This is a genomic window from Planotetraspora phitsanulokensis (assembly GCF_016863295.1).
Lineage (GTDB): Bacteria > Actinomycetota > Actinomycetes > Streptosporangiales > Streptosporangiaceae > Planotetraspora > Planotetraspora phitsanulokensis.
Genome location: NZ_BOOP01000019.1, coordinates 224,588 through 277,532, shown reverse-complemented (window position 1 = coordinate 277,532; position 52,945 = coordinate 224,588). Strand labels below are relative to the sequence as shown.

40 protein-coding genes and 1 tRNA gene (1 of these 41 only partly in view) are annotated in these 52,945 nt (G+C 69.2%); 14 read left to right on the top strand and 27 right to left on the bottom strand.

Translation table 11 applies throughout. The features are described from left to right. Nucleotides 1-96: 96 nt before the first annotated feature. The 3 genes from Pph01_RS21220 to mads6 form a co-directional block, all read right to left on the bottom strand. The gene (locus Pph01_RS21220; RefSeq protein ID WP_204074851.1) at nucleotides 97-513 is read right to left on the bottom strand and encodes a pyridoxamine 5'-phosphate oxidase family protein; all 417 of its coding nucleotides are present in this window, start codon (nucleotides 511-513) and stop codon (nucleotides 97-99) included. Nucleotides 514-565: 52 nt separating this feature from the next. Beyond that, nucleotides 566-1,207, bottom strand: coding sequence for a response regulator transcription factor (locus Pph01_RS21215; protein WP_204074850.1), 642 nt, complete (start codon nucleotides 1,205-1,207; stop codon nucleotides 566-568). A 144-nt stretch (nucleotides 1,208-1,351) separates the two neighbouring features. Further along, nucleotides 1,352-2,788 carry a methylation-associated defense system protein kinase MAD6 gene (gene mads6, locus Pph01_RS21210; RefSeq protein ID WP_204074849.1) on the bottom strand — a complete coding sequence of 479 codons (1,437 nt, stop codon included), beginning with the start codon at nucleotides 2,786-2,788 and terminating at the stop codon, nucleotides 1,352-1,354. A 389-nt stretch (nucleotides 2,789-3,177) separates the two neighbouring features. Between mads6 and Pph01_RS21205 the strand changes: the two genes are divergently transcribed. Together Pph01_RS21205 and Pph01_RS21200 are read left to right on the top strand one after the other, a co-directional pair. After that, nucleotides 3,178-4,215, top strand: coding sequence for an NAD-dependent epimerase/dehydratase family protein (locus tag Pph01_RS21205; RefSeq protein WP_239116889.1), 1,038 nt, complete (start codon nucleotides 3,178-3,180; stop codon nucleotides 4,213-4,215). 166 nt (nucleotides 4,216-4,381) lie between these two features. Beyond that, nucleotides 4,382-4,663, top strand: coding sequence for a hypothetical protein (locus Pph01_RS21200; RefSeq protein ID WP_204074847.1), 282 nt, complete (start codon nucleotides 4,382-4,384; stop codon nucleotides 4,661-4,663). Between the two features lie 5 nt (nucleotides 4,664-4,668). Here Pph01_RS21200 and Pph01_RS21195 read toward each other — a convergent pair whose 3' ends face one another. The 3 genes from Pph01_RS21195 to Pph01_RS21185 form a co-directional block, all read right to left on the bottom strand. After that, entirely contained in the window at nucleotides 4,669-5,649 is a 981-nt protein-coding gene (locus Pph01_RS21195; RefSeq protein WP_308441907.1) for a methyltransferase, read from the bottom strand. 200 nt (nucleotides 5,650-5,849) lie between these two features. Next, complete coding sequence (locus tag Pph01_RS21190) at nucleotides 5,850-6,407, bottom strand: hypothetical protein (RefSeq protein WP_204074846.1); 558 nt, start codon at nucleotides 6,405-6,407, stop codon at nucleotides 5,850-5,852. Further along, nucleotides 6,404-8,143: a PHP domain-containing protein gene (locus Pph01_RS21185; RefSeq protein WP_204074845.1), complete on the bottom strand. Its 1,740-nt coding sequence runs from the start codon at nucleotides 8,141-8,143 to the stop codon at nucleotides 6,404-6,406. The genes Pph01_RS21190 and Pph01_RS21185 overlap by 4 nt, the downstream gene beginning before the upstream one ends. A gap of 1,593 nt (nucleotides 8,144-9,736) precedes the next feature. Here Pph01_RS21185 and Pph01_RS21180 point away from each other — a divergent pair. Further along, nucleotides 9,737-10,837, top strand: coding sequence for a carboxylate-amine ligase (locus tag Pph01_RS21180; RefSeq protein WP_204074844.1), 1,101 nt, complete (start codon nucleotides 9,737-9,739; stop codon nucleotides 10,835-10,837). A 51-nt stretch (nucleotides 10,838-10,888) separates the two neighbouring features. Here Pph01_RS21180 and Pph01_RS21175 read toward each other — a convergent pair whose 3' ends face one another. Further along, nucleotides 10,889-12,247, bottom strand: a complete 1,359-nt coding sequence (locus Pph01_RS21175) for a sensor histidine kinase (protein ID WP_204074843.1) — start codon at nucleotides 12,245-12,247, stop codon at nucleotides 10,889-10,891. 115 nt (nucleotides 12,248-12,362) lie between these two features. After that, the gene (locus tag Pph01_RS21170) at nucleotides 12,363-13,178 is read right to left on the bottom strand and encodes a helix-turn-helix transcriptional regulator (RefSeq protein ID WP_204074842.1); all 816 of its coding nucleotides are present in this window, start codon (nucleotides 13,176-13,178) and stop codon (nucleotides 12,363-12,365) included. Between the two features lie 281 nt (nucleotides 13,179-13,459). Between Pph01_RS21170 and Pph01_RS21165 the strand changes: the two genes are divergently transcribed. Both Pph01_RS21165 and Pph01_RS21160 read left to right on the top strand, forming a co-directional pair. Further along, entirely contained in the window at nucleotides 13,460-13,720 is a 261-nt protein-coding gene (locus Pph01_RS21165) for an SHOCT domain-containing protein (protein WP_204074841.1), read from the top strand. Between the two features lie 137 nt (nucleotides 13,721-13,857). Further along, a complete protein-coding gene (locus Pph01_RS21160) occupies nucleotides 13,858-15,357 on the top strand; it encodes a sensor histidine kinase (RefSeq protein WP_239116888.1) in 1,500 nt (499 codons plus the stop codon). Between the two features lie 35 nt (nucleotides 15,358-15,392). Here Pph01_RS21160 and Pph01_RS21155 read toward each other — a convergent pair whose 3' ends face one another. The 4 genes from Pph01_RS21155 to Pph01_RS21140 are packed head-to-tail and all read right to left on the bottom strand — an operon-like array spanning nucleotide 15,393 to nucleotide 19,909. Beyond that, the gene (locus Pph01_RS21155) at nucleotides 15,393-16,055 is read right to left on the bottom strand and encodes an NAD(P)H-binding protein (protein WP_204074840.1); all 663 of its coding nucleotides are present in this window, start codon (nucleotides 16,053-16,055) and stop codon (nucleotides 15,393-15,395) included. A 34-nt stretch (nucleotides 16,056-16,089) separates the two neighbouring features. Then, nucleotides 16,090-18,396, bottom strand: coding sequence for a xanthine dehydrogenase family protein molybdopterin-binding subunit (locus Pph01_RS21150; protein WP_204074839.1), 2,307 nt, complete (start codon nucleotides 18,394-18,396; stop codon nucleotides 16,090-16,092). Next, entirely contained in the window at nucleotides 18,393-19,388 is a 996-nt protein-coding gene (locus tag Pph01_RS21145; RefSeq protein ID WP_204074838.1) for an FAD binding domain-containing protein, read from the bottom strand. Before Pph01_RS21145 ends, Pph01_RS21150 begins: the two co-directional genes overlap by 4 nt. Then, nucleotides 19,385-19,909, bottom strand: a complete 525-nt coding sequence (locus Pph01_RS21140; protein WP_204074879.1) for a 2Fe-2S iron-sulfur cluster-binding protein — start codon at nucleotides 19,907-19,909, stop codon at nucleotides 19,385-19,387. The genes Pph01_RS21145 and Pph01_RS21140 overlap by 4 nt, the downstream gene beginning before the upstream one ends. 125 nt (nucleotides 19,910-20,034) lie before the next feature. Between Pph01_RS21140 and Pph01_RS21135 the strand changes: the two genes are divergently transcribed. After that, nucleotides 20,035-20,733: a TetR/AcrR family transcriptional regulator gene (locus Pph01_RS21135; protein WP_204074837.1), complete on the top strand. Its 699-nt coding sequence runs from the start codon at nucleotides 20,035-20,037 to the stop codon at nucleotides 20,731-20,733. On the opposite strand, the gene Pph01_RS21130 is transcribed toward Pph01_RS21135, so the two are convergent. The 4 genes from Pph01_RS21130 to Pph01_RS21115 all read right to left on the bottom strand — a co-directional run bounded on the left by Pph01_RS21130 (nucleotide 20,702) and on the right by Pph01_RS21115 (nucleotide 26,140). After that, complete coding sequence (locus Pph01_RS21130) at nucleotides 20,702-21,064, bottom strand: DUF1304 domain-containing protein (protein WP_204074836.1); 363 nt, start codon at nucleotides 21,062-21,064, stop codon at nucleotides 20,702-20,704. The genes Pph01_RS21135 and Pph01_RS21130 overlap by 32 nt on opposite strands. Nucleotides 21,065-21,153: 89 nt before the next feature. After that, complete coding sequence (locus Pph01_RS21125) at nucleotides 21,154-22,536, bottom strand: chitinase (RefSeq protein ID WP_239116887.1); 1,383 nt, start codon at nucleotides 22,534-22,536, stop codon at nucleotides 21,154-21,156. A gap of 207 nt (nucleotides 22,537-22,743) precedes the next feature. Continuing rightward, nucleotides 22,744-24,588 carry a ricin-type beta-trefoil lectin domain protein gene (locus Pph01_RS21120; protein WP_204074835.1) on the bottom strand — a complete coding sequence of 615 codons (1,845 nt, stop codon included), beginning with the start codon at nucleotides 24,586-24,588 and terminating at the stop codon, nucleotides 22,744-22,746. 280 nt (nucleotides 24,589-24,868) lie between these two features. After that, the gene (locus tag Pph01_RS21115; protein ID WP_204074834.1) at nucleotides 24,869-26,140 is read right to left on the bottom strand and encodes an enolase C-terminal domain-like protein; all 1,272 of its coding nucleotides are present in this window, start codon (nucleotides 26,138-26,140) and stop codon (nucleotides 24,869-24,871) included. Nucleotides 26,141-26,859: 719 nt separating this feature from the next. Here Pph01_RS21115 and Pph01_RS21110 point away from each other — a divergent pair. From Pph01_RS21110 to fxsT, 3 genes are all read left to right on the top strand, one after another. Next, the gene (locus Pph01_RS21110; protein ID WP_204074833.1) at nucleotides 26,860-29,136 is read left to right on the top strand and encodes an FxsB family cyclophane-forming radical SAM/SPASM peptide maturase; all 2,277 of its coding nucleotides are present in this window, start codon (nucleotides 26,860-26,862) and stop codon (nucleotides 29,134-29,136) included. Nucleotides 29,137-29,221: 85 nt separating this feature from the next. Then, nucleotides 29,222-30,436, top strand: a complete 1,215-nt coding sequence (locus tag Pph01_RS21105; RefSeq protein WP_204074832.1) for a TIR-like protein FxsC — start codon at nucleotides 29,222-29,224, stop codon at nucleotides 30,434-30,436. 2 nt (nucleotides 30,437-30,438) lie between these two features. Further along, complete coding sequence (fxsT, locus tag Pph01_RS21100; protein ID WP_204074831.1) at nucleotides 30,439-34,329, top strand: FxSxx-COOH system tetratricopeptide repeat protein; 3,891 nt, start codon at nucleotides 30,439-30,441, stop codon at nucleotides 34,327-34,329. A 2-nt stretch (nucleotides 34,330-34,331) separates the two neighbouring features. Here fxsT and Pph01_RS21095 read toward each other — a convergent pair whose 3' ends face one another. The 9 genes from Pph01_RS21095 to Pph01_RS21055 form a co-directional block, all read right to left on the bottom strand. Beyond that, nucleotides 34,332-35,198 carry an alpha/beta fold hydrolase gene (locus tag Pph01_RS21095; protein ID WP_204074830.1) on the bottom strand — a complete coding sequence of 289 codons (867 nt, stop codon included), beginning with the start codon at nucleotides 35,196-35,198 and terminating at the stop codon, nucleotides 34,332-34,334. A 204-nt stretch (nucleotides 35,199-35,402) separates the two neighbouring features. Further along, a complete protein-coding gene (locus Pph01_RS21090; RefSeq protein WP_204074829.1) occupies nucleotides 35,403-36,719 on the bottom strand; it encodes a hypothetical protein in 1,317 nt (438 codons plus the stop codon). 8 nt (nucleotides 36,720-36,727) lie between these two features. Then, nucleotides 36,728-37,117: a cupredoxin domain-containing protein gene (locus Pph01_RS21085; protein ID WP_204074828.1), complete on the bottom strand. Its 390-nt coding sequence runs from the start codon at nucleotides 37,115-37,117 to the stop codon at nucleotides 36,728-36,730. Between the two features lie 58 nt (nucleotides 37,118-37,175). Next, complete coding sequence (locus tag Pph01_RS21080) at nucleotides 37,176-38,030, bottom strand: copper resistance CopC family protein (RefSeq protein WP_204074827.1); 855 nt, start codon at nucleotides 38,028-38,030, stop codon at nucleotides 37,176-37,178. Nucleotides 38,031-38,321: 291 nt separating this feature from the next. Beyond that, complete coding sequence (locus tag Pph01_RS21075) at nucleotides 38,322-40,493, bottom strand: FG-GAP-like repeat-containing protein (protein WP_204074826.1); 2,172 nt, start codon at nucleotides 40,491-40,493, stop codon at nucleotides 38,322-38,324. Nucleotides 40,494-40,567: 74 nt separating this feature from the next. Beyond that, the gene (locus Pph01_RS21070) at nucleotides 40,568-42,148 is read right to left on the bottom strand and encodes a hypothetical protein (protein WP_204074825.1); all 1,581 of its coding nucleotides are present in this window, start codon (nucleotides 42,146-42,148) and stop codon (nucleotides 40,568-40,570) included. Between the two features lie 195 nt (nucleotides 42,149-42,343). Further along, nucleotides 42,344-43,171 carry a class I SAM-dependent methyltransferase gene (locus tag Pph01_RS21065; RefSeq protein ID WP_204074824.1) on the bottom strand — a complete coding sequence of 276 codons (828 nt, stop codon included), beginning with the start codon at nucleotides 43,169-43,171 and terminating at the stop codon, nucleotides 42,344-42,346. Beyond that, entirely contained in the window at nucleotides 43,168-43,995 is an 828-nt protein-coding gene (locus Pph01_RS21060; protein WP_204074823.1) for an alpha/beta fold hydrolase, read from the bottom strand. Before Pph01_RS21060 ends, Pph01_RS21065 begins: the two co-directional genes overlap by 4 nt. Before the next feature lie 95 nt (nucleotides 43,996-44,090). Next, complete coding sequence (locus tag Pph01_RS21055) at nucleotides 44,091-46,955, bottom strand: AfsR/SARP family transcriptional regulator (protein ID WP_204074822.1); 2,865 nt, start codon at nucleotides 46,953-46,955, stop codon at nucleotides 44,091-44,093. Nucleotides 46,956-47,101: 146 nt separating this feature from the next. On the opposite strand from Pph01_RS21055, the gene Pph01_RS21050 reads away from it, so the two are divergent. Both Pph01_RS21050 and Pph01_RS21045 read left to right on the top strand, forming a co-directional pair. Next, nucleotides 47,102-48,322: a glycosyltransferase gene (locus Pph01_RS21050; protein ID WP_204074821.1), complete on the top strand. Its 1,221-nt coding sequence runs from the start codon at nucleotides 47,102-47,104 to the stop codon at nucleotides 48,320-48,322. A gap of 114 nt (nucleotides 48,323-48,436) precedes the next feature. Next, entirely contained in the window at nucleotides 48,437-49,423 is a 987-nt protein-coding gene (locus Pph01_RS21045) for a DUF8189 domain-containing protein (RefSeq protein WP_204074820.1), read from the top strand. 188 nt (nucleotides 49,424-49,611) lie between these two features. On the opposite strand, the gene Pph01_RS21040 is transcribed toward Pph01_RS21045, so the two are convergent. Together Pph01_RS21040 and Pph01_RS21035 are read right to left on the bottom strand one after the other, a co-directional pair. Further along, a complete protein-coding gene (locus Pph01_RS21040; protein WP_204074819.1) occupies nucleotides 49,612-50,094 on the bottom strand; it encodes an Hsp20/alpha crystallin family protein in 483 nt (160 codons plus the stop codon). A gap of 266 nt (nucleotides 50,095-50,360) precedes the next feature. Beyond that, nucleotides 50,361-50,449 (bottom strand) — tRNA-Leu (locus Pph01_RS21035). Nucleotides 50,450-50,665: 216 nt separating this feature from the next. Here Pph01_RS21035 and Pph01_RS21030 point away from each other — a divergent pair. The 3 genes from Pph01_RS21030 to Pph01_RS42865 form a co-directional block, all read left to right on the top strand. Then, complete coding sequence (locus Pph01_RS21030; RefSeq protein ID WP_204074818.1) at nucleotides 50,666-51,976, top strand: M20/M25/M40 family metallo-hydrolase; 1,311 nt, start codon at nucleotides 50,666-50,668, stop codon at nucleotides 51,974-51,976. 94 nt (nucleotides 51,977-52,070) lie between these two features. Then, entirely contained in the window at nucleotides 52,071-52,694 is a 624-nt protein-coding gene (locus tag Pph01_RS21025; protein ID WP_239116886.1) for a hypothetical protein, read from the top strand. A gap of 209 nt (nucleotides 52,695-52,903) precedes the next feature. Then, on the top strand, nucleotides 52,904-52,945 hold the start of the coding sequence (locus Pph01_RS42865) for a chaplin family protein (RefSeq protein WP_239116885.1). Its footprint extends 1,743 nt past the window's final position; only the first 42 of its 1,785 coding nucleotides appear in the window; its start codon is at nucleotides 52,904-52,906; its stop codon lies off the right edge, out of view.

Below are 52,945 nucleotides of genomic sequence, written 5' to 3'. Positions count from 1 at the left end.
GCGGCCACGCCCCACTCGCGGAAACACCTCGGACGGCTCGGACGGTGTCTCGGACAGAGGCACGAAACGAGGCATGAAAGGAGACCGGGAGTGAGATCAGTTGCGGACGCGACGACCGGAGATCTGCTCGGGTGCCATCACGATGAAGTGGAGGAAGTGATCGTGATTGGGGGGCGCCCACGACGTCAGGGGGAGCAGAGAGAACCGGGAGATCTCATCGGGTTCCACCACGGCGCGCGCGTGTCCGATGGCGGTGACCGTCCATCCGGCACGCATGGCGGCGTCGAAGTCGTCCACCTCGAAGGCCACCACGGAGTTCTTCGCGGCGGCCGCGACGTTGGAGCCGATGGTGGTGCGGATGACGACGTTGCCGTCGATCAGGCAGAAGGCCACCGGCTGCACGGCGGGGAGAGCATGATCGGTGAAGACGATCCTGCCGATCGCCATCGATGCCAGCAGATCCAGGCACTCGTCCCGAGAGAGGATCTCCAGTCCGGCCGAGTCGAGCTTCATGCGAGCAAGCCTGCTGGATCAAGAGCGACACGGATAAGGGGCAAAGGTCCCGTCATTCCTGTCGATCGGCCTTCAACCGGGCGGCCAGCGCGGCCGCCTGCGTACGGCGCTGCATGCTGAGCTTGCTCAGCAGATTGGACACGTAGTTCTTGACGGTCTTCTCCGCCAGGAAGAGCCGCTCGCCGATCTGCCGATTGGTCAGACCTTCGCCGATCAGCTCCAGGATGTGCCGTTCCTGCTCGGACAGGGCGGCCAGCGGGTCCTTCTTCGTGGCCTGGTCGCGCAGACGCCTGAGCATGGTCGCGGTGGTGTGCGGATCGAGCAGCGACTCTCCCGCGGCCACGGTTCGCACCGCTCCCACGAGGTCAGATCCGTGGATCTGCTTGAGCACATATCCCGACGCGCCTGCCATCACGGCGTTGAACAACGCGTCGTCGTCGGCGAACGAGGTCAGGATCAGGCAGGCCAGATCAGGCACTTTTGAGCGAACCTCCCGGCATACGTCCACCCCGCTTCCGTCGGGGAGGCGCACGTCGAGCACCACGACGTCCGGTCTGAGCGCCGGGATCCGCGCCATCGCCGACTCGGCGGTGGCCGCCTCACCGGCGACCTCGATGTCCTCCTCGGACTCGAGCAGCGCCGCGACGCCCCGCCGGACGACCTCGTGATCGTCGACGAGGAACACCCGAATCATGTGATCACGCTAACCATGGCCCGACGGCCGCTGTAGGGGCCAAGGTCCCGACGTGATTCGCCCGTACCCGAGGACGGGCGCAGGCAGCGGGCAAGGCGGGCGCCCTGAGGGAAACGCGCCCTCAGACGATGAGTGAAAAGACGATCAACGACGGAAGGCACGGCGCACCGCGTTCCGGATCCGCTCCATCACGACCGTACGGCGCTTGCCCGCCGAGGATTCCCCGATGCGCTGGTTGCCGATCTGGGCGTTGCGTGCCTGGCGCAGTTCGAGGCGAGCTGTCGCCGCGTCCGGCCGCTTCGACGGGGTGTGGTCGCGCATGCGCCGCACCAGGTCCATCACCTCGGGCGGAACCTCACCACCGTCGGCCTCGCCGTCCGGGTCCGGGAATGGAAGCTGGCCGGTCAGCAACTGGAAGGCGATCACGCCGGCCGAGTACACGTCCGATGCGGGAGTCATCCGGTCCGGCCTGGCCCGGCATTCCGGGGCCACGTAGTGGGTGTCGAGGATGTTGGGGAGTTCCTGGGCGACGGTGTGCTTGCGCGGTCCCGGCTTGGCGTAGTCGAAACCGGTCAGCATCGCGTGGCTGTTCTCGGTGACGAGGACGCAGGCCGGGGTGAGCGCCCGATGGATGACCTTGTTGGCGTGGACGTGGGCGAGGCCGAGCAGCATGTCCTCCAGCACGTCGAGCTTGGCCTCGGTCGTCAGCGGATGCCCGGTGAGGTGCAGGTGCAGTGCCTGGCCGTGGACGTCGTCGAGAACGAGCACGAACCGGCTCTCGTCGTCGATCGCGAAGAAGTCGCGGGACCGTACGACGCACGGATGCGGCGGGATCTTGGCGAGCGACTGGTAGGCGTTGGCGATGCGTCGCTGCTCGGCCACACGTCGCTGCTGCTCCGCCATCGGATCGGCCCGATAGACCCGGAGCAGGACCGTCTCGCTGGTCGGAGCCGTGGCGTTGACCGCGCGGTATTCGGTGACCCTGCTGTCGCCGCCGAGTTGCTCCTCGACCTCCCAGTTGCCGAACCGGGGCGGTGCCGTCGGCCGGCGCACGGTTCCGTTGAGCGCCTCGATGACCGCCGTCCGGTACGGCGTGGCGTCTCGACTGCAGCCGTGCCGTACGCGGGAGACGTCGCTCAAGATGGTGACCAGGCCGGTCAGGTCGGTGACGTGCCGTGCGTCGCGGCCACTGGGGTCGATCACTACGGCGCCGGGGGCGGTCAGCACGACGATGTTGTCCACATACAGCCGCTCGAGTTCGCGGTGTTCGTCGATCAGGACACCCTTGAGCGCCCGGGCCGTCCCCCTGAGCTTGGCCACAGGGGAGCCGAACGCCTCCCTGTGCTGGGGGAACCACCGAGTGCCCGCCACTTCGAAGCGGCCGCGTGCGCCCTTGACGTCGATGACGCAGAGCGAGTGGCCGGTGAGCACGACGAGGTCGACCTCGAACAGGTCCGCCCCGCGGGGAATCTCGATGTTGTGGAGCAGAAGCCAATCGTCAGGGGCGTTGTCTCGCAGGTGTGCGATGACCCTTCGTTCGGCGTCATTGACGGGGCTTCCGCCACCGACGATCTGAGCCATCTTTCCCTGCCGCCTCTCTGACCATAAATGAGAACTTGATCCTCCTGAGTATCGGTATTCCCGTACCACCACTGGATTCCCCCTGATTGTCCAAGTGCAACCTTTCGTCTGCCCCGCAATGGGCGAAATGCCGGTGAGGTGATCTGGGAGTTTTCCCAGGTGTAAGGGCGTGACGCGCGGGCGCGGTGGGGGTCGACGGCGTGCTGAGGGGCCGCCGGGTAAGGCCCCCGCACATGGCGACGGAACATGACGACGGACTGGACGCGGTGATCGACACGCACTGCTGGCGGTCATCCGCAAGCCAGTGGCCGGGCACCGCCACGTCCGCCCTGGACTCTGTCCGTTTGTCGACCTATTGGTCGGGAAACGCATCATTTATGCGGATTATCGTGGTCGGTGCCACCGGGAACGTCGGGACCAGCGTGGTTTCGGCCCTTGAGTCCGAGCCCTCCGTCACCTCGATCGTCGGGGTCGCGAGGCGGCAGCCCGAGTGGCGGTCCGGCAAGACCTCCTGGCGGACGGCGGACGTGAGCAAGGACGACCTCACGGAGATCTTCGCCGGGGCGGACGCGGTGATCCATCTGGCCTGGCTGTTCCAGCCGACCCATGATCCGGTGACGACCTGGACGTGCAACGTGCTCGGCAGCATGCGCGTCTTCCGGGCCGCCGCGACGGCGGGCGTGAGTGCGCTCGTCCATGCGTCGTCGGTCGGCGCCTACTCGCCGGGGCCGAAGGACGGGCCGGTCGACGAGACCTGGCCCACTCACGGCTGGCCCAACGCGGCGTACTCGCGGGAGAAGGCCTATCTCGAACGGGTCCTCGACGTCTTCGAGAATGACCATCCCGACATTCGGGTCGTCCGCATGCGCCCTGGGTTCACCTTCAAGCGCGAATCCGCCGCCGAGCAGCGCCGCCTGTTCGCCGGCCCGCTGCTGCCCCAGAGACTCGTACGGCCCGGGCTCATCCCACTGATCCCGGACATCCCCGGACTCCGGATCCAGGCGCTGCATTCCGACGACGCCGGCCAGGCCTACCGTCTGGCCGTGACCCGGCCCGTCTCCGGCGCGTTCAACCTCGCCGCCGATCCCGTCATAGACCCGGAGGTCCTGGCGGAGTTGTTCGGCGCCCGCCGGATGCCCGTGCCGCCATGGCTGGCCAGGTCGGTGATCGCGGCCGGCTGGCATCTGCACCTGATTCCGGCGTCGCCGGGCCTGGTCGAGATGGCCCTGCGGATTCCCATCATGGACGTGACCCGCGCCCGGACCGTGCTCGGCTGGCGTCCCCGACGTACGGCCACTGACGCCCTGCGCGAGCTGATCGAGGGCGTGCACGGAGGGGCGGGGATGGCCACCCCGCCGCTCGCGTCGGTCTCAGGACTACATGACCGGATGAAGGAGCCGGCCGTCGGCGACGGACGGCGACGGTAGCCGGCCGCGCCGGAGGGCATACCAGTCGGGGCCCGGGGCAGTACCGAGTGTCGGCACCTGAGGGGCCCGGGCCTGCGGGTGGGGCGTCGCGCGCCGGGAGGGCCGCCCGGCCTCCACGGTCGCGGCCCGCCGTACACGACCCGCCGTACACGAAGGGAGGACTCCGATGTCAATCGTCGATCAGGAATGTGTCAGACGGCTGATCGAGTCCGCTGATCCGAACGTGGCCCTGGTCTTCGTCCGGGGGGAGTGCGTGATCCGCTCACTCGACGAGATCGAGCGGGAGATCGAGGAAGCGGCGGCGGGTGGTGCCAAGCCTCGCCGCACGCTGGTGATCGTGCGGCGGGAGGACATCCCCGGGGTGCTCTCCGGCCAGCCGGTGACCGAGGAGCGGCTCGCCTCGCTGACCCACTGCCTGGACAACATCGCCCGGGATCTCGGCGCCTGAGCGGGCTAACGCACGGCCAGTTCGACGATCGACAACGTCCCGGCAGGGTGGACGGCGACCGTCGTGAGCCCGGCGGATTCCCCCAGGGCGGAGAGTTCGCCGACGCCGCGTTCCCTGCCGCCGAAATAGACGAGCATCCGCAGGTCCATGCCGGTGTTCACGGACTCACCGTCGCTTCCGGTCTTCTCGATGACGAAGACCGACCCCGTGGTCCCGGCCGCCTCGGCGCAGGACCGGAGGATCGACCGGGCCGATTCGTCGTTCCAGTCGTGGATGATCGCGGACAGGAGATAGCCGTCGGCGCCCGGCGGCAGGGTGTCGAAGAAGCTGCCGGCGGCGACGTCGCTTCGGTCGGCGAGACCGGCGGCGGCGAGGGTGGCCCGCGCGGCCTCGGCGGTCTCCGGCTGGTCGAAGACCGTACCGCGAAGTGTGGGGTACGCCCGCAGCAGCGCGGCCATCAGGGTGCCGTTTCCGCCTCCGACGTCGATCACGTGGCCGAGCGATCCCCAGTCGTACGCCGAGATGATCGGCGGTGCCCACTCCGCCACGTCCGCGCCCATCTGCGCGTCGTAGGACGCGGTCCGGACCGGATCGGCCGCGAGGTCGTCCCAGAACGAACGGCCGAACTGCTCGGGGAACGCGGGCCGTCCGGTTCTGACGCTGTGCAGCAGGTGGACGAACGAGAGGTCGGCCCGGCCGATCGCGCCCTCGACGTCCAGCATCTCGCGCAGCCCACTCGGGTGATCGTCGCGAAGCGACTCGCCCAGCGGGGTCAGCGCGTACCCGCCCGCCCCGTCCCGGGCCAGCACTCCCGCGCTCACAAGGTGCCGCAGCAGGCGATCGAGCACGTCGGCGTCGGCGTTCACCGCCTCCGCCAGTTCCTTCGCCGTCCGCCGTCCATGCGTCATGTGGTCGGCGACGCGCAGGGTCGCCGCCACCCGGACCGCCATCGGCGTCACCAGGTCGGCGACCCTTCCCAGACTCACATCTGCGCTGCCTTCGCTCGCCACCCGGACTCCATTCGCGTCGTGGACCGCTCGTCGCCTGTCCTGCGGAGCAGCCCGTTCTATCGCGAATCCCCACGAAGATCACACGCATTTCCCGCCGTGTGATCAGCGCGTGTGATCAGCCCATGGATCAGCCCAGGATGAGCCCGTGTGATCAGCCCGTGTGATCAGCCCGTGGATCAGCCGTGGTCGCCGCAGCAGGGGGTGGGGTTGGGAACCTCAGCGGGCATCAGCATCCCGCCCGAGGCCGGCATGGTGAGCAGGGTCATCACGCCGTCCTCCCACACGGGCCGGACGAAGTCGTTGGTCGCCACCGCGAGTTCGGCGTCCGCCGGCTCCGACTGCGCGAGCACGCGGACCCTCGCGACGGCCGACCGCTCCAGCAGCTCGCCGACCGTCAGCGTGCCCACGAGTTCGTCCCTGCCGGGGAACATGACGATCCGGCCGCTCGCCCGCGACGCGTGGGCCGCCGCCGCGAGCGCCGCACCGTCCGGGTCCGAGCCCGTACGGCTCTCGCCCAGCGAAGCGGACACGCCCTCCGGGAGGAGGGCCAGGTCGACCTGCGTGGGGACGGTCAGGGAGCAGGCCACGTGAGGCGTCCCCGTCGACACGAAATGGGTGCATCCGACCACGTCGGACGGCAGGCCGAGCACCTCCACCACGGTGTGGAGAAGGTGCTCGGCCTCGGTGACCGTCCGTGATCCGGAGTCGATGCCCAGGATCATCGGCGTCGTCATCGGCGGGGCAGGATCCAGATCGGGTTGCTGTAGAACCAGAGGTCCTTCCACGGGTCGGCGTCGCCGAAGACGTCGATCGCGGGGCCGTGCGGGTCGACGGAGGCGCCGAGCAGGCCGGGGGCCGAGCGCTTGCCGTCCGTGCCCCTGAGCCGGACGTAGATCGGCTGGTCGACGGCGCCGACGTTGTACTTGAAGGTGACGGTGCCGGTGTTCTTGTTCACCTCGAAGGACTTGACGACCTTCGTCTTCGGCGTGGTGAAGGTGTCCTTGTCGGAGGCCGGGCCGGTCACGTCGCCCTGGATGACGTCCACCCGAGCGAGGGTCGGCACCTCCTGGGCCCAGTTCGGACGGTTGGCCAGGGTGATCTCGATGGAGACCTCGACCTTGGTGCCCTTGCGGACGTGCAGCGCGCCACCCAGGGTGACACCGCGCGTGTCCGACGTGCGAGCGCGGACGATGAGGCCGCTGATCAGGCCGCCGTGGTCGACCCAGATGCGGCCGGCGCGGATGGCGTCCATGATCGCGCCGTAGCCGAAGTCGGTGGCGCCCACGTGGGTCCGGCTGTAGTAGCCCGGCCAGAAGTCACCCTGGGTCAGGACCGGGCCGCCCCCGTAGACCGGGTCGTTGTAACGGCCGTTGGCCTCGAAGTCGCTGTTCGGACCGCGGAGGCTGGTGTCCTGGTACACGGTGTGCGCGTCGGAGTTCGCGGTGATCCACCAGGTCTTGCCCTCGGCCAGGAGGCTGTCCCACAGGCCGCCCACGGTCGCGGTCATCCAGTCGAAGCCGCCGAAGGTCTTGTAGCTCTCCGGCGGGTAGCCGGGCCAGGAGTCGGCGCCCGGGGTGCTGTCGTAGAAGCCGCGGCCGCCGCCGGGACCGTTCGGCTTGGGGATGCCGGCGGCCTGGTGGCCGGGAGCGCCCTCCATGCCCACCGCGATGGTCGGCTGCGCGTCGCGCCAGCCGCGGATCTCGTGCGGCGAGTCGAGGCCCTTGCGGGCGGGGTGGTTGGCGAGGAACAGCGCGTCGTCCACGCGGCGCCTCTTGACCGCGTCGGCCAGGAAGTTGAGGCCGGCGATCGCGAGGGCCTCGTTCTGCGGCGTGCTGGAGGTCGCGCTCTTGACCGAGCCGTCGAAGGAGTTCTCGAACTCCTTCAGCGTGGAGACCTCGTTGCGGCCGGGGGCCACGAAGACCGTGCCGTGCTCGGCGCCCGGGATGTTCCACTCGAGGCCCTGGAACACCAGGGTGTCCTTGATGACCTTCCGCGCGGCGACGATGTCGGGGTTGACCTTGTCGACGCCGATCTTGGCGTGGGCGACGCTGCCGTGGTCGGTGATGACCATCCAGTCCAGGCCGTACGCGTTGGCGTGCTGGACGTGGTCGATCACCCGGTACATGCCATCCGAGCTGTGCTGCGTGTGGATGTGGTGGTCGCCCGCCAGCCACAGGTAGCCGTCCCTGGGCTCGCAGTTGCTACGTCCCCAGGACTTGTCGTCTGAGTCGGCCGCCGCCTGGCCCTGCGTCCCGAGGACGCCGGCCGCGGTGATGCCCGCGCCGATGAGTCCGGCGCGGCGGAACATCTGACGACGCGACACCTGGCTGGGGGAGAGCTCGGCGTCCGGGATCGACATGTCGATGACCGGCGCCATGTCGCCCTGGTCGAGGGCGTGCTCGTGGGTGTGCCCGTGGGTGTGATCGTGGTCGTGCGAATGACCGTGGGGGTGTGAATGCCCGTGGCTCATGTTGTGTGCCCTTCGTCCCGCCGGAAGGGATCTTGTTCCGGCTACGAAGGCACGATTGCGAGCCCCAATTAACCCGGCGTAAACGTAGCGAGCCGCGAATAGGGCCGGTTACTGTACGGCTACCATTTCGATGTCGGTACGTACCGGGACGATCACTTTCTGTTACGAGCCCGATGGCGGCGTCGCGCGGAAGGCCTCACTTCGCGTGTTCCGAGGGGAAAGCCGAAACGATTGGCGTTCGCCGAAACGATTGGCCGCGGACCGTGACCGGTGCCCGGTTCACGGCGGAAACGGGGCCGTTTCGCGCGCGAAAGCGCGTGCGCCACGGGGTTGCCGCGCATGCGGCGGGGGCCGCGTGGATCCACGCAGGGTGACGGGGGATGTTCTGCCGTCTCTCCTCGTCTGGAACGGCGTGTCGCGTCGTTATCCCAATTTCCGGAAAAGGCCGACGGACATATCGGACACGAAATCCCCCTTTTCTGGGACAAAGGTGGACGTAAGTAGATAGACGTCTGGTGATTTTGTCGTCACTCTGCGTATGGACCCTAGAATGCCGCTCGAATCCATTGCGTACACGGTGTGTTACCTGTGACCATGAAATGGAAGGTCCGGAATCCCCTCCGCCGGGTCGGCACGAGGGCGCGGTATTCCCGCGACTTGAGGGCGGGCCCCGACGGAAACAGGGTTCCCGATTGGGCCTTTAACCGTATTTGCGGCTAAAGCCGCTAATAGCGTCAAATCGGGGGGTGGTCACAATGACGGTTATTCGGCCTCGTGAAAGCGGGGGGCGTGGTCGTGACGGGCGGGGTCGCGACCCGGAGTTCGGTTCCTGGGTGGGGGAGGTGGCGAGAGTGGTCCGGGATGTGGTCGACAGCACACCCCGGACCATCCGCCTCTGCATTCTGATCGCGGTTGCCGCCGCGTCATGGGCATACCTCAAGTAGCGCTGGTGACGTACCTGTGGTCGCGGGCCCCAGGTTAAGCCGAGCAGGTCCTCCATACGGCCCGATTTACGGGATCACGACGATAACGAGGACCAACGTCAACGCTTGACCGGGGCCCGCCGCAGGGCTGTTGGGGGTCGTTTCACAGAGTCGTGGACGACGCCTCCCGGATAGACGCGCGACCGTGTGTGACTGCACGTGACGACATGTGACTACTTTCGCCCGCTTTCCCCTGTTTTCGTCCTCGACCGGGCTCGTCGCCGGGCCTCGGACGGCCTGCAGGCCAGTGGTTGGGGTCATCTTTGAGCTTTTGGGTGATTTGTAGCTTCTAGTCGGGATAAGGGCGCGGTAGGCGATGTCGTCGATGTCGTTGACGGCAGGTTCGTACGCCGACAAGCCCAAGATCACCTCCGGTAGCCGGGAGCCCCCGCCGTACATGGACACGGGGACCATGACGCCGACATGACCGGTTCCATCAATCCAGAAGAGAGATCGAGATGCGATCACCAGTCGCGAGCCGATCGATGTCGGCCCGAACCACGTGTGATCGGCGGGAAAGCGGCCCGCCGTGACGACGGTCGTCGGTTCCCGCGGTACGAGAGCGCCTTCCGTCGTCTCCACTCCGGCGGCCTCGATACCGAGGCTCACGATGGGAGTGGAGGAGGAGTTCCTGCTGCTGGACCCGGAGACGGGACGGGTGGTCCCCGGCGCCGAGGCCGTACGCGGGCGTGTCCGGGGTCCGATCGCGACCCGCCTGGTTCCGGAGCTGACCCGCTTCCAGGTCGAGAGCAACACCGAGGTCCACACCGATCTGCACCATCTCGGCGACGACCTGCTCGAGTTGCGCAGGGCCGCCGCGGCGGCGGCCGCGCAGTCGGGCCTGGGCCTGGTCGCCTGCGGGACGGCGCTGAGCGGGAACGGGGGAGTCCCGCCGCTGAGCCGGTCCCCCCGCTACCACGACATCGCCCGGGAGTTCCGTGCCGTCATCCGCGGGCAGGGCGTCTGCGGGTGCCACGTCCACATCGGGATGGACGATCACGAGGAGGCCGTGCAGGTCAGCAACCACGCCCGCCCCTGGCTGCCGGTGCTGCTCGCGCTGACGGTCAACTCGCCGATCGCCGACGAACTCGACACCGGATACGCCAGCTGGCGGACGATGTTGATAGGCCGATGGCCGAGCGCGGAGCCGTCGCCGTTCTTCCACTCGTTCGCGCACTACGAGAGCCTCGTCGCAGGCCTCCGGGCGAGCGGGGCGATCATGGATCGCGGGATGGTGTACTGGCTCATCCGGATCTCCGATCATGTGCCCACGCTGGAGTTCCGTGCCGCCGACGTCTGCGCGACGGTGGGAGAGACGGTTCTGCTCGCCGCGCTCGTGCGGGCGCTCGCCGCGACTGCCCTGCTCGACGTACGGGAGGGCAGGGCGGCCCCCCAGATCGACCAGACGCTGCTGCGGGCCGCCTACTGGCGGGCTGCTCGAGACGGCATGGAAGGACACGGGCTCGACCTGCTCACCGGTAGCCGGGTGCCCGCCTGGCGGCTGGTCCGCGGGCTGCTCGACCGGATCCGGCCGAGCCTCGTGGCCACCGGCGACCTGCGCATGGTGACGGCCGCCCTGGACGCCATCCGGCGCGGCGGTTCGGGGGCGGCCCGTCAGCGCGCCGTCTACCTGCGCCGACGCCACCTGCCCGACGTGGCCCGGCTGCTGATCGAGCAGACAGTGGCCGCGCCCGGTCGCCGGGCTCTGTGAAGGGCGCCCGGTCGGCCCGAGGCGGGCGGGTGATGCGTGCGAGCCCGGCCCCTATGGCCGGCTTCTGGACCGCGGGTTGTCGGCCATCGCACGCAGGCGCAGGACGAACCGGGCTCCCCGGGGGGAGTCCTCGACCCGCAACGTGCCGCCGTGGGCCTCGACGATCTCGCGGCAGATCGCGAGCCCGAGGCCGGTTCCGCCCGGATCGCGGCGACGGGCTTCGTCCAGGCGGGTGAAGCGGCCGAAGACGCGTTCACGGTCCTGCGGGGCGATGCCCGCGCCGTCGTCCGTCACGCTCAGGACGGCCTGGCCGTTCTCCGACTCCACGGTCACCTCGACACTGCTGTCGGCGTGGCGCCTGGCGTTGTTCAGCAGGTTGTCCATGACCCGCATCAACTGGATGCGGGAGCCGCTGACCCGTACGTCACCGGTCGCGCTCACGTGCACGGGCACGGTGTCGATCGGGCCGGTCGACGCCTCCTTCGCCAGGGCGGCCAGATCGATCGGCTCGGGCGGTTCGGGGTCGCTGGCGCGCAGGCGGGCCAGCACCAGCAGGTCGCCGACGATCGCCTCGAGCCGGTTCGTGGTCGACAACGCCGTGCGGAGCGTCTCCTGCGCGTCGACGTCCTCGGGATGCGCGATCGCGTCCTCGAGGGCCACCCGCAGGCCCGCGATCGGCGTCCGCAGCTCGTGCGAGGCGTCCGAGGCGAACCGGCGCTGCTGCTTGACCGCGATCTCCAGCCGGTCGAGCGTCTGGTTGGCGGTGCGCGCGAGCATCGCGATCTCGTCCCGGCCGGGCGGCAGCGGCACCCTCAGGCTGACGTCGGTGCCGGTGATCTCCGACATGCGTGCGCGGATCGTCTCCACCGGACGGAGGGTCCGGCCGACCAGGGCCCAGGTCGCCCAGGCCACGAAGCCCAGGATCGGCAGTGCGATCAGGGCCAGGCCGAGTTCCAGCCAGTGGGTGGCGAGCAGGAAGGGTTCGGGGAGACCCGCGTAGACGACCGGCGAGTCCTCGGCGGGCGTCACCCGGATCGCCCACAGCAACACGCAGTCGCGCCCGGGTTCACACGAGGTGAGGTCCTGGAACCGGTCGTCCGCCGGAGGGCGGACCCGGCTGATCGGGGGCCTGTTCCACGCCTGCTTGCTGGCCTGGAGGACATGGCCGTTCGCGTCGACGATCTGGATCAGGTCGACCCGCGTCATGGTGGGCAGCGTGTGCGGCACCTTGCCGTTGCGTACGGCCGCGCTCCACTGGCTGGCCACGTCCTTCGTCTCTTCGAAGGCGTGGGCCTCGATCCGATACCGGGTGGTCAGGTCGACGCTCACGCCGATCGTGGTCAGGAACACCAGGGACAGGGCCGTCGCCATCATCGTGTAGCGCGTGCGGATGGAACGGGGGCGGAACATCGGCCTCACCCGTCTCCTTCCGGACGGCCCCGCGTCCATGCCATAGAACGCGACGGCGCGGGCGCGCGATGCGGTCGGAGGGGAACGGGCTGCGGCCGATTCGGTCGAGATCGCGTCATGGGCGACGTGCGTTCAGCAGTCCGAGAGTGCGTTCAGACGGGCTGCCCGGCTCGGCCTGGAAGACGATGAGCTGCTGGCCGGGCGCGCTGTTGACGGCGAAGGTCTCGCAGCTGAGCTCCATGTCGCCGATCCCGTGGATGTGGAACCGCTTGGACTCGTGGCCCTTGGGCCGTACGTCGTGGCGCTCCCATAACCGGGCGAACTCCTCGCTCCGCAGGGAGACGTCCTCGACCAGTTCCGGCAGGAAGGGGTCGTCCGGGTCGGCGCCCGCGGAGGCGTGCAGGTTGGCCACCTTGAAGTAGGCGGTCTTCTCCCAGTCCGTGTAGAAGACCTTCGCCTCGGGATTGAGAAAGGTCAGCCGGATGAGGTTCTCCCTCTGCTCGAGCCCGGCGTAGAGGGCGTCGGCCATCGCGTTCGTCGCGAGCACGTCCATCCAGCGGTCGATGATGAACGCCGGGTTCTTGTCCCATGCCCCGAGCAACTGGAGCAGGCTGGCACTCACGTGTTCCACCCGGGTGACCGGACGCCGCCGGACCCGGGGCCGGGCGAGTTCGTGCAGGTGCTCGACCGCGTCGGCGTCGAGATCCAGAGCCCGGGCCAGCGCGTCGAGGACCTGTTCGGACGGCCGGCGCTCCCGGCCCTGTTCCAGCCGGACGAGATAGTCCGTGCTCACCCCGGCCAGGGTCGCGAGCTCTTCCCGGCGCAGTCCCGGTGTCCGGCGTCGGCCGGCGCAGGTCAGTCCGACGTCCTCGATCGCCGTACATTCCCGACGAGCTCGGAGAAATTGTCCGAGAAGTCTGGATCTGTCCACATAAGCACTTTATGGCGTTATGCCGCTTTTAAGGTGGCAGTGGTGCACCCAGGCAGAACGCACCCTGGCAGGTCAGAGGGCATGTGGCCACTATTGGTCATGGCGGCAGCGTCAAGATTCACCGTGTTCCCCACTCCGGTGGAACACACGAGGATCATCGAGCTCCGCCGGCGGGACGGCGGCCCCAGGTGTCGAATCACCGATCACCGCTTTCCACCGCCACTGCGATTTGGTTCCGCGGCTGGGGGGCCGTCGGACCGAGAAGGGAGTGCAGCAAGCTGATGTCTCTATATGGCATAGCGATCAGCGAGCAGGAAGCGTTGTTTCTCATCGTCAGCGTCCTGTTCTGGGTAGCGATCATCGGTGGCGTGGGCGCCGTTCTCCGTACCAGGGTCCCCGTCTCCGGACGTGGAGCGGGATCTCGGGAAGAGGACATGTTGTTCCGGAGGTTCGTCGACGGCGAGATCGACGACGACGAGTACCGGTTCCGCCGTGAAGCCCTCCGCCAGATCCCTCACCCCTGCGGGCACGACGGCTCCTGACTCCCGGGAGCACGACCCGAACGTTCCCGACCCCGACAACCAGAATCCTGAGCGAGACCCGTGAGGAGGTGTGCCGGCACCTTATGCCTCCGTCGCTACGACACCTGCGGCTGCGACCGCGGTCGATCAGGGGGCGGGTGACCGCCCTGATCACCTTCTTCGCGGTTCTGTTGCTGGTGCCCGGAGGAGTGGCGGCGGCCGCGGTGGCGCGGCAACGGCTGACCGACATGGAGTGGGAGCACGCGCACGCGCAGGCGGCCATCACGGCGGCGGACATCCGCGCCGGACGCCTGACGAATCCGATCACTCCCCGTGTCACGGGAGCCGACCTCATCCAGGTCGTGGCCTCTGACCACCATGTCGTGGCCTCGTCCGCCGCCGCCAAGGCCCTCGCGCCGATGACCGACGCGTGGCCGACCAGGCAGGAACCCCGGCTGGACGTGCAGACCTGCGGGCTGCCGCGTGTCGGCTGCGTCCGGTTGGAGGCGGTGCTCACGTCGGGTCCTCCGATGCAGAGCCCCGCGACCGGTTCGCCCGGCGGCTCCGCGACCCCGCCGAATACGACCCCGCCGAATACGACCCCGCCCAACGCGTCCGTGACGCCGACGAGCGCGTCGGCGACCCCCGTGAGCCCGGCGGCCGCGGTGGCGACCACGCCGGGTCCCTACGTCGTCTATGTGGGCGAACGGGTGTCCAGCCCGATGTCCACAGGGATCTTCGACACGTTGTTCGCGATCCAGGTCGCGGGCCTGATCTTCCTCACCGCCTGGGCGACCTGGAAGGTCACCGGCCGGACGTTGCGTCCCGTGGGAGTGATCCGGGCGGAGCTGGCCGCGATCAACGTCAACGACCTGAGCAGCCGCGTTCCCGAACCGGTCGGCGAGGACGAGATCGCGCGGCTGGCCAGAACGATCAACAACACCCTCGGCCGGCTCGACCACGCCCAGCGAGGGCTGGAGCAGATGCTCGAACAGCAGCGGCAGTTCGCCTCCGACGCCTCCCACGAGCTGCGCACCCCGATCGCGGGACTTCGCATGCAGCTGGAGGACGCCGTGCTCCACTTCGACGCGACCGACCTCCGCGCGATGCTCGACCACGCCCTGGGGGACGTCGACCGCCTGGAGGCGATCGCCGCGGACCTGCTGCTTCTGGCCCGGCTGGGCTCCGACGCGCCGGAGAGCCGGGTCTCCGTCGACCTGGCCGAACTGGTCGAGGGAGAGGTGTCCACCCGGGTGGGCCGGCACCCGACCCGGCTGAGCCTGGAGGCCGGCACCATGGTCGGCGTCGTCCCCGGGCAGATGCGCCGCGCGCTGGCCAATCTGCTGGACAACGCGCAACGCCATGCCAAGGGCGCCGTCTCCGTCGACGTCCGCAGGTCCGGCGACGGCGCGGAGCTGATCGTCAGCGACGACGGGGAGGGCATCCCCGTGGCCGACAGGGAGCGGGTCTTCCTGCGGTTCACCCGTCTGGACACCGCCCGGAGCCGGGCCCACGGGGGCACGGGCCTGGGCCTGGCCATCGCCCAGGAGATCGCCCGTGCTCACCACGGCACGTTGTCGGTCGAGGACTCACCCGACGGCGGCGCCCGCTTCATCCTCCGCGTCCCCCTCGACCGGTCGTCTCCGGCGAGGAGCTGACGGGCCGCCGCCGGCACGTGCGGCCCCGGACCGGCTCAACTCGCGGCCGCGTTGATCTCCCTGCTCCCCAGGATCCGGTCGTCCGTCCCGCGCCGTGCGACGGCGATCATGGCTCTGCCCACGTTCTCCGTCGTGGTCACGTGGCCGGGCCAGAGCCGCCTCAGGAGCGGGTAGGCGGGGGCGACGGCCCTGTACGCGACCTGGTACCACCGCGTCTTGGAGCGGACTCCGTACCTGGGCTGGACATAGCCGAGACGGAACACGTACCCCGCGAACGGCAGGCGGAGCAGCGCGTTCTCCGTGCGGCCCCGGACGCGCGCCCACATCACCCTCCCCTTCTCCGACGCGTCGCTCCCCACGCCGGAGACGTAGATGAAGGTCATGCCGGGGTTCTGCTCGGCGAGGACGGTCGCCGCGGCGAGCGTGATGTCGTAGGTGACCCGGCGATAGTCGTCCTCGCTCATGCCGACGGAGGAGACGCCGAGGCAGAAGAAACACGCCTCCTGGCCGGAGAACTCCGCCTTGAGCGAGGAGAAGTCCGAAAAATCCTTATGTATTACCTCGCGGATCTTCTCGTCGCGGAGGCCGGTCGGTGTGCGCCCCACGACCAGGACCTCGTCCACCCCGGGATCGAGGAGGCATTCCCGCAGGACGCCCTGACCGACCATGCCGGTCGCTCCGAAGACGACGACCTTCATCGTGACCCCTCTCCCTCGTTCCCGGACGGTTGAATCACAGCAGCCGGTCCAGGGTGATGGGAAGGTCGCGGACGCGCCTCCCCGTCGCGTGGTGGACGGCGTTGGCGATCGCCGCGGCCGCTCCGGTGATGCTCACCTCACCCACGCCGATCAGCCCGAGGGGCATGGTCGGGTCGGGTTCGTCCAGCCAGGAGACGTCGATCGAGGGGATGTCCGCGTGCACGGGCACGTGGTACTCGGCGAGGCTCGGGTTCATGATCCGGCCGTTCCTCGGGTCGACGAGCGTCTCCTCCGACAACGCCATGCCGACGCCCATCACGATGCCGCCCCGCAACTGGCCGGCCGTCGTCTTCGCGTTGATCACCGTCCCCACGTCGAACACGCCGACCCAGCGGGACACCCGTACCTCGCCGGTGTCCGGGTCGACACGCACCTCGCAGAACTGCGCACCGGACGCCGCCTTCACCCAGCGGCGCCGGTCGAGCATCAGCTTCGACATGAACCGGACCTGGCCGGCGATCGCGCCGACGCGGGTGTCGGAGCCGACCCTGGCCTCCACCGAGTCGCGGCCGGCCCTGGTCAGGATCGCCGCGTACGTCTCCCCGAGGCCCGGCCGGCCCGTGCGGTAGAGCCCGCCGTCCCTGGCCTCGACGCCGGTCATCCGCTGTCCCCGCAGGGGCGAGTCCCCCGACCGCCTGGCGAGGGCGAGGACCGAACGCTTCAGCTTGTCGCACGCGCTCACCAGGCTCGCCGCGATGCTGGCGGTCTGGCCGGAGCCGCCGGCTCCCGGTCCGGTGGGCAGCGCGGTGTCGCCGTACTCCACTCGGACGGCCTCGAACGGCACGCCGAGCGCGTCCGCGGCGATCTGCGCCTGGGCGGTCGCGCCGCCCATGCCCATCTCGTGGAAGCCGCAGCGCACCACGACCGTCCCGTCGGCCGACAGCCGTACCGTGACGTTGGCGGCGAACTGCCACGACGGGTGGTAGGCCGACGCGACGCCCATGCCGACGAGCCACCTGCCGTCGCGCATCGAGCCGGGCTCCGGCGTGCGCTCCGACCAGCCGAACCGCTCCGCGCCCCGGGCGTAGGCCTCGCGCAACATGCGGTGGGCGAACCGCTTGCCGTCGATCGGGTTGCGCTCCGGCTCGTTGCGCATCCGCAGCGCGATGGGGTCCATGCCGAGCTCGCCGGCGAGTTCGTCGATCGCCGACTCCAGTGCGAACGTGCCGATCGACTCGCCGGGGGCGCGCATCACGGTGTTCGGGAGCAGGTCGAGCTTCACGAGGTTCTGCTGGACCAGGATGTTCTCGGCGTCGTAGAGGTGCCGCGACTGGGAGGTGACCTGCTCGGGTCCGCCGCCGACCCGGCCGAGCCGCGTCACGCTGGTGTGGACGAGCGCGGTGAGCCTGCCGTCCGCCTCGGCGCCGAGGGCGACCCGCTGCGTCGAGGGCGTGCGCCCGCCGACCGTGCGGTAAACCCCCTCGCGCGTGAGCATCAGGCGCACCGGCCGGGCCGTGACCCGCGCCGCCAGCACCGTGAGGATCGTCCCGGCCCAGACCATCGTCTTGCCGCCGAAGGCGCCGCCGACGTAGGGCGAGATCACCCGCACGTTCGCGGCCGGGATGCCGAACTTCAGGGCCAGGTTGTCGCGCACCCAGTACATGTTCTGCGCGCCGTCGTAGACGGTGACCCGGTCGCCGTCCCACGCCGCGGTCGTGGCGTGCGGTTCGAGGGCGTTGTGGTTGTGCGGAGGCGTGGTGAACCGGAGATCCACCGAGACGGGCGCCGCCGCGAGGGCGGCCTCCGCGTCGCCTTTCGTGGCTCCGCCCGACTGCACGAGGTCGCTCTTCTGCGGTTTGGCGTTCTTCTCCTCGGCGGCGAAGTCGAAGGTCGCGGGCAGCGTCTCGTAGGTGACCTCGACCAGCGACGCCGCCCGCTGGGCCGCCTCCAGGGTCTCCGCGACCACGACCGCCACCGGCTGGCCGTCCCAGTGCACCTCGTCGGTGTTGAGGTAGTTGACCGTCGTGCCGGACGCGAGCGAGCTCAGGTTCATCATGCTGACCGGCGGCGGCGGCTTCATTGCCGGCGCGTTCAGGTGCGTGATGACGGCGAGCACGCCGGGAACGGCCGAGGCGGCCGCGGCGTCGATCCCGGCGATGCGCCCGCGGCTGACGGTCGCGTGGACCAGCGCGGCATGGGCGATGTCCGGGTAGGGATATTCGGCCGAGTAGCGCGCCGCCCCGGTCGTCTTGGCCCTGCCGTCCACACGGTCGATCGGCTTGCCGACGATGCGTTCCGCCGTCGCCGGCGCAGGACGGCTGTGCACGGGTGCCTGGGTCATGCCGCGCTCCCCTCGGTGAGCAGCCGGCGCAGCGTCGCCACGATCGCGCGACGGGCCAGCTCGATCTTGAACGCGTTCTGCGACTGAGCGACCGCGGGCGCGAGCTCGGCGTCCGCCGCCCGTTCGAACGTCTCGTCGGTGGCCGGTGCGCCAAGCAGAACCTGTTCGGCCTGGTAGGCACGCCACGGCTTCGCGGCGACGCCGCCCAGGGCCAGCCGTACGGCGGACACCGCACCGCCGCTCGTCTCCAGGGCCGCGGCGACGGACACCAGCGCGAACGCGTACGACGCGCGATCGCGGACCTTGCGGTAGGCCGAGGTGGCCGCGACGGGGAGGTCCGGCAGTTCGACCGCGGTGACGAGCTCGTCGGCGGCCAGCGTCGTCTCGATGTCCGGCGTCTCACCGGGCAGCACGTGGAACTCGGTCATGGGGATGCGGCGGACGCCGCGGACGCTCTCGGCCACGACGGTCGCGTCGAGCGCGGCCAGCGCCACGCACATGTCCGAGGGGTGCGTCGCCACGCAGGCCTCACTCGCGCCCAGGATGGCGTGGTTTCGGGTGAACCCGCCGATCGCGTCGCACCCCCGGCCCGGCTCTCTCTTGTTGCACGCGGCGGCGCCGTCGTAGAAGTAGAGGCAGCGGGTGCGCTGGAGCAGGTTCCCGCCCACCGTCGCCATGTTGCGCAACTGGGCCGAGGCCCCGGTGAGGACGGCCTGGGACAACATCGGATAACGCGTCCTGATCAGCCGGTGCGCCGCCAGATGGCTGTTGCGGACCATGGCGCCGATCCGGACCCCGCCGCCGGGCAGTTCCTCGATGCCGGACAGCGGGAGCCGGGTGATGTCGATGATCGTGTCCGGCTGCTCGATCTCCTCGCGCATCAGGTCGACGAGGTTCGTGCCGCCGCCGAGGAACTTCGCGTTGGGCTCGGTGGAGATCGCCCGCAACGCCGCCGCGACGTCGGTGGCGCTCACGTAGGAGAACGCCTTCATCGCACTGCCTCCATCACGTCGCGCCCGGCCTCGCCCGAGGCGGCTTCTCTGATCGCGCCGACGATGCCGTTGTAGGCGCCGCAGCGGCACAGGTTGCCGCTCATCCGCTCCCTGATCTCGGCGTCGGACAACTCGATCGTGTCCGCCGACAGGTGCTCGGTGACGGCGCTCGGCGCCCCCGACCCGTGTTCGGCCAGCATCCCTATGGCGGAGCAGATCTGGCCTGAGGTGCAGTAACCGCACTGGAAGCCGTCATGGCGCACGAACGCCGACTGGAGGGGGTGTGCGCGCTCTCCGTCGCCCACTCCCTCGATGGTGGTGATCTCACGGCCGTCGTACTGGACGGCCAGGGCCAGGCAGGAGTTGATCCGCTCGCCGTCGACGAGGACCGTGCACGCGCCGCACGCGCCCTGGTCGCATCCCTTCTTCGTGCCGGTCAGCCCGAGGTGCTCGCGCAGCGCGTCGAGCAGGCTGACCCGCGGCTCCAGGTCGAGGGCCTCCATGACTCCGTTCACGCGCATTCGTATCTCGACCACGGGCTGTCCCCCTCCTGACGTCCACTGTTGCATGGCGCAGACGTTAACAGAACGACGTTGCCTTAACAAGAGGACGGCGTTCTTTTAGCGCGGCGTATGCTTGCCGGGTCATGACACAGCAGGAATTCGTCCGGGCCAGGCGACCGGAGCACAAACAACAGCGGCGTGAGGCGATCCTGGAGGCGGCGCGCGCCCTCGCCGAGGCGTCCGGCGTCCGCAACGTCAGCCTGGGCGGCGTCGCGGCCGCCGTGGGCCTGGCGAAGTCGAACGTGGTCCGCTACTTCGGCACCCGTGAGGAGATCTACCTCGAACTCGCCGCCGAGGCCTGGCGCGAGTGGCGGCACACGGTCTCCGAGCGCCTGCGGACCGCGGCCGGTCCTGACGACGTCCTCGCCGCGCTGACGGACACGCTGGCCGAGCGCCCGCTGTTCTGCGACCTGCTCAGCCACATGTCGACGAACCTGGAGCACAACATCTCGGTTCCGGCGGCCCGGGCGTTCAAGCGGGTCGTGCTCGGTGTGATCGCCGATCTCGGGGCGCAGGTCGCGCGGGTGCACCCCGATCTGACGGAGGCCGAAGGAATCGAGTTGGTCGGGGTGGCCACAGCCTTCGCCGGCACGCTCTACCCGGTCTCGAATCCGTCGGCCACACTCGTCGAGCTCTACGCGCAGGACCCGGAGCTCGGCGCGGCCTGCCCGCCCTTCCTGCCCACGCTGCGGCGGTGCCTCGCCGCGTTCGCCGCGGGGGTGCCGACGCTGCGCGCCGGCGGCTCCACCGTCACCTGGACAGCAGGACCAGCAGCAGACTGACCAGAGCGGGGACGGTCTGGACGAACAGGATCCGGCGGCTCGCGGTCGCGGCGCCGTAGAGTCCCGCCACCGCGATGCAGACGAGGAAGAAGACCTTCGCCTGGAAGCCCACGGGATCGGCGGCGATCAGGCCCCAGACCAGGCCGGCGGCGAGGAAGCCGTTGTAGAGCCCCTGGTTGGCCGCCAGGACCCGGGTCTTCTCCGCGAACTCGGGGTCGGTGCCGAAGGCCTTCATCGCGCGCGGCGAGGTCCAGCCGAACATCTCCAGGACCAGGATGTAGAGGTGGAGCAGCGCCATCACGGTCACCGCCACGTTCGCCAACACCGTCACGGTGCCACTCCTCGCGAGAACAGAGAATCCTGGTACGGCAGGCGCCGCACCAGGATTCTCCAGGGATCAGAACAACTCACACAAATCGGCTAGAAGCCGGCCGTGATGCGGGAGAAGTCCCAGTTGCTCCCGCCGAGGCCGCTGCAGGTCTCCTGGAGACCGCCGCCCGCGCAGGGGCGGTCCCGGTTGACGGACCAGAAGGCCAGGCGGACGAGGCCCTTGGAGTTCGCGTAGTCCCGGATCTGGGTCCAGGTCGCCTGCGTGGTCACCTCCTGCTGGTCGGAGACGCCGTTCATGCCCGAGATGCCCATGTGCCCGTACGCCTGGGCGTCGGACCAGCCGAAGGTGCTCTTGAGCTGGTTCTTCAGACCCTCAGCCGCGTTGACCGTGCTCTGGTACATGTTCGAGCCGCCGCCGAAGTCGAACGGCATGATCGTGTAGGCGTCGACCGGCACGCCGAGCGCCTTCGACTGGTTGATCAGGCGGACGCCGTCGCCGGTCGGGCCGGTGGTGCTCGTGCCGAAGGTCAGCGCGATCTTGACGTTCGGGTTGTTCTGCTTGACGATCTTCAGGCCGTTGAGGATGCGGTCCTGGACCGTGTAGTTGGAGAACTCGTCGGTGTTCTCGATGTCGAAGTCGACCACGGCCGGGCCGACCGCGTTGATGACCTGCTGGACCGCGTTGGCGTACGCCGACGGGGACGAGCAGTTGGGGCCGAGCTTGTTGCCGGACCAGCCGCCGAACGACACCTGGACGCTGCCGCCCGCGTTCTTGATGGCGGAGATCGTCTGCGCGTCGACGCCGCCGGTCAGCGGCCTCGCGCCGTCCCACATCGGGTTGCACCCGCCGCCGGACAGGATGAACGCCATCGTGAAGGACTTGACGCCGGTGGCGCTCATCACCGAGGTCGCGCTGGGCGGGCTGCCCCAGCCCATGTAGAGGTACGGCGCGCCCGGCATCTTGGCGCCGGTGGGCGGCGGGTTGGTGCCGCCGCCGCTCGGGAGCGTCCACCGCTGGTTCGAGCCGGCGAAGCAGTCCCAGATCTGGAGCGGGGTGCCGTCGGCCGAGCTGGGACCGGTGGCGTCGAGGCACTTGCCGAGGGCGCGCAGGGTGCCGTCGGAGTTCGCGGTCCACCTCTGGGCGGCGGAGCCGTTGCAGTCGTAGATCTGCACCTTCGTGCCGTTGGCGCTGTTGGCGGCGGCGATGTCGAGGCACTTGCCGAGGGCGCGGATCGTGCCGTCCGTGCCGACGTTCCACGACTGGGCCGCGGTGCCGTTGCAGGTGTAGAGCTGGACCTGGGTGCCGTTGGCGGAGTTGGCGGCGGCGACGTCGACGCATTTGCCGCCGATGCCGGTGATCTGGCCGGTCGCCGCCATCGCGGGAGTCAGGGACGTGGCGACCAGAGGGAGGGAGGCGACGAGGGAGCCGAGGAGCAGCCGGAGCCGGAGCCGGCGGGAGCGTTCGGGGTTCACGGGGGGTGTCTCTTTTCTGAGAGGAGTCGACGCTTCGACTGCGAAAAAGGGACGAGAAGAGGAGTGAGGACCTCCCGGGGTCCGCCCTTCCACCGGTGCCGGGTGGGCAGCCCCGGCAACTGTTAGGAAGGTTTCCTTATAATTACTGAGCCGTAGTTAACTCCGGCCGAACCACTTGAGTCAAGGGCTCAGTCGAGGTTTGTGGAGTCAGGCCTGGACGACCCACTTCTGGTTGGGGCCGCCTGTGCAGTCCCAGATCTGGAGCGGGGTGCCGTCGGCCGAGCTGGGGCCGGTGGCGTCGAGGCACTTGCCGAGGGCGCGCAGGGTGCCGTCGGAGTTCGCGGTCCACGACTGGGCCGCAGAGCCGTTGCAGTCGTAGATCTGTACCTTCGTGCCGTTGGCGCTGTTGGCGGCGGCGATGTCGAGGCACTTGCCGAGGGCGCGGATCGTGCCGTCCGTGCCCACGGTCCACTGCTGGGCGTTGGAGCCGTTGCAGGTGTACAGCTGGACCTGGGTGCCGTTGGCGGAGTTGGCCGCGGCGACGTCCACGCACTTGCCGCCGTAGCCGGTGATGGCCTTGCCGCCGCCGCCTTCACCCGACTGCGTCCCGGCCCATGTGAAGGTCGCCGAGGTCTTGGTGGGCAGGCTGTAGGTGAACGACTGGCCGCCCCAGTTGACCTTGACCGTCTGGGTGCTCCCCGTCGTGTTGTAGGCGATGAGCGCCTTGGACCCGTCGGGGTTCTTCCACGCCACGTTCTTCACCGCGGAGTTGGCGGTCGAGTCGATCCGGTACGCGCCGGGCTTCACGAACTTGGTGAGGTGACCCATCGTGTAGTACTCGATCGTGTAGTCGACCTGGCCGCTGCGGCTGCCGCCGTTCTGCACGGTGATCAGGCCGGTGCACGAGTCGCACCCGCCGTTGTGCGGCCCGTGGAACTGGTCGACGGCGAGGCTCCACTTGACCCAGCTGCGGTCCCAGTTGCGGGTGTAGTCGATCAGGTTGTTCATGTCCTCGGTCTGCTGATTCCCGATCCACCCGCCGCCTGAGTGCTCGGTCATGTACGCGTTGACCTGCGGATACTGGTTGTGCACCGTGGTCTGGGTGGTCACGTCGCCGCCGTACCCGTGCCAGGCGACGCCGCCGAACAGCGGGTCGTTGCGGATGGCGGTGTCGGCGAGCAGCGGGGCGGCCCAGGTGTTGTAGGCGTCCCAGTTCCAGTCGTTGACGAGCGTCTTGGTGGTGATGCCCGCGCTGCGGAAGGCCGGCCAGAGCGAGTTCTTGATGAAGTACTGGATGCCGGAGGTGTTCCACTGCATCGACGGGTACCCCGCGCAGCAGGTGGGCTCGTTCTGGACCGACACGTAGTCGATGGGCACGCCCTGCGCCTGGTAGGCCTGGATGTACTTCGCGAAGTACTGCCCGTACAGGCCGTAGTACTGCGACTCGAGCCAGCCCTGGCTCCAGGCGTCGTTGTCCTTCATCCAGGACGGCGCGCTCCACGGCGAAGCCATGATCTTGAGCGCCGGGTTGAGCGCCTTGGCCTGCTTGGTCAGCGGCAGCACGTCGGCGAGGTCGTGGTTGATCGAGAACCCGTTCAGGTCGCAGCAGGTGTCGTCGTAGGAGTAGCTGAAGCGGGCGAGGTCGGACGACCCCATCGGGTTGCGGATGAAGCTCAGGCCGATGCCGTTGACCGGGTCGAACAGCTTCTGCATGACCGAGGTGCGGGTGCTCGCGCTGAGCGCGCCGCTGCTGTTCATCAGCCAGGCGGCGGTGTCGGTGAACGACGCGCCGCCGCCCTCGAACTGCTGGTAGGTCGTGTTCTCGTTGACGGTGATCGTCTGCGCCGCGGCGGGGCTCGTGGCGGCGAACGACACGGGCGCCTGCTGCTGGAGTCCTCTGGTGACGGTACGGCCGCCGGCGTCGGAGGTGGTGGTGAGCCAGATGTTCACGCTCTCGCCCGCGGCCTGCGCCGCGGGGGCGCCGACGACGGTCAGCGCCGAGGCGGCGAGGAGGAGCGCGGGCAGCGCACGACGGAATCTTCGGAAGGGCATGAGCGGGGTCTCCCTCTGGGGGGTTGAGTGAAGACCGCCCGTACGGCCCTGCCCGGCAGCGCACTCGGCGTGACGTAAGTGATAACACGCCTGACACCGGTATGCAACGGGATGGCAACGGATAGATGACGAAACGTCCCTTGCCGGCTCCCCGGCACCCTCCGGTGTCGGTCCGTTGGTGTGAGCCCGGTGGTGTCAGTTGAGGCCTTGTCAGTGTGACCTTGTCAGTGTGACCTTGACAGCGGCGCCTTACCGGCGGCGCCTGGTCGGTTCGGCCGGGTCAGGGGGCCTCGATGCCGCCGTCGGGCCGCCGCACCCGGGTCGACCAGCGCTCGTGAAGGTGGGTGAGCGGCGGATGCTCGGCCGCCAGCTTCTCGTCGAGGTCGATTCCCCAGCCCGGCGCCTGGTTCGGATACAGGTATCCGTTCACCGGGGCGAGTGTTCCGGGGAAGACCTCGTGGACGACGTCGGGGTAGACGTGCCCCTCCTGGATCTGGAAGGCGGGCGTCGTCACGTCCAGTGCCACGTTCGCGGCGGCGCCGACCGGGGAGACGTCGGCCGGCGAGTGCCAGGCCGTGCCGACGCCCGTCAGCTCGCACAGCGCGACCAGCTTGCGCGTCGGGGTGGCGCCGCCGACCGCGGAGACGTGGAGGCGCAGCAGGTCGACGCCGCCGTCGCGGACGAGCCGTGCCGCGTCGGTGATCGAGCTGACCTGCTCGCCCGCCGCGATGGGCATCGGCGCCGCCGCGCGCACCTCGGGCAGGCGGTCGTAGAACTCCGGCGCGATCGGGTCCTCCAGGAAGAACAGCCGGTACGGCTCCAGCGACCTGGCCAGGGCGACGGCCTGCTTGGGCGTGAGCCGGGAGTGCACGTCGTGCATGAGGCCGGGCTCCTCGCCGAGTTCGCGCCGGGCGCGCTCGAACAGCAGGGGGGTTTCACGCAGGTAGCCCTGCACGTCCCAGCCGTCGGGGTACGGCGAGCCCGGATAGCCGCCGGGGGTGCCGGGCGCACCGTAGTGACCGAGCCCGGGTGCCCCCGTCTGGAGCCGCACGTTCCGGTACCCCAGCGACAGAATCGCCGCGGCCTCCTCGATCGTCTCCTCCACCGTCGCCCCGCCGGCGTGCAGGTAGGTGTCGGCCGCGGCGCGCACCCGCCCGCCCCAGAGCTCGTGGACGGGCATGCCCGCGCGCTTTCCGGCGATGTCCCACAGCGCCTGGTCGACTCCGGACAGGGCGCTGTTCAGGACCGGGCCGCCACGCCAGTAGGACGAGAAGTGCACCGTGCGCGTGATGTCCTCGATGTCGGCCGGGTGGCGGCCGACCAGGAGCGGCCCGACATGCAGATCGACCGCGGCGGCCACGGCGTGGAAGCGCTGGGTGAAGGTGGCGCAGCCCAGGCCGTACAGGCCGGGCTCGCTCGTGTCCACCCGCACGACGACCAGCGGCGGCCCCTCGGGAGCGGTGACGATCGCGCGGACCCGGGTGATCCGCAGGGCGTCCCGGTCCGGCCAGGGTGCGGGGAACTCGGGTGCCGCGACGCTGTGCTCGGTCATCGTGTCTCCCTCTGTGGCCCGACGAAGAGGTCCATCCGGCTCTGCCGCCTGAAGGGCGTCAGCTCTCCCTGTCTCACACCGTCGCGCAAATCGTTTTGCCCTCGAGATCGCGAGAAGTTTTCCCTGGACGTCGCACCTTGTCAACGGTCCGGCGTCGCGAAAACGGTCAGTCGTGCCCTTAGGTGCCTGATCGCGCCCGAACGTCAACTTTCGCCGACAACTCGCCGTCCGGCGCGCGATGGATCACGTCCGCGGGTCACCGAAGGGCCGGTGCATGCTCCATCGCCCCGGCTGGTTTCGCCTTTTTCCGGTGATGCGCGAGAAACACGGATCTAGCGTCGAATGGGCTGCGTTGTGCCCTAAATGCTAATTAGAGGTTTATGGCGAGATCGCTATCCAAAGCATTCTGAGTCGTAACCCCAGGGGGCAGCCGTCGTGGGGTGACTTCCTGCTAGCGTGAGGCCCCTACCGTCCTCGCGGCATTTCTCGAATGCCCGTTCGCATTGGTGTGGGATTATGAGCGCTACTGCAATGATGCAGTCCACCGTGGCGTCGAATGTCACGGACCTCCGGGACATTCCACTGTCTCTCGTCCCCGCGTCCGATGTCGACCGTATTCTTGGACGTGTCCTTCCGGAGGCCGTGGCCGTCGAGTCGGTCTCCGTGGCGGCTTTCAACTCGTCGATCTGACCTCTGGGGGGCCGGTGAACGGGCCCTTCATGCCATTCCGGCAGTTCGTCCTCAAAGTACACAGCCGATGCGATCTCGCCTGTGATCACTGTTATGTCTACGAACATGCCGATCAATCATGGCAGGTGCGTCCGAAAGTCATTTCGGATGAAACGGTCGCCTGGGCGGCCAGCCGGATGGCGGAGCATGTCAAGCGGCACGGGCTCGATCGGGTCCACGTCGTGCTCCATGGCGGTGAACCGCTTCTCGCGGGCCGGGCCAAGCTGGGACGCGTCATCGCCGAACTGCGCGGCCAGCTCGACGGGTTGTGCGATCTCGACCTCCGGGTGCACACCAACGGCGTGCTGCTGGACGACGCCTTCCTCGACCTCTTCGCCGAGCACAGTGTGCTGGTCGGCGTCTCGCTCGACGGCGACCGGGTGGCCAACGACAGGCACCGCCGCTACGCCGACGGCCGCAGCAGTTACGACCGGGTGATCCGGGCCGTCGAGCTGCTGCGCAGGCGTCGCGACCTGTACGCGGGTCTGCTGTGCACGATGGACGTCGCCAACGACCCGCTCGCCGTCTACCGGGCGCTGGCCGAGCTGGATCCGCCGCGCATCGACTTCCTGCTCCCGCACGCGACCTGGGACGCACCGCCTCCGCGGCCCACCGCGACCGCGTACGCCGACTGGCTCATCCAGATCTTCGACGTCTGGCTCGAAGAGGGGGCCAGGGTGCCGGTGCGCATGTTCGAGTCCATCCTGCGCACCAGCCGGGGAGAGTCCAGCCTCACCGAGTCGCTCGGCCTCGAACCGACCGACCTCGTCGTCATCGAGACGGACGGGGCCTACGAGCAGGCCGACTCCCTGAAGGTCGCCTTCGACGGGGCGCCCTCGACCGGGCTGAACGTCGTCACCGACGACCTCGACGCCGTGGCCGCCCACACCGGCATCCTGGCCCGGCAGCAGGGGCTCGGCGGATTGTGCGACACGTGCCGGGCGTGCCCGGTCGTCGACAGTTGCGGCGGCGGCCTGTACGCGCACCGCTACCGGACGGGCTCCGCCTTCGCGAATCCGAGTGTCTACTCGGCCGATCTCCTCAAGCTCATCACTCATGTCAGGCACAGGATCGCCATGCCAACGCACGCCCTGCCGAACGACACGATCGAGGCACTCGCCGCCGGGCACGGCGGCGAGGCCGACATGAAGCACCTTCTCGCGGGACAGCGGACACTGCGCCGCGGGCTCCTGGCCGGAGTGCACACCCATGGCTCCGCCGCGGACGGATGGGACCTGCTGACCCGGCTCGACGCGGAACACCGCGGCGCCGTCGACACGGTGCTGGACCATCCGTACGTCAGGGAGTGGGCCGCCCGGTGCCTGACCGGCGGGGGGCATCTCGGCTACCTCGCGAATATCGCGGCAGCGGCCGCCGTCAGGGCGGGCGTCGACGCGGAGATCGTGCTGCAGGACGTGGACGGGGTGTTCCACCTCCCCACGTTGGGCGCGTTCGAAGCGGCGCCGGGCTCCGACGGCCGGTTGCTCGTGAAGGACGAGCGGTTCACGCTCGTGGGGCATCCGGACGCCGTCTGGCATCCGGTGCGGACGCTCGAGGCGAACGGGTTCACCGTCGTGCTGGAGGACACCGATCCGCACCGCCACAGCCACGGTCACCCGGTGGCCGGAAGGCTGTCCGAGGAGGAAGCCGACGCGTGGCAGCGGGCGTTCAGCGTCGCCTGGACGCTGATCGAGACGGACCACCCCGACTACGCGGCGGGGTTGCGCGCCGCCCTGTCCACCGTGGTCCCACTCGCCCCTCCCTCGGCCGGTGGCGACGTCAGTTCGGCGGCCAGGCACGCGTTCGGGTCCGTCGCCATCGCCCTGCCCGAGGACCCGGCCACGCTCGCCCTCCTGCTGATGCACGAGTTCCAGCACGTCAAGCTGGGAGCCGTCCTCGACATGGTCGACCTGTACGACCGGGGGCACGCGGGCCTCTACTACGCGCCCTGGCGTCCCGACCTCCGCCCGCTCGAGGGTCTCCTGCAGGGCACATACGCCCACCTGGCGGTCTCCGACTTCTGGAGAGCGCGGCGACGCGCCGCCGGCGGCCGGCCTGAGGTTCAGTTCGCGCTGTGGCGCAAGCACACCGCCGACGCGATCGACTCCCTCACCGGGTCGCAGGCACTCACGCCTCTGGGCACGCGGTTCGTGGCCGGGATGCGGCGATCCGTGGAGCCCTGGCTCGCGGAGCCGGTTCCGGCTGAGGCGACGGCCATGGCCGCGGAGCTGGCGGAACGGCATCGAGCGAAGTCGGGCGCGCAGTAGGACCCACACTTTTTCCGGGGTTTCTCGATCACGGCCTTTTCTCGCAAAGGCCGTGTTTCTATAGTGAAAGCCCGGAAGGAGGCGGATGGCGAGTCCCCAGCCCTCGGCACAGCCCACGGGGCCGTACTTCTTCCTGAGTTACGCGCACGTGCCGCCCTACGACCTCACGGACGCGGGCGATCCCAACCAATGGGTGGAGAAGCTGTTCAAGGTGCTCTGTGAGCACATCATGCATCTGACCCGGGTGCCCGCCGGATCGGCCGGCTATATGGACCGGGAATTACGCGTCGGCGACAACTGGCCCCAGATGCTTTCCGAACGCCTCTCGAGCTGCCGGGTTTTCGTCCCCCTGTACTCGCCGCGCTACTTCGAGAGCGTGCATTGCGGCAAGGAATGGGCGGCCTTTCTCGAACGCGTCCCGGGCCACACCGGGCCGGTGGCGATCGTGCCGGCCATCTGGGCCCCCATGCGGACGATGACCCTGCCGAGAGCAGCCCAGGCGATCCAGTTCAACCACTCCGACCTCGGCTCCCGCTACGCGGACGAGGGCTTCTACGGGATCATGAAGCTCAGCAAGTACCGGAACCAGTACCAGTCGGCGACCATGGGCCTGGCCCAGCGGATCATCGAGGTGGCCGAGTCGTCGCCCATGCCGTACGGCAAGGTCCGCGACTACACGGCCGTGCCGAGCGCGTTCACCGACCACATGCCGGAACGCCCGGTGACCGTCACCGTCGTCGCCCCCGACCTGCGTCACCTGCCCGAGGGGCGGGACGCCTACCACTACGGGCGCACGCCGTACGAATGGGACCCGTTCCGAAGCCGCAACGGGATGCGCCCGCTCGCCGACTGCGCGGTGGATGTGGCACGGTCCCGCGGCTTCCTGCCCGACGTCGGCACCCTCGAGGATCACGGCGGCGGACTCGCGGCGGAGACCCCTCAGTCTCCGGGGGTGATGCTCGTGGATCCCTGGGCCACCACACAGGAGGAGTGCCAGGAGTCGCTGCGGTCGGTGAACCGGCCAGGACGGCAGTGGATCTCCGTCATGGTGCCGTGGAACCGCGACGACCAGGAGACCGTCGAGCACGAGCCGCGGCTGAAGGGACATCTCAGGGACGCTCTCGGGCACAAACTGGCGGAGCCGGCGGCCGAGACGGACGTGCGGAGCCTCGAGTCGTTCAGGAGCCTGTTGCCCGAGGCCCTGCACAAGGCGACCCAGCAGTACTTCAAGCACGCGCCCGCCTACCCCCCTGAGGGCGCGAGAGTCGACAGACCCCGGCTGATCGGGCCAGAGGAGTAGCGATGAGCGAGGGCCGGATCGTCACCTTCTACTCGTACAAAGGCGGCACCGGACGCACGATGGCGCTGGCGAACACGGCGTGGATCCTCGCCAGCAGCGGCAAGCGGGTCCTGGTCGTCGACTGGGACCTGGAGTCACCCGGCCTGCACAAGTTCTACCGGCCGTTCCTGGACAGCGGGCTGGTGGCGACCACCTCGGGAGTCATCGACCTCATCACGACCTACCAGTGGGCGGCGATGAAACGGGAGGTCCGATCGCGCGAGTGGCACCGGGAGTACGCGCGGGTCGAACCGCATGCCGTGTCGCTCGACTTCGAGTTCCCCGGTGAGGGAACGCTCGACTTCATCTCGGCCGGCCGGCAGAACCGCGACTACTCCTCCCTGGTCTCGGGGTTCGACTGGGACACCTTCTACGAGCGCCAGGGCGGCGGGCAGTTCTTCGACGCGCTGCGCGAGGACATGAAGGCCTGCTACGACTACGTGCTGATCGACAGCCGCACCGGATTGAGCGACATCGCGGAGATCTGCACCGTCCAGATGCCCGACGTCCTCGTGGCCTGCTTCACCCTGTCCGACCAGGGCATCGAGGGGACCTCCTCGGTGGCGCGCCACATCGACGACCGTTACGGCGACCGCAACATCCGCATCCTGCCCGTCCCCATGCGCATCGAGACGGGGGAGAAGGAGAAATGCGACGCGGGACGCAGTCTGGCCAAGCGTAAATTCGACAAGTTCCCGCGCGGGATGATCCAGGAGCAGCTCGACCAGTACTGGGGTGCGGTGGAGATCCCGTACATGCCCTTCTACGCCTTCGAGGAGATCCTGGCCACCTTCGGCGACGAACCGAACCGGCCCAGCTCGATACTCGCGGCCTTCGAACGGCTGACCGGCATGATCACCGAGGGGGAGGTCACCTCCTTCCCTCCCCTCGAGGAGCCCACCCGGATCCGCTACCTGGACACCTTCACCCGCCGTCACCCCACACACACGACCGACGTCTACCTCAGTTACACGTCGAAGGACCGGATGTGGACGGACTGGATCGCCGCCCTGCTGGACCGTTACGGCTACCGGGTGACCCTGCGCGAGGTCGACTCCGACGACGCCATGGACTTCGCGGGCGACGCGCCCCGCACGGTCGTGGTGCTCTCCGACGCCTACGTCCGCTCCTCGCGCAGCCAGGAGGTCTGGCAGTGGCTCACCAACGCCGAGGGCGCCGTCCGAGGCGAGCTGATCCCGATCCGCGTGTCCGAATCGCACTTCCCCTCGCCCTTCGGTGACCGCGCGCTCTCCGATCTCACCAGGATCTCCGAGCGCTCGGCCGCTGAGCGGGTGCTCAAGGCGTTCGGCCGGACGGATGAGGGGCAGGCGCTGGACACGGCGGGGCTCGGAGCCCGCTACCCCGGAAGCGTGCCCGTGGTCTGGAACGTCTCCGACCGCAACGCCGTCTTCACCGGACGAGGGGCCGTCCTCGACGAGCTGCGCGACCAGTTGGTAGGCGGCAGTTCGGCGGTGGTCCTCCCACAGGCGCTCTACGGCCTGGGCGGGGTGGGCAAGACGCAGGTGGCGCTGGAGTACGCCCACCGCTTCCGCGCCGACTACGACCTGGTCTGGTGGATCTCGTCAGAGGATCGCGAACGCATCAACGCGGCGTTCGAGGAGCTGGCCCGTCAGCTGCACATCCCGGTCGCCGACAACATCGCGGAAGTCGTCGCCGCCGTCCGCGAGTCCCTGCGCCTGGGCGAGCCGTACGGCCGGTGGCTGCTGATATTCGACAACGCCGGTGATCCCGATGACCTGAGGGGGTTCTTCCCCGGCGGCTCCTCGGGCCACATCCTGATCACCTCGCGCAACCAGGCGTGGTCGGCCGTTGCGGCACCTCTCGAGGTGGACGTCTTCAGCCAGGAGGAGAGCCTGGAGCACCTCAGCCGCCGGGTGCCGGGGCTGGCTCCGTCCGAGGCGATCCGGGTCGCCGAGGCCCTGGGGAACCTGCCGCTCGCCGTCGAGCAGGCCGCCGCGTGGTTGGCGGAGACCGGCATCCCCGCCGCGACCTTCCTGGAGCAGCTCGAGACGGAGGCGGCCCGGGTGTTGTCCCTGAGCCAGCCGGCCGACTATCCCCACCCGGTCGCCGTCACCTGGAACCTGTCGCTCGGGCAGCTCCAGGAGAGCTCGCCCGCCTCGGTGCGTCTGCTCCAGCTGTGCGCCTTCTTCGCGCCGGAGCCGATCTCGATGCAGCTCCTGTACAGCGATGAGATGACGGAGTCGCTGCTCCCGTACGACGACACCCTGCGCGAGAAGCTGGTCCTCGGCCGGGTGATCCAGGAGATCGGCAGGTTCGCCCTGGCCAAGGCCGACCAGGCCAACAACACGATTCAGGTGCACCGGCTGGTGCAGGCGGTCATCCGCAGCCAGATGACGGAGGAGGAGCAGGTCCAGGCCTGTCATGAGGTCCATCGCATCCTCGTGGGCGCGAGGCCGCGTCAGGGCGACGTCGACGACCCGGAGAACTGGATCCGCTACGACCTGATCTGGCAGCACCTGCAGCCCTCCCGTGCGACCGAGTGCACGGAGGAGGAGACCCGGCAGTTGCTCACCGACCGTGTGCGGTACCTCTGGAAGCGCGGCGACTTCGACAGCGCCCTCGCGCTGGGCGACCGTCTCGCGAACTTCTGGGAGGACGTGTTCGGCATCCACGACAGGCAGCGGCTCCACCTGCTGTTCAACGTGGCGAACGTCAAGCGCTCGCAGGGCAAGTACGAGGAGGCGCGCGACCTCGACGAATGGGTCCGGGAGCAGCAACTCGAGGTCGTCGGGGAGCGCCACCCGCACACGCTGATGACCGCCGGCGGGCTCGGCGCCGACCTGCGCGGTCTCGGCGACTACCAGGGCGCGCTGGAGTTGGACCGGGTGACCTATCAGCAGTGGAAGACGCTGTTCGGCCAGGACCACCCGCGTACCCTCTCCTCGGCCAACAACCTCGCGACGTGCCACCGGCTGGTCGGCGACGCCGCGAGCGCGCGCGACCTCGACCACGACACCCGCCAGCGCCGCATGAGGGTGCTCGGCAACAACCATCCCTACACCCTGTTCTCCGCCGCCCAGCTGGCTCGCGACCTGCGTGAGATCGGCCTCTACCGCGATTCGGTGGACCTCCTGCGGACAACCCTGCAGCTCTATCGGGAGTCACTCGGCGAGTCCTTCGTGGACACGTTGCGGGCGGCCAAGAGCCTCGCCGTCTCGCTCCGCAGGGCGGGGGAGCAGCAGGAGGCGTGGAACCTGGCGAAGGACACGGACGAGAGGTACACGCAGCGGTACGCGGGCACCCCTGACGCACTCGCGGCGCGGCTCGAGCTCGCCTCCTGCATGTCCGCTTTGGGCGACAAGGCGGGCGCGCGAGATCTGGCGGACGAGATCGCCCGCATCTATCGGGACACTTTGGGCGAAAGCCATCCGGGGACGTATATCGCTCTGAACAACCTGGCGATCTACCTGCGCGGAACCGGCGAGACCGACAGGGCGGAGAGCATCGCGAGGACATCGTACGAAGGGCTGCGCTCCCACCTGGGGGAGGATCATCCCTTCACCCTGTCGGCGGCGATCAATCTCGCCAACTGTCTGGCCGACGAGCAACGCCTCCCGGAGGCCGAGGCGCTGGAACGACAGACCCTCGAGGGTCTCCGCGAAAAGCTCGGCGACACGCACCCGGACACACTCGCCTGCGAGGCCAACCTCGCGGTGACGTTGTGGTCCAGCGGACGGACCACCCAGGCGGAGCGCATCCGCGCTCGCCTGCTCCCCGTCAACGGCCGGATCCTGGGCGACGGCCACCCGACCCTGACCTATCTCAGGGAGTGGCGGCGGACCAACAGGGACATCGAGCCGCAGCCGTTCTGAGGTCAGGCGGCCGACAGCCAGGACAGCACGTCGGGCATGACGCGGAGGGCGCCGAAATGCGCGGCGCCCTCCTGAATGACCACGTGGGCCCCGGGAATCTGCCGGCCGAGCCAGCGGGAGTGGTCGACGGGTGAGAACACGTCCTCGTCCCCGTGCCACAACAGCGTCGGTACGGAGATGTCCGCCGGTTGGAATCCCCATGGAGAGCTGAACGCGAGCGCGTCGTCGACCCACCCCGCCGCCGAGGTCCGTACGGCCTCCGCGAAATTGAGAGCGAGCATCATGCGGATTCCGAAGTCCGCCATGACGTACCTGTCCGGCTCGGGAAGGTCGTCGTCGAGGGCGGGCACGAGCCGGGTCGGATCCGCTCGGATCTGCTCCGCGTCGGGAGAGAGCAGTTCCATCATGGCGGCGTGACCGGTCTCCGCGGCCTTGTACGTGATCACGTTGGACGGCGTCATGCCGTTGAACCAGTCCAGCCCTTCGGCCTCCCGGGGCGCCAGCGGAACGAGGGCGGCCACCCGCGTCGTCCTCTCGGGCAGCAGTCCGGCGCAGGCCAGCGCGTGCGGGGCCCCTCCGGAGCGGCCGATCACCGCGAAGGAGTCGATGTGCAGGGCGTCGGCGATGGCCTCCACGTCCGCCGCGGCGTCCGCCACGGTACGGCCCCTCCTCCGGTCGGACAGGCCGTATCCGGGCCGGTCGTAGCTGATCAGCCTGATGCCGAGCCGATAGAGGACCGACGCGCGCGGAAACGGCCCCAGCCTGCTCCCCGGTGTGCCGTGTAACAGGAAGACCGGGCTCCCGTCGGGCTCACCCCTCTCGTCGACTGCCAGCGTCCGTCCGTCATGAGCCTTCACGAAACTCGTCAAGGCACCTCCCCGTCTCCCGATCGCAATGCTCCCTTATTGGCGGCTTTCGTCATATAGCGGTTTCTGACGAATATTCCTCACCGCAATGAAAGTGCTGGGAAAACTGAGGTGAGATGACATGAAAAGCGATCGCCCGATTAGGGGAATGGGGCGATCGCAATTCCGGCCATTCCTTCGACGCCTATGTGGAATGTCCGGACGGCTTCATGCGGCGAACAGGAGCAGCAACCCCATCACGGTGTAGAGCACCATCAGCGCCAACAGGGGGATCTGGCCCGTGACCGCGGTGCGCCGCGGGAGCAGCGCCAGCGCGCGGTCGTGGGCCAGCACCGTCCCGAGCACGTGGCCGATGATGATGACCGTCACCTGGAGCATGGCGATGCCGGCGGGGGTGTTGCCCAGGCCGCCGACGGTCCAGCCGGCCGTGCCCAGCCAGTCGGCGCCGGTGACCAGAGGATCGGAGAGCAGCGCGATCGTCCGCTGCCCTTCGAGCAGGAAGAGCGTGTAGTAGTGCGCGATCAGATAGCCGACGGCGATCGGCACGATCGAGTGGGCGAGCTCGCCCGCCATGACGCGAGGCTCGGTCGCGCCACGTCGCCCGGCCAGGGCGGTCGTGCCGAGGAACGCCCCGAGCACGAGGCCGATGACGAGGACGAGGCCCGCCGTGCCGACGACGGGAGCGGGCAGCGGGCTGTCCTGCACGAACCGCACCCAGACCGGGGCCCCGGAGAGGCTGTCGTACATCGTCGAGCCGAGAAGCATCACCACGAGCACCGGCAGACCGGGAGCAGGCCGCAGCCCGGACATCCCGTCGAGGGAGTTCCGCCATGCCACCTGGCCGTCGTCCCGCCTCACCACGGGGGCGAGCCTGCCGATGAGGTCGCTGTAGGCCTCGAACGCGTCCGCCTTGTCGAACCACCGCGCCCCGAAGACCACCGCCCCCGTCAGCATGATCACGGCGTACGCGCCCAGCCAGATCCCGATGACGGGCAGGGTGGCCCGGTCGGGGGCGACCAGTTCCAGCCAGACGAACGCGAACAGCCCCGCGGCGGCCGGCCAGTAGCCGACCCCGTCGGGCAGCGGCCGCAGCCCGGCGTCGGGGTCACGCCGCAGCGCTCTGGACGCCAGCAGGTGCAGCGTCCGCAGCGGGTTGAGGGCCCGCCACACCGGCCCGAGCAGCAGCGACAGCGGCACGAGGCCGACCCAGAACAGCACGTAGAAGGCGCCGGCTGTCGGGTTGTCCACGTCGTCGGGACCGAAGACGAGCCCCACGCAGAAGTACGCGGCGACGACGAGCCCCACGATCCGCCAGGTCCAGGCCCAGCCGTTCGAGGAGACCGCCCGCTGGAACAGGCCGGACAACGGCCGAACGCGCGCGAGCGTCCCGCCCAGGCGGGGTTCGGTCCACAGGACGCCGAGCGCCGCGAACGACACCAGCAGCGCGATGATCGCACCCGCGAGTGCGGCGGAGAACGGGATCGGCAGGTCCTGACGCCCGCCGACGCCGTGAGCCAGCAGCACCGCGCGTCCTAGCGAACCGCGAGCTGGAACAACTGCAGGCCCGACTCGTGCGTCTCGACCTCGAACAGACCGTCCTGGTCGGCGACGAACTCGATCGTGGCCGGGGTGCCGGGCTGCAGGCTCGCGCCCTTGTCGTAGCCGTGCACGTGCGCCTCGTCGGCCACGTCACTGGTCACGGTTATCCGCACGGTCTGGCCCTTGGTCACGTCGATCCGGCCCGGGGGCGGTGTCACGCTCTTCGCGGCGATCGTCACGTTGATCTCCTTGACCCCCACGGTGGCGGAGGCGGGGGCGGTGTCGGCGCTCGATCCCGAGCAGGCGGACACGCCTCCCAGGAGGGCGGCGCCGAGCACGAGGCCGGAGAGCAGGGAACGGAGACGGGCAGGGGCGGGCGTCATGACTGCTCTCCTGAGGAGAAGGAGGGAAGATCCCTGTACGGACGGGAGAAACGGGGGTTCAACGTCTCTTGGCGGCCTTGCCGCGTCCAGCGCTTCGCGGCGCGTCAGCGCGCTGGGCCAAAGGTGACCTTCCTGGCGGGCCGGGGACTCGCCGGGCAGGAGGCGCGCCATCGGGTGAGGGGCGCCGCGCGGCCCTGACCACCATGAACCCGGCGGCCACGACGAGGACGGCGGGGATCAGCCAGACCAGCACGCCGGTGTCGGAGTCGTCCTCGGCCGCGGTCTGCGCAGCCGCCGCGGGCGACGGAGCGCCCGTGTCGCACCCGGTCTCCGGTACGCCCTGCGGAGTGCAGCCCGCGGTCGGAGTGGGAGACGTCGTCCCCCCGGCCTGTGGCCCCGCCGCCGCCCCGGTGCCGGTCGCGGCGAGCAGGGCGGCGTCCGGCTGGTTCGTCGGCGCCTGCCAGCCCTTGGGGGCCGCCGTCATCCTGCCCTTGTAGGTGAACCTGACCTGTCCCTGGACGTGCTCACCGTCCGACGCGATCGTCATGTACTTCGCGGTGTAGACGCCCTGCTCGGGCCAGTACGCCACGGGGATCTTCGCGGGATATCCGGTGTGGTAGAGCTTCGGCTCCCATACGCCGTCGATGAGGTGGTCCTCGCGGACCGGTTCGTCGAGCCGCTTGGGCTCGTCCGTCAGCCACTGCCGGTCCACCCGGACGCCGCTCGGCGTGGTGACCGTGAAGTACGAGGTGGGCGCGGGCGGCTCGGTGAAGTAGAGGAAGACCGCCTCAAGCGGGTCCCTGACCGTGCTGTCCTTCGCGGGATTCGTCATGCCCAGTTGGCCGTGGGCCGCCGCGGGAGAGGACGACAGGGTCGTCAGGACGGCGCCACTGAGGAGAGCCGTGAGGAACATGAGGGACAGCCGGCCGAACCGTCGGCGCGCGGCCCCGGTCGTGGTCGCGGATGGCGCAGGAGAAGAACGCATGAGTCGGGACAAGCGCGGGGCCGATCCTTTCCGGTACCGAACACGTGCGCCGACCACGTCATACATCGAGTTGTTCTCCCACGTCCGCCGGGTGCCGACCGGCTTACGCGAGAGACGCTTGGGGCCACATTGTCACCAGCAAGTTGATCGAGCGTCAACCCTCAGAAACGGCGCGAGCCGGGCACGTCGAGTGACGTGCCCGGCCCGGAGCCGCGGGTCTCAGACGAGCTTCTTGTAGGTGTTCCAGCCAGAGCCGATCTTGACCTTGGTGCTGATCGCGCCCTTGCCGTTGCCGGAGTAGCGGTAGAGGTTGCCTGCGCTGTCCCGGGTCAGCAGGTCGTTTTTGCCGTCCTGGTTGAGGTCGCCGATGCCGATGATGGCGTTGTAGGCCTTGAAGCCCGCACCGATCTTGACGCGTGCGCCGAAGCGGCCGTTGGCGCCGAGCATCCGGTAGAGGTTGCCTGCGGCGTCGCGGGCCACCAGGTCGCCTCTGCCGTCGCCGTTGAGGTCGCCGACGCCGACCATGGCGGTGTAGCCGCCCTGCCCGGAGCCGATCTTGATTCGGGTGTTGTATCCGCTCCTGCTGTTGGCGGGGTAGAGCCACAGCACCCCCGCAGTGTCGCGGACGACCAGGTCGTCCCGCCCGTCACCGGTCAGGTCGCCGGGGGAGGTCAGCACGTTGTACCTGTTCCACCCGGTGCTGATCGCGGTCGACTTGTACGACGGGGCGAAGGCGCCGTCACCCCTGCCCCAGTAGATGCGCACGTTGCCCTTGGAGTCGCGGACCAGCAGATCCGCCTTCCTATCGCCGTTGAGGTCGCCGATCGGCACCAGCGTGGATGAGGCCGGCCAGGTCGCGGTGTGGCCCACGTTGCGCAGGGTCCCGGTGGTGAGCCCCGTCCATGAGTAGGTCGTGCCGTTCGTGCGGATGGCCAGCAGGTCGGGGATGCCATCGCAGTCATAGACATGGGTCAGCAGTCGGCCGCAGTCCACCTGGAGCACGCCGCTCCCGACCTTCACGGGAAGGGTTCCTCCGCCGTACTTGACGGTCAACTCCCAGGTGTAGGTCCCGCTGTCGACGACCGCGCCCTTCGGATCCTTGCCGTTCCAGGAGGGGTAGATGTATGGGGGCCCGGGTTCGGCGCCACCATCAGATGTCGCAACCAGACGCTTGGTGATTCGGTTGGCGATTTGCACCTGCCAGGAATCCACCGGGCGGCTCAGGTAGATCGCGTCCGACCAAAGCCCGAAGTACTTGTCCCCCGGCGTGACGCGCAGGTTGCTGCTCTCTTGGGCGATCACCGGCGCGGAGTCCGGCACCCCGTCTGCCATTACATGCACGCGGCCCGCGCCGTCCAGGTAGGCGATGTGGCCGCCGTACTTGTCCACGGCCCAGGTGATCCTGCGCTCGTCGGCCACCTTCCCGGCGGGAAGCGTGGCGATGGTCCGCTCCGCGACCGGGGCGCCGGTGTGGAAGTCGGTCAGCTTGAGTGTTCCCGTCGCCCGGTCATGCCGCACGACGTAGCCGTCGCCGAGCAGGGCCTGACCCGAGGGCACCCTGAAGCCGCGGTTCTTCGTCAGGTCGTACACTCCGGCCTGCTTGCCGTACCCGCATGACCAGTAGAGCCAGCGGGCGGTCGCCTCCAGTTCGGTGGGCACACAGGACACGCCGGTCCGCACCGTACGGCTCGGCGCTCTGGGAGTGGGCCGGTCCGGGTACAGTTCGGCGATCAGCGTGCCTGGAGTGCTCGTGGACGCGCTCCACAAGGTTTCGTACCAGACCGCGGCAGCTTGCACCGGACGGCTGCGAGTCACCTCGTGGAAGTCGGAGGCGACCAAGTACTGCCTCTTCGGCGTGCCTCCGTCGACCACCACGAAATCAGGAGAGGCATCTCTCACCTGGCCACCGATGCCGGGCACCGGGGTTCGCGTGGCGAGGGCGCTCCCGGGCGCCACGTCGGTCTCGAGCGTGGTGTGCCCGCCGGACACGATCAGATAGGAGACCCCGTAATAATTGCCGTCCACGGCCCGGACGCAGTCCAGGCCCGGCGCACATCGGACTGCGGAGGAAATCGACTTCCCGGGCGGGGTCCATCTTCCGAGGACCGGCACCTTTCCGGTGCGGATGTTCTGTTCGCTCAGGAACAACGTGCCCTCGAGATCGTTCACCGTGCGGACGACGCCACGGGAGAGGTTCAAGCCTACGATCTTGCCGCTGTCCGGCGTGATCACGATCTCCTGGGCCGCCGCGGCCTGGGCCTGCGGTGCGCTCGCGCCGAGCGGCACGGCCGTGACGGCGATCGCCAGTGCGATGGCCGCCGCTCGGGCGGCGAGATTGGAACGGCCTCGGCCACGTGGCGCCTCGGTCGGAACGTGGGTGGATGACCCCACAGGTCCCCCTTTGTGATGTTACGAAGGCGTCGGGCTCCGGAGGAAGGCACCTCCAGAGCCCCGCGTGGTGTGGTTCAGCGGAGAGTGACGCGGATGTACTTGGGGGAGTTGTAGGCGTAGTAGCCGGTCGCGCCCAGGTAGGTGGTGGTCCAGTAGGCCTCTCGGGTGGCCTTGATCTTGGCGGTGAACTTCCCGCCGGTGCCGGTGAGGGGCCGGGCGTACAGGTGGAGGGCCTTGCTGCCCTTGATGTGGAAGACGAGCCGGACTCGCTGGCCCTTGAACCCCTTCCAGCCCGACAGGTACCGCTGCAGGGTGCCCTTGATCGTGAAGTAGGTGTTCTTCTTGACCCTGGTCGCCGACACCTTCACCCCGGCGATCCGGGTCGGCGTCCGCCCGGCCTTGACCACCCGGCTCGTCGAGCCCTTGTAGTACTTCGCCGAAAGGATCTCGGCCCGGTAGTACCCCGTGTTCAGAGGCGTCTTGAGCGTCGTGGAGAACGCCCCGCCCGCGGTCAGGACCTTGGCCGTGTGCCACCCGGTCTTGCCGTTGGAGGAGTACTCGATCCGCACCGGCACCTTCAGTCCGCTCGGACCGACCGTCCCTCGCACCGTCGCCACGTGATTCGCGTTCACCGAGGCGGTGAAACCGCCGACCGAGGTGACCGAGGTGCCGACCTTCACGACACGGCTGGTCGAGCCGAGGTAGTTGTCGGCGGTCACGATCTGCGCGCGGTAGTACGCGGGCACGGCAGGAGGGGTGAACGTCGTGCTGAACGGCCCCTGGGCCTGGATGGTCCGGAGGTCCGTCCAGTTGGTGGAGCCGTCCTTGCTGTACTGGATCTTGAGCGGGAGCTTGTTCACCTCTCCGGCGACCCCGCCCTTCAGCGTCACCGTGCCTGAGGGGTTCAGCAGGCCGCCGAAATCGACGATCGACGTGACCTTCGCAGGGTAGACGTCGGCCGACATGGTGGCGTCCCTGTCGAAGAAGGTCTTGTCGATCGTCGTGGTCGGAGTCCACCAGAATTCGACCGGCACACTCGACATGGGGAAGGCGGGCGCCGGCATCTTCGGGAACGTCACCTTCTTGGAGAAGGAGCCGTCCGCGCCGGTCGTGGCCTCAGTGCTGATCCCCGCCCCTTCGATGTGAATCGTTCGTCCCGGCAGCGGCTTCCAGGTGACTTCGTCGCGCCCGAGGTACCTGAGCCTGCCCGAGAGGGTGGTCGTACGGGAGGGCGGGATCGCCGCCGGGCTGAACGACGCTTCGAGCCAGGCGAACGTCTTCGGCTCTATCCAGGTCGTCGCTATCGATTCTTCAAGGGCATCGGTGTCGGACACCTGCGCAGTCACGTCGATCCCCTGATCGCCGTGCACTTCGACGGTGAAGTTCCCGGCTGCGTCGGTCGTCACCTCGTGGAACGGGCAGCCGCCGTTACTGCAGTTGATCAATACCGTCTGGTCGGCCAGTGGGGCGCCACCGCCCTTGGGCAGATATGTCCCGACCGTTCCGGTGACGGTGGCCGTCCGGTCATAGGTCAGGTAGACGCCGGGAGTGAACCTGATCCAGGTTCTGATCTTCGTCGTGTCTGCATGGGCGGACGGGGCTGCCAGGCTCACTGCCATGAGGACGCCGAGCAGGCCCAGGAGAGTACGGCGCAAGGCTGCCTCTTCAATGGGGGGCGGAGAGAGGCAGCAGAATATCGTTCCAAAGTGACAAAACAACATCATTAATGCGCATGTGACTCGAACTTATCTATTGCGGCATGGGTCGCATATCGGTCACGCGCATCGCGCACGGCACGTGTACAGCCGGCGGCGCGAAACCACCGGCCGCACACGCACACTGGTTCAGCTCTACGGAATGCGTGTCCAGGCCCCGTACTGGATCGGCCCCATGACCTGGCTTCCCTGCGCGAACACGGCCTTGCGTAACGCGTCCGCCAGCCCCTCGTCGAGGTCGAGGCCTTCAGGAAGGGCGAGGTCCCATTTCCTCAGCGCCGGCTTGAGGCTCCGCAGCGATTGGGCCATCCAGTCGAACAGAGGCGATCCCTCGTCCGCGCCGACGATGCCCACGGCCTCGATCTCGGGGCCGGGCAGGCCCGCGTCCAGGAAGGTCCGGTTCAGGCGCCGCCCGAAGTCCGGAGGCGTCCCATGGGCCCAGTAGACCTCGGCGAGCAGCTGATAGCTGTCGTCCCAGGTCGGGCATGGCGGCCAACTGCTGTTCTCGTTCGTCAGGTCGATCTCGTGGAAGGCCACGATGCCGCCGGGACGCAGAAAGCGGGTGAACTTCCGCAACACGTCCGCGGGGTCCCGCTGGTAGAGGAGCACGAACCGGCCGACGACGGCGTCGAAGCTCAGCGACCCCGCGAGATCCTCCAGAGCCGTCACCTCGAAGGTGACCGTTTCGCCGAAGCCTTCGGTCGCCGCGCGCCCCCGCGCCTTCTCCACGGCCACCGGATCGCGGTCGACCCCCAGGACCCGGCCGCGCGGGCCGACGATCTCCGCCGCCAGCAGCGACACGTCGCCCACGCCCGAGCCGAGATCGAGGACGGACATGCCCGGCCGCAGACCGGCGGCACGCAGGAACCGCTCGGTCCACGGGCGCAGGACGCGCCCCTGAACCATCAGACGGCGATGTTCGAGATCCGTGCTGCCGAGCACATACGTCGAATCGCCCGTCACCTCGTGTCCTCCGTCCCGGGCAGCCCGGCCATCCAGTCGAGGACCAGCGCGTTGAACTCCGCCGCCCGTTCCTGCTGGATCCAGTGGCCGACCCCGTCCCAGGCCACCGCCGTGCTGTACGGATGCGGGCTGACCGACTCCTCCCAGTCGAGGTCGATGCCCTTCGCCTTCAGGGAGGCGTTCGCGGACACGGTCAGCACCGGGCAGGCCCGGCGGCGCAGATAGTCATCGGCGGCGGGACGGAGCGTCACCTCGTTGGGTTCGAACAGGCCGAGGAACACTCCGGAGACCGTCTCGGGGGAGGTGCCCAGCACCCGGCGGCGGTGCCAGGTCGGTAGCCATTCAAGCGCGGGCTCCACCTGAAGGCCTTCCATGCCGCCCAGCACGGCGACGGCCACGGAGACCGGGTCGGGGCCGCGGAAGGCCGCCGCGACGCCCGCGGCGAACTCGGCGTCGAACCCGTAGGCAGGGTCGACGGCGACGACTGCGCGGACGAGGTCCGGGCGTTCGACGGCGAGCACCGAGGCGGCGGCCGCTCCCAGCGAGTGGCCCACCACCACGACGGGCCCGGTGCCGAGGCCGTCGAGCAGCAGGGCGAGGTCGCCCGCGAAGTCATGCGGAGTGAAGCCCCCCGCGGCCTGTGACGACCGGCCGTGGCCGCGAAGATCCGGAGCGATCACCCGATGCCGGGCGGCGAACGGGTCCAGTTGTGCGGCCCAGTCATGCGAGTCGCACGTGCCCCCGTGTACGAAGAGCACGGTCTCGCCCCCGGAGCCCTCATCGGTGTAGAACAGCCGCCCGTCACCCACGGTGAAGTAGCTCAAGGTCCATCCCCCAGCGATCTGCGATGGTCGGGAGACCCTCCTGGTCTCCCGCGATTCGCCGGAAATCTAGGGAGCGTCCTGTGAACAAGAAGTGATCAGGCGTTCACCGCGCCCGTCGCCCGCTCGGCGTCGCGCAGCTTGGCGCGGATCTCGTCCGCGACCGTGGGGTCGGCGGCGGCGAAAACGGTCAGTGCCCGCCGCCAGACGGCCTGAGCCGCGGCCGGGTCGCCGCCGGCGAGATGGGTGTCACCGAGCCGGTTGAGCGTGCCCGCCTCGTGGAAATGGTCGCCGACCTCCCGGTACAGGCGCAGGGCGTCCTCGTAGCAGGCGGCGGCGCGCGAGTGGTCGCCGAGGTGGTGGTGGGCGTAGCCGAGGCTGTCCAGCGTGCCTCCGGCGCCGTAACGGTTGATCGGTTCCGTCGCGGCGAGTGCCTGCTCGAAGTAGGCGGCCGCCTGCTCGTGGTCGCCGAGCAGGGCGTGCGTCCACCCCAGGGCGTGCAGCGCGCTGCCCTCCGCGGGGCGGTTCCCGGCGGCCCGGTACAGATCGAGCGCGCGCCCCGCCGCGTCGAGCGCTTCCGCGTGCCGCCCCTGCTGGTCGAGTAGCCAGCCGTGGCTCCGGTGGGCGTGGGCCAGTCCCGATCGGTCGCCGAGTTCGGTGAACAGGTCGAGAGCCTGCCGTACATGGGTGTTGGCGGCGTCGTACCGTCCCAGCCGGGCGGATGCGCGGGCCAGCCCCCGATGGATGTGGGCCTGCGCGGTCCGTTCCCCCGCCCGTACGGCCGCGGCCAGCCCGGCGTGCTGTACGGCGAGGAAGTCGTGCCAGTGGCCCTGACGGTCGAAGAACCGCTCCAAGGTCCACGCCAGCTGCCACGTGTAGGTGTCCAAGCCGTTCCGTGAGGCCTGTTCGACCACGGACAGGAGCACGGAACGCTCGCGATTGAACCAGGCAAGGGCTTGCCGGTCGTCGTCGAAGTCCTCGGCGAGCACGCCGGGCTCCGGCGGCGGCAGGAGGGTCACGCTCCAGTAGGGGGAGAACAGCCGGCCCGCCGCGTGCGCGGTGCGCAGGTAATGGTCGGACACGCGGCGCACGACCGCGCGCCGCTCGGTCTCCGGGTCATGGGCGAGGGTGAGCTCGCCGGCATAGGCGCGGAGCAGGTCGTGGCAGGTGTAGCGGCCAGGTGTGTGCTCGGTGACGAGGTGCGCGCCCGTGAGCTCGGCGAGCAGCAGGCGCGTGCGCCGTACGGGAAGCCCCGCGACGCAGGCGGCGGCCCACGCGGTGATGTCGGGGCCCGGATGCAGGGCCAGGAACCGGAACAGCCGGGCGGCGTCGGCGCTGAGCGCCCGGTAGGACCACGAGAAGACCGCCCGCACGTCGCTGGCCGGGTCGGGATCGGCGAAGGCGTCGAGGCTGCCGTCCGCCTCGCGTAGCTCCCCGGCGATCGCCGTGAGGGGGAAGCCGGGACGGGTGGCCGCGCTGGCGGCCACGACGGCCAGGGCGAGCGGCAGGCCGGCGCAGCGAGCGATGATCTCGTCGACGGCGTCGGGCGCGGACGCGATCCGGTCCCGGCCGAGACGCCGGACGAGCGTCTCGCGGGCCTCCTCGGGCGTGAGCGGGTCCAGGATCAGCGGATGGGCGCTCTCGGTGGCGACCAGGCCGGACAGGCGGTCACGACTGGTGATCACCGCCAGGCACCCGGGGCTGCCGGGGAGGAGCGGACGCACGTGCTCCGCGTCGCGGGCGTTGTCGAGCAGGACCAGGACCTTGCGGTCGGTCAGCAGGCTTCGATAGAGGGCGGCCTGGGCGTCGAGCCCGCCCGGAATCCGGTGGGGCGGCACCCCGAGAGCCTCCACGAAACCACGCAGGGCCTCGCCGGTGTCCAGGACGGACCCGGTGGGGTCGAAGCCGCGCAGGTTCACGTACAGCTGACCGTCGGGGAAACGGTGGGCGATCCGATGCGCCCAGTGCACCGCAAGCGTGCTCTTGCCGATCCCGCCCATGCCGCCGATCGCGCTGATCACCACCGTCTCGGAGGTCCGCCCGTCCTCGGGGAGAAGGGCGAGGACCTGCTCGAGGTCGGCCCGCCGCCCGGCGAAGGCCGCGAGGTCCGACGGCAACTGCGTCGGCCGGGCGGGCTGCTGGGCGGGCTCCCGTGTCGTACGGCGGGCCGGTCCGGTCGCGTCGGCGGCCTGGCCCCGGAGGACCTGCTCCTGCGCGGCCCGCAACTCCGGCCCGGGATCGATGCCCAGCTCGTCGGCCAACCGGGAACGGACGGCCTGCCAGGTCTCGAGCGCCTCCGCCTGACGACCGGCCGCGGCGAGAGCCAGCACCAGCCTCGCCTGCAGGGGTTCGTCCAGCGGATGCCGCGTCGAGGCCTCCCACAAGGCCGTCAGCACCTGCTCGGCCGCGCCCAGGCGCAGCGCCAGGTCGGCGGTCTCCTGCACAGTGGCCAGCTGCTCGCGGTCCAGAGCGGCGAACACGGGGTGCGCCCGCACCTCCGCGGGGATCCCCGCGGCGGCCGGGCCCTGCCACAATGCCAGCGCTTCCGTCAGCAGGTCCAGCGAGCCTTCCCGGCGGGCCTCCTCGGTCATGCGGCGGAAACGCAGCAGGTCCACCTCTTCCGGGCCGACATCGAGGCGGTAGCCGCCGGCGCCACGGACGAGCCACCGCCCCTCCTCACGTACGGCGAGGCCCGGTTCGAGCAGCCGGCGCACCATTCCGACGTACCGGTGCACCACGTTGACCGCGCTGGCCGGCGGATCCTGTCCCCACAGGACGTCGACGACCTCGCCGAGACCCACCGGCCGGCCCGCGTGCACAAGGAGCAGAGCCAGCATCGCCCGCTGCTGGGGAGGACCCGGATCGAGCTCGAGGCCGTCCCGCCACGCCCGCACCGGCCCCAGCACCGTGAACCGCACCGTTTCCGGTGACGCCTGACCTGACGCCGTCACCTCGCCCGACACAATGGACTCCCGATTCCGTCTTCTGTGTGACTGACGGCGCCGCCGTTCGATCACTTCTTGCACACAAGGCCCGACCTACGATCACGGCCCAGTTATGAACGCGAGTTCACAGCTCGTTGTTCCTCTTCCTGACAACGGAGTTCACAGTGGCCGAGATCATCCTTGCCGCCTCGCCCTTCCACGGGCATGTGGCGCCGATTCTGACCGTCGCCGCGGACCTGATACGCCGCGGTCATGAGGTGGCCGTGCTCACGGGCACGAAGTTCAAGAAGCGGACGGAGGCCGCCGGCGCGCGCTTCGTCCCGCTCCCCGCGGAGGCCGACATCGACGAGGGGCAGATGGACCGGGACTTCCCGGGGCGGGGCCAGTTGCCTCCCGGCCCGGCTCAGCTCGGATTCGACGTGAAGCACGTCTTCGGCGACCCGGTCCCGGCCCAGTACGATGCGCTGCGGAGCCTCCTGGCGGAGTTCCCCGCCACCGCCGTGATCAGCGATGCGCTGTTCATCGGGGCGCTGCCGCTGTCCCTGGCAGCCGAGCGGAGGTCCCGTCCGACCACCGTCGCCCTGGGCGTCTCCCCGACATTCCCGGCGACCGGCTGGGGGCCCGAGGTCGAGGTCGACGCGCAACGGCACCTGGGGGAACTGTTCCGGTCTGTGGGGGTCACCCTGCCCGGGTTCGTGCTCGCCGGCCTGATGAGCGTCCCCGACCACTACCTGCAGCTGACCGTGCCGGGGTTCGAGTTCCCCCGCGATGACCTGCCCGGTTCCTTCCGCTTCGTCGGCCCGCTGCCGCCGGCCCCCGCCCCGGCCTTCGACCGGCCGTCGTGGTGGAAGGAACTCCTCGACGACCGTCCTGTGGTGGTCACCACGCAGGGGACGTTCGCCAACACCGACCTGGAAGAGCTGGTCGTCCCCACACTGCGCGTCCTCGCCGATTCGGACGCCCTCGTCGTGGCCGCCACCGCGCGCTCGGGCGGCGCCGAGCTGGTGCGGGCCGCCATGGGGGAGGTGCCGGCCAACGCCCGCGTCGCCGACTTCATCCCCTTCGACCTGCTGCTGCCGCACGCCGACGTCCTTGTCACCAACGGCGGCTACGGCGGAGTGCACACCGCCCTCCGGCACGGCGTCCCCCTGGTCGTCGGGGGCGCGACCGAGGACAAGCCGCGGATCGCCGCCCGGGTCGAGTGGAGCGGCACGGGCGTCAACCTGGGCACCGCCACGCCCGACGACGCCGCGCTCCGCACGGCTGTGGACACCGTCCTGTCCACGCCCTCCTACCGGGCCCGCGCCCAGGAACTACGCGAGGAGTTCGGCCGCTTCGACGCGCTCCAGTCGATCGCCGACCTCGTCGAAGGACCGGCCCGGTAGACGGCCTGACACCACCCGGTATCTGAACCAACCCGGCCGGGAGCGCATGCGCTCCACGGCTTCTCCGGCATGCCCTCATCCCGGGCATCGCCATGCACCTCAGAAAGGAAACAAGTGAACCTCATCAGAAAACGCTCCGGGAGGAAACTCCTGGGGGCGATGATGTCGGTCCTCCTGCTGCTCTTCTCCGTGGCCGTCGCGCCGGGCGCGCAGGCGGCAGAGAGCGATTACGGCCCGTTCGTCGGTGGTTACGGCGGCACGACGTCCACCACACCGGCCGTGGTCTCGATTCCCGGCCGCGTCATCACGGTCATCAGAAACGCGGACGGCACGGTCTCCTGGTCGGTCAACCCGGGAATCAACACATCGAACTTCAGGCCCATCCCGGGTGGATGGAGGACGCCGTTCGCTCCCACGGCGATCGCCTACAACGGCCTGCTTCACGTGTTCATCCGTGGGAGCTCCGATAACAGAATTTATTACGCCATCCTCACCGACGACCAGAACAATCAGTGGACCCCCTGGATGTCCATACCGACGGTGACGTCGCTGGGCTCCCCCTCGCTCGTCGTGCTGAACGGGCGGTTGCACGTCTTCTATACCGGCATGAACAACCGCTTCTATCGGCTCGAATATGACGGCAGTTGGCGTGTTCTGAGCACGGAGATCCCGGGAAACGGCACCTCCGCCTCTCCGCTCACCGCCGTGCAGTACGGCGGCGGCGGGATTCAGCAAGTCCTTCTGCTTCACCGCGGCAACGACAACCGCGTGTACCGGCAGACATGGAATCCGACCAACAACAGGTTCGACGGGTGGCGGGTCACGGGAGACGTCCAGACGACGGTGAGGGTCGCCGCCGCTGCGGATCCGGACTATCCGAACGTCATCGAGTTGGCGGCGCGGGGAACCGATGGGCTGATCCGGCTGGCGACCCTGACGGACGATCAGCTGACCTACCCGTGGCACCCCACGATCGGCGGTAACTACTACACCGACGCGGCCCCCACGCTGTACAGCCCCGCGTCGGTCGCCGCGTTCGTGGTCTATCTGGTGATCACGCTGAGGGGTTACAACGACATGTGGATGAAGAGGGCGCTCTGACCGTTTGACGGCGCCGCTGCCCGGCATATTGGTCGGGTCTCCACCCGGTGCGTTTCCGTCGCTCCGCGGCGTACGCGGCGCGAGTGTGGACGGCGGCGCCCTCCGAACGCGCCCAAACGATGAACGGGCCCGGCCCCACGTGGGGGCCGGGCCCGTTCGTCAGGGGTTGCCGGTCGGTGCGTGCCATGTCATGCGGCGATCTGCTTGCCGTCCTCGCCGCCGGAGGTGACGGCGATTCGCCGCGGCTCCGCTCCGGCGTGGGCGCCGGCCACCCGGACGCTCAGGACGCCCGCGTCGTACGACGCCGTCACCGCGTCGGCGGTCACGTGCGCCGGGAGAGCGAACGACCGCTGGAACGAGCCGTACCGCACCTCCCGCAGGGTGCGCCCGTCGCGCTCCTCGCTCTTCTCGTCGCGCCGCTCGCCGCGGACGACCAGCCGTCCACGGTCGACCTCGACCGCGACGTCCTTGTCGACGTCGATGCCGGGAAGTTCGACGCGGACCACCGCGTCGTCCCCGTCCCGGGTGACCTCCGCGGCCGGGGTGAAGCCGGTCGGCCGGGTCGTGCTCAGGGGAGTCGCCGGCGCGAAGTAGGGACCGAACGCTCTGCGCACCACGCGGTCGAATTCCGCGAACGGGTCGCGCCTGCTCCACAGGGTCAGGCTGCTCATGTGATCCTCCACGATCCGTCACTCGCCGGCCCTTGCGGCCGGCGAGGGTACCAAACATGAGTCGACCCGACTCAATTCCCGATTCGGCTCGGTTATCCGTGTGACCGATGATGTGCGGGGGATCGAGGGCGTGGGGGCTCGGTATGCCCTTCATGAGGGCGCGCCCGGAAATCGATGGGAGTCGGGATTCGCGTCCGGGGACGCCGCCGCCCCCGGGAAATGAAAAAGTCCCGAGCCTGTGACCTGCACAGATTCGGGACCGAGATTGGTGTCCGAGGGGGGACTTGAACCCCCATGCCCATCACTGGGCACTAGCACCTCAAGCTAGCGCGTCTGCCTATTCCGCCACCCGGACGTGGTGCCTGCACGCGAGACCGTCATCCCGCGTCGGCTGATACAGGTTAGCACTGTCCCATGGCTGGTTCATACCGAGAATCAGGCCGGGTACGGCTTGCGCCCGGCCCGTGGTGATGATCCGGGACGGCCGACGGCAGGATGGAGGCGCGAGCCGTTCCGGCCGCATGCCGTACGAGATCGCAAGCCGGCCCGGCAGCGAGCGCGAGGAGGCGCAATGACCCCATTGAACGGCGAGGACGAAGTCGTCGAGTTGTGTGGTGACCTCATCCGGATCGACTCGACGAACGCCGGGGACAATTCCGGTCCCGGAGAGCGGAAGGCCGCGGAATACGTGGCCGCCAAGCTCGCCGAAGTGGGCCTGGAGCCGGAGATCCTCGAGTCCGACAGCGGGCGGGCCAATGTGATCGCCCGCATCGAGGGGGCCGACCCCGGCAGGGACGGCCTGCTGCTCCACGGGCACCTGGACGTGGTGCCGTTCAACGCGGCCGACTGGCGGCACCACCCGCTGAGCGGCGAGGTCGCCGACGACTGCGTCTGGGGGCGCGGCGCGGTCGACATGAAGAACATGGACGCCATGATCCTTGCCGTCGTGCGGCAGCGCCTCAGTGCGGGACGCAAGCCCCCGCGTGACGTCGTCCTCGCCTTCACGGCCGACGAGGAGGCGGGCGGCAACTACGGCGCCCAGTGGCTGGTCGAGAACCACCGTGACCTCTTCGAGGGGTGCACGGAGGCGATCGGGGAGGTCGGCGGCTTCAGCGTGACCATGGGCGCGCAGGACGGAGGCTCGCGCCGGCTCTATCTGATCGAGGCGGCGGAGAAGGGCATCGCCTGGATGCGGCTGACGGCCAAGGGCCGGGCCGGCCACGGCTCGATGCTGAACGACGAGAACGCGGTCACCGAGCTCGCCGAGGCGGTCGGGCGTCTCGGCCGTTACGAGTGGCCCGTACGGCTCACCTCCACGGTCCAGGCCTTCTTCGACGAGGTCTTCGAGGTCGAGGTGAAGGCCGAGGACGCGGAGGCGGCGGTGGCCGAGCTCGGCCTCCTGGCCCGGATGATCGGCGCCACGCTGCGCAACACGGCCAACCCGACCATACTCGCGGCGGGATACAAGGCCAACGTCATCCCGCAGTCGGCGACCGCCCATGTCGACGGGAGGTTCCTCCCCGGCTACGAGGACGAGTTCTTCCAGACGGTCGACGAACTGCTCGGCCCGAACGTCACCCGGGAGTTCGTCTACCACGACGTGGCGGTCGAGACCCCGTTCACCGGGGACCTGGTCAAGGCGATGGCCGGCGCCCTGCACGAGGAGGACCCGGGCGCGAAGGTCGTGCCGTACACGCTCAGTGGGGGGACGGATCTCAAGGCCTTCAGCCGTCTGGGGATCCGCGGGTTCGGTTTCGCGCCCCTTCAACTTCCCCCGGACTTGGACTTCTCCGGGATGTTTCATGGCATCGACGAGCGGGTTCCGGTGGATTCGCTCCGATTTGGGGTCCGAGTTCTTGACCGATTCCTCGATTACTGCTGAGAAATCTCTTGTGATCACGTGGTGTGCGGCTACAGTGACTCTGCGTTGAGGGCGGGATCCGCACCGGGCGGACTCCACGGACTCGGGAGGTCGTGTGACGCGCACGCCGGAACTGCAGTGGGGGACGTCTGTGCCCGCCGCTGTCCGGTGCGCGGTCGACGCCCCCGAGTCCGGCAGGGGCGACCGGATGGCGCGGTTCGCGGCCGGTTCCCGTCTGGGTCCCCTTCTGGTCATCGGCGGGCTGATCGCCGTCGGATGGCTGCTCGGTGTGATCTTCGGTGTCTTCGGCACGGCGACGTCCGTGGCGCAGACGGCCCTCTCGCATGTCGCCGCCGGATCGGCGCTCTCCGATGTTCTCCCCACGGCGGACTCCAGCGGGTCGCCCGCGGCCGACGCCTACAGGGGGTCCACGGGAAGCTCCGGTGATTTCCCCACGGTGAGTGACGACGCCCCGGCGAATGCCGCGGCCATGGCGGGGCGCACGGTCGACGGGATGACCAGTCAATCGAAGCCCGTGCTCCCCTCACCGTCCACTGCGGACCACGCCCCGGAAAACCATGGGCTGGTTCCGCAGACGGGCAGTGGATCCTCCATGTTCGGGGATCTCGCGCGGCCGGTTCTCGAGCCGCGTCTCACTTCGCTGCCCGCCCCTTTGGCGGCAGTGGTTCCTCCGGTCGTCCGCACAGCGGCGGACGACCCTTCTTTCTCTCCAGACTGATCCCGCCTCAGCGCCGGCTCCCCCTTCGACGGTGGCCGGTGCCGACGCCTGCCCTGAGCCGTTCACCCACGGCCCGGCGGGCTCCGCGCGGGTGACGCGGAATCTCTCCATCTCGTGACCGACGATCCACGGTCCAGTGGTGCCTTGGCCTGGACGCATGTCTCGAGCTGTCAGGAAACCCCCTAAAGAACGACATAGGAGCATTCATTATGCGAACGTGGGCGAAGGGCTCAGCCCCCGCAGCGTTTCTC

What these genes read in the sequence shown, in the direction of transcription:
- Pph01_RS21220 (WP_204074851.1), bottom strand. Translation starts at nt 513, where the DNA reads ATGAAGCTCGACTCGGCCGGACTGGAGATCCTCTCTCGGGACGAGTGC.
- Pph01_RS21215 (WP_204074850.1), bottom strand. Translation starts at nt 1,207, where the DNA reads ATGATTCGGGTGTTCCTCGTCGACGATCACGAGGTCGTCCGGCGGGGC.
- mads6 (WP_204074849.1), bottom strand. Translation starts at nt 2,788, where the DNA reads ATGGCTCAGATCGTCGGTGGCGGAAGCCCCGTCAATGACGCCGAACGA.
- Pph01_RS21200 (WP_204074847.1), top strand. Translation starts at nt 4,382, where the DNA reads ATGTCAATCGTCGATCAGGAATGTGTCAGACGGCTGATCGAGTCCGCT.
- Pph01_RS21190 (WP_204074846.1), bottom strand. Translation starts at nt 6,407, where the DNA reads ATGACGACGCCGATGATCCTGGGCATCGACTCCGGATCACGGACGGTC.
- Pph01_RS21185 (WP_204074845.1), bottom strand. Translation starts at nt 8,143, where the DNA reads ATGAGCCACGGGCATTCACACCCCCACGGTCATTCGCACGACCACGAT.
- Pph01_RS21180 (WP_204074844.1), top strand. Translation starts at nt 9,737, where the DNA reads ATGGGAGTGGAGGAGGAGTTCCTGCTGCTGGACCCGGAGACGGGACGG.
- Pph01_RS21175 (WP_204074843.1), bottom strand. Translation starts at nt 12,247, where the DNA reads ATGTTCCGCCCCCGTTCCATCCGCACGCGCTACACGATGATGGCGACG.
- Pph01_RS21165 (WP_204074841.1), top strand. Translation starts at nt 13,460, where the DNA reads ATGTCTCTATATGGCATAGCGATCAGCGAGCAGGAAGCGTTGTTTCTC.
- Pph01_RS21155 (WP_204074840.1), bottom strand. Translation starts at nt 16,055, where the DNA reads ATGAAGGTCGTCGTCTTCGGAGCGACCGGCATGGTCGGTCAGGGCGTC.
- Pph01_RS21150 (WP_204074839.1), bottom strand. Translation starts at nt 18,396, where the DNA reads ATGACCCAGGCACCCGTGCACAGCCGTCCTGCGCCGGCGACGGCGGAA.
- Pph01_RS21145 (WP_204074838.1), bottom strand. Translation starts at nt 19,388, where the DNA reads ATGAAGGCGTTCTCCTACGTGAGCGCCACCGACGTCGCGGCGGCGTTG.
- Pph01_RS21140 (WP_204074879.1), bottom strand. Translation starts at nt 19,909, where the DNA reads ATGCGCGTGAACGGAGTCATGGAGGCCCTCGACCTGGAGCCGCGGGTC.
- Pph01_RS21135 (WP_204074837.1), top strand. Translation starts at nt 20,035, where the DNA reads ATGACACAGCAGGAATTCGTCCGGGCCAGGCGACCGGAGCACAAACAA.
- Pph01_RS21120 (WP_204074835.1), bottom strand. Translation starts at nt 24,588, where the DNA reads ATGCCCTTCCGAAGATTCCGTCGTGCGCTGCCCGCGCTCCTCCTCGCC.
- Pph01_RS21115 (WP_204074834.1), bottom strand. Translation starts at nt 26,140, where the DNA reads ATGACCGAGCACAGCGTCGCGGCACCCGAGTTCCCCGCACCCTGGCCG.
- Pph01_RS21110 (WP_204074833.1), top strand. Translation starts at nt 26,860, where the DNA reads ATGCCATTCCGGCAGTTCGTCCTCAAAGTACACAGCCGATGCGATCTC.
- Pph01_RS21105 (WP_204074832.1), top strand. Translation starts at nt 29,222, where the DNA reads ATGGCGAGTCCCCAGCCCTCGGCACAGCCCACGGGGCCGTACTTCTTC.
- fxsT (WP_204074831.1), top strand. Translation starts at nt 30,439, where the DNA reads ATGAGCGAGGGCCGGATCGTCACCTTCTACTCGTACAAAGGCGGCACC.
- Pph01_RS21085 (WP_204074828.1), bottom strand. Translation starts at nt 37,117, where the DNA reads ATGACGCCCGCCCCTGCCCGTCTCCGTTCCCTGCTCTCCGGCCTCGTG.
- Pph01_RS21080 (WP_204074827.1), bottom strand. Translation starts at nt 38,030, where the DNA reads ATGTTCCTCACGGCTCTCCTCAGTGGCGCCGTCCTGACGACCCTGTCG.
- Pph01_RS21040 (WP_204074819.1), bottom strand. Translation starts at nt 50,094, where the DNA reads ATGAGCAGCCTGACCCTGTGGAGCAGGCGCGACCCGTTCGCGGAATTC.
- Pph01_RS21030 (WP_204074818.1), top strand. Translation starts at nt 50,666, where the DNA reads ATGACCCCATTGAACGGCGAGGACGAAGTCGTCGAGTTGTGTGGTGAC.